The sequence below is a fragment of the Micromonospora sp. NPDC004704 genome (genome assembly GCF_053601675.1).
In genome coordinates this window covers 113293-170963 of the sequence record NZ_JBSGCD010000014.1, presented here as the reverse complement: position 1 = coordinate 170963, position 57671 = coordinate 113293, and the positions used below count along the sequence as shown (strand labels likewise).

The following is a 57671-nucleotide window of genomic DNA, read 5'->3' as shown; positions in this document are numbered from 1 at the left end:
TCCTGGGGGTGCGGAGATTCCCGCTCTGTACCGCACACTGCACCACCCCTTACATGGTCATATCAATAACGATCACTCTCTCTGTTCCATCTCAACATCATCGTCATACCGGCGAAAACCGCCGGGACGGTCGGCTCCCGTTGGCGCTCGGTTTCAGCAGCCGGCCTTCCACCCTGCTCGGGCCGGCGTCGGTCAGAGCACCTGTGGCAGGTCCCATGCCTGGTCCGCGCCCGTGACCTTGTCGACCGTCGGGCCGAGGATCGGCTTGACGATCGTCTGTTTGATCACCCAGTTGGTGGCGAGCAACTGGTAGCCGGCCTGGGTGGAGTACCGGGCACCCACCCAGTTCTGCACCCCGACCTTGTGGATGCTGGTCAGCTTGTACGCCCGCGCGAAGTCGCTCATCTTCTTCAGGAAGGTGGCGACCTTGCGGAGCAGGTTGGCGAGTTTCACACCGACCGCCGCCGCCCGGGTCCCGGCCAGCGCGGCCTCCACCCCGGTGGCCGCCCCGCCCGCCAGCAGCGACGCACCGGCGGTGATCCAGGCCGAGGCGAGCGCCACGATGATGGTGATGATGGCCCAGGCGATCAGTTCCTTGACGATCTGCTCGACCAGTTCCTGCGCCTGTCGGGCCCCCTCGGCCGACCCCTCCAGCAACTCGGCCGTGGCCACGAAGTGGTCGCCGATCTCGGCCAACGACTGGTTGATCTGGCTCATCTGCGCGTTGAACGACTCGGCCGCCTCCCCCTCCCAGTAGGAGAGCAGATCGGTCCGGGCACCCACCTCGTCCAGCACGAACTGGTCCATCCGGGTCGCCGCGTCCCGCCACGCCTTAGCCTGGGCGATCAGCAGGTCCGGGTCGCCGGTCACCGCGTCCATCGGGTGGGCCAGGAACTCGACGATCGGCTTGATCACCGAGTACGCCGCACCAGCCGGGCCGAGGTACTCCTCGATCCGTTCCGCACCGCTCGGCGCCCGGGTCACTTCCCTCCCCCGAACCGGTCCGAGGCGGCCTGGTCGGTGCCCCGGTAGTTGTCCCGCATCTGCCGGAACGCCACCGCCAACTCCCCGAACACGTCCTCCCCGGTACGCAGCACCTCCAGCCCGTCCGTGGTGCGCTGCTCGTAGACCGTCGCGACCTCCCGGGACTCCGGCAGCATCCCGAAGCTGTCCTCGGTCACGTCGGCGTCCACCAGCAGGGCGCGGGTGTTGCCGAAGGCCGTACCGAGGTCCTGCATCGCGTCCGCGTACCTGGTCATCGCGTCGAGATAGACCTTCACCGGTTGTGTCATGCCTGCTCCTCCCCAGGAGTACCCGCCGCCGGCCGGGGCGGGCCGATGGCTTCCGCCGCCCGCCGACCCGCGTTCGGCGGCCCGCCGATCAGGGCACAGACCGATCCGTCGGTGAAGACAACCAGGAACCGTCCTCGGCGGAGCACACCCGCCGGCGCCATGATCGCCCCGACGATAGCGTCCCTCGGCGATTCGTGGGTCAACGTCGCCACGTACTCCACCGGACCGAACCACCGGTCGGTCCAACTTCCACCCACCCGGTCGACCGTCTTCCGGTCGGCGACCAACAACCGGGAGTCGGTGACCGCCAGGGTCGGCGACGTGGTCGCGTCGACCGCGTCGTACAGGCGCCGGGCGGGGCTGTCCGCCGGCCCGATCACCGCCCGACCGAACGCGGCCTGCTGCAACAGGTTCCCCGGATGCGTACCGAGGCCGAACAGGATGGTCGGATCGAGCAGGTTCTTCAGTTCGTCGGAAATGGAGACGTCGTCGGTCGTACCGACGTCCTTTATCAGCATCGCGGCGGTCAGCAACCGCTCCCCGGGCGCGAGGAGTGGACGCAGCGCCGGCTCAATGTGGAGCGTGTCATCCTTGGCCACCGGGCAAGAATGCCACCGCCCCAACCGGCCTCGCTATCCTGTCCACCCTGACCCGCCGTGGGGAGGGCCGCCCTGTTGTCGCGCTCGCTCGTACCAGGTGCCCCTCCCGACGGCCGACCCCGGCCGAGAGGATTCGACGTGCCCGACATCCGGAATCTGGAGGATCTCGCCGAGTACGCCCACCAGCAGGTGGCGCGGATCCAGCGGATGCAGGACGACCTCGCCGACCAGTACGGCACCGGCGAATCGCCGCGCGGTTACGTCCGGGCCCGTACCGGTCCGGGCGGCGCGATCCAGGAACTGCGGATCGACCCCGGCGCCCTGCGACTGTCGGCGGAGGACGTCGCGGCGGAGGTCACCGCCGCGATCGGCGAGGCCCAACGGGAGTACAACGGCCGGGCCAACGAGATCATCGCCCCGGTCCTGGCGGCTGCTCCGAGCGAGGATTCGCTGGGCAGGCTGGACGAGGGGATGCGCCGGCTGGACGGCCTGATGGACGACCTGGACCGGGTGGCCCGGCGACGCGACCTGGACCGCTGAGCTCAGCGAGCGGTGTCGGGGTCGGCCGGCGGGGTGGTCGAGGAAGCCGGCGGAGCGGTGGCGGGCTGGTCGTCACCGGAGAGCGCGGCCCGCAGCCGTGCCTTCTCCTCCTGCCGCCGCTGGACCGCTCCGGCCACCTGTTCGGCCATCTCGTTACGCCAGGTCTTGAGCAGGAAGAAGGACGCCGCCGCCGAGAACACCACCGCCAGCATGAGCTTGAGGAAGATGCTCATGGGCACCGGCAACAGCGCGGCCATGACCACCACGAACAGCCCGACCCGGCCCAGCGTGTACTTCACGGCGGGACTCACGATTCCATCTCCGATCAACCCGTCCGGCGGTCCAACCACCGGACGCCGAAATACCAGACCAGCGTATATACCAGCGCGAACGCCCCGGCCGCCGCCGCGCCCGACACGATCGGCGGCGCTCCGGCGGCCAGCCCCGCGGCGAGCAGACCGGTGGTCAGGCCGAGCCCCGCACCCACCACTGCCGCCGCCGCCCTGGCCGGACCCGGCCCCCAGGCCCGGTACTCGTCGACGAAGAGCCAGGCCGGGAGGATCACCGCCAGCCAGCCGTTGGTCTTGCCGAAGTCGGCCAGGCCCATCGACTCGAAGGCCCAATCGAACAGAACCAGCGCCAGCACACCGATGACCAGGCCGGCGAGGACCACGCCGCCGAGATCGGCCAGGCCGGTGATCCTGCCGCTGGCGTCCCGCCGGGGAAAACTGCTCTGCGCTTCGCTCATGACCCGTCGAGGGTACGTCAGGCCGACCGCTGCTCCACGGCCACGGCGGTCCGGCCCGTCCGGCGCCACCAGCGCACGGTCGAATAGACGAGGGCGAGCACCGGCAACAGGATCAGGCCCCAGGGGTACGAGTGGGTGTGGGCGTAGAACACCTCCGAACTGTCGGCGCCGAGCAGTTCGCCCCGGACGGCGTACCGGCCCCAGGTGGGCGCGCCGAACGTGACGGGAAGGTCGAATGTGCGCTCCTGGCCGGGTGCCAGCAGGCCCACCGGGGGTGCCGCGACGATGACGGTGGTCCGGCCGGGGCGCCCGCTGGTCAACGACAGTCGGGGGCTCGGCACCGGCACCTGACCGGAGTTACGCAACGTCACCGTCACCGTACGGTGCGCCGGGCCGGCGAAGAGGGCGGCCCAGGGCGAACCCGCCCCGGTGATCCGTACGCCGGACGCGGCCAGCTCGGTCGGAGCCGGCGCGGCCGGCGGGGCGGTCCGCACCGGGATCCCCTTGACCACCACCGGGGCGGTCCGGGTCTCGCCGCCGGAGACCGGCCGGACCCGGATCACGCAGGGGCAGGCGCCCGGCGGGGCCGGGACGGTCAACGCCACCGCACCCGAGCCGTCGGGCAGGACCGCCGCGCTCGCCGCCCCGCCCACCGCGCAGTCGATCGAGCCCCGCTGGGCCTGGTTGCCGCAGAGTTCCACCTGCACGTTGCCGGCCGGCCACCCGGACAGCCGTACCGCGAGTTGGTCACCGACGCCGACCTCGGCCCGATCGAGCACGATGCTCGGCTCGGTCCCCGCGGCAACCGCCGCCGGGGCACCCGCCGGCAGCGCGGCGACGGCGGCACCGAGGGCGAGCGCGAACCGGATCACCGGGCGGAATCTAGGCACGGGCGTCGGCGCTCACGGCGTCACCGGTGGGCACCTCGGACGGTTCGGCCGACGGTTTCCCGGCCAACGCGGCCGACGGCTTCCCGGCCGGCTCGGCGGTAGCCGTGTCGGGTGCCGGGGACCCGGATGCGGTCGGGCCGCCGTCGGGTCGCGGCACCGCGTTGCGGCGGCGGCGCCACCACCGCGCGCCCACCAGCACGAGGACCAGGAGCAACAGGTACAGCAGCGTCCACGGCGGGGCAAGGACCGAACCGGTACGGGTCGTCTCCGGCAACGCGCCCTGGCTGGTCGACGGGTCGACCGCCACCACACCGGTGACCAACCCGGCCGGGAGTACGCCGTCGAGTCGCCGGGTCAGGGTGACCTGTGCGCCGGGCAGCAGCTCCGGCAGGTCGAGTTGCCGGGTTCCGCCCAGCGGCACACCGAGCAGGCCGGTGGCGCGCAGCCGTACCTTGCCGTTGACCCGGACGTTGCCGGTGTTGCGTACCCGGTACGTGATCGTCATCGGTCCACGGGTGAACGGGAGCACCGGATTGTCGTACGTCACCTGCGCCGACTCGACCTCGGCGGAGGCGGTGACCGGTCCACCGACCCGCAGGTAGATCCGGGCCGCGACCCGCCGGTCCACGTTGACCCGCTGCCCCTCGGCATCCATCCGCTGCTCGGCCACGGACGCGACGACCCCGGCGGCGTGATCCCCGGGGGCGGCGTTCGCCGGCACCGCGAGGCGGAACGGGACGATGACCCGCTGCCCCGGCCGGATCGTCAGGGGCTTGTGGTCGAAGCCGACCCAGGTGCCCGCGTCCTTCGCCGGCTGGCTGGCCGGCAACAGGGCGAAGGCGCCGTCGGTCGCGGTGAACGCGTCGGTCGCGTACACCGTGAAGGTCAGCGGTTTGGCCGAAAGGTTGGTGATCGCGACGTGGTCGTCGACCTGCTGGCCGGGGCCGAGGTCGTAGATGAACTGGTTGCGCCCGGTCGGGGCGGTCGCGCTCGATGGCTGCACCGCCCACCGGAACTCCTCCGGCGCCGAGGCGGCGGGCGCGGGAGCGGCCGGACCCGGCGCGGCCCGCACCGGGGCTGGTGGGGGCGCCACGGTCAGCGCCGTCACGGCGGCGAGGAGCAACAGGGTGGAACGGGCACGTGGGCTACGGGCGGCGGTCATGGGTACGGCTCCCGGGTCGCAGAAACGGAGGTGCGGCGGGGGTGCCACGGGCCGGTGTGCCCGCGGTACCCCCGCCGTTGTCGTCCCACCGGCACGACGCCGCCGTCCCCGTGGGGGGATGAAGGAGCGGCGCCGCGCCGGTGGTCCCAGACCTGGCTGGTCAGACCCGGTGGATCAGACCAGCGTGAGGGTCAGGGTGGCGCTGTAGCTGCCCGGCGCCGCGGTGTCCGGGATGTCGAGCGTCAGCTCGGCGCCGCACTCGAAGACACCCGCGCTGCTGCCCTGCGCGGCGCTGCACAACGCGCGCGCGTCGCCCAGGCCCGCACCGGGGTTGGCCGCCGCACCCGCGACGACCGTGCCGGAGTTCTCGTTGACCTCGCTGGCGTTCGGCACCCAGCCGAGCTGGTTCGCCGCGATGGTGGCACCCGCCGGCCCGACGAAGTTCTCGACCTGGCCGGTCAGGTTCCAGCCGGCGTTGGTGCCGCGTAGGTCGGTCACCGTGGCCTTGTTCAGGGCACCGGTGGCCGCGCCGCCGACGACGCCACCGGTCAGGGCGACGGCGTTGCCGGCGACGGCGAGCGAGAACGCGCCCGGCGCGACATCGGCGGTGAGTTCCTGGGTGGCGCCGAGGCTGCCCGGAACGGTGACCTGGACCGAGACGGCCGAGGAGGTGGACGGCGCGAACGCCGCCGCGTCCGCCGGGGTGAAGACGGCGGTCAGCGAGTTGGTGCCGGCCGAGAGGGCGTTGGTGGTGAGGGTGGCGGTGCCGTTCGAGACCGGGGCGCTGCCGAGCGAGGCACCGCCGCGACGGAAGTCGACCGAGCCGGTGGCGGCGGCCGGGGCCACCGTGGCGGTCAGGGTGACGTTGGTGCCCAGCTCGACCGGACCGGCCGGGCTGACGGCCAGGGCGGTGGTGGTCGGGGTGGCCGGCTCCACGGCGCCCTTGACCTTCCAGGTACCGCCGGTGACGGTGACGGCGGTCTCGAAGCGGTCCGGGTGGGGGCCGATCAGGCCGCTGATGCACTCGATCGCGAACAGGTAGTCGCCGTTGGCCGGTGCCGCGCCGAGGGCGGTCGTGATCGACCGGTTGGCGTCCAGGGTGAACGGCGCCTGGTCGTAGTTGCCGACGCTGGCGATCTTGTTCAGGTTGGCGACCTGGCCGCCGACCGGACCGAACCGGAGCACGGCCTGGTCGCCGAAGCCGGCCGGGCAGGCCGCCGACGTGGTCGCCCCGGTCAGCGCCGGGCTGGTGGCCACGTCGCCGGTGGTGGGGTTGAGCGTGAGCGTACCCAGGGCTGCGGCCTGGGCGGGCGCTGCGACGCCGACCAGACCGACCACCGACAGCGCGACCGCGCCGGCCAGAGCGGCCGTACGGCCGAGCAGGGACTTGGTTGCCTTCATGGATCACTTCCTTCAGGAGAAGTGCGGTACGGCGGCTCTCCCTCATTGGGAGCGGTGACCGGCCGCAACTCGATCAGGCTGCACACGGGCTGTGACCCGCCGTGGAGGCCAACGTCTACGCCGGACATGCATAAGGAAAATTGCGGGTTACGGCCGAGCCGACGCGGGACTGACAATTCACGGAATCGGATAGAGCCGTCGCGTGAATGGCAGATGTCGAACCGGTCCCCGCCTGGGGATACGTCAATTCGGGTCGTCACCGACCGGCCACCCCCGGTCGGCCGGTCGGCGCCGTCGACTATCCGAACCGTCCGTGTACGTAATCGGAGGTACGAGAATCGCGCGGGCTGTCGAACATCAGCTCGGTCGGACCGTGTTCCACAATGGCGCCGGGGGTGCCGTGTTCGGCGAGGAAAAACGCGCACTGGTTGGATACCCGCGCCGCCTGCTGCATGTTGTGCGTGACGATCACGATCGTCACCTCGGACACCAGTTCGGCAATGGTCTCCTCGATCCGGCGGGTCGAGGTCGGGTCGAGCGCCGAACAGGGCTCGTCCATCAGCAGCACCCGGGGCCGGACCGCCAACGACCGGGCGATGCACAACCGTTGCTGCTGCCCACCGGAGAGCGCCCCGCCGGGCGACCGGAGCCGGTCGCGTACCTCCTTCCAGAGCCCGGCCTTGGTCAGGCACTCCTCCACCAGGGCGTCCTTGACGTCACGATCGGCCCGGACGCCGGTCAGCTTGAGGCCGGCGAGCACGTTGTCGTAGATGGACATGGTCGGGAACGGGTTGGGCTTCTGGAAGACCATGCCGACCTGCCGCCGGGCGTCGGTGATCCGCCGGGCCGACGCGTACAGGTCGTCGCCGTCGAGCAGCACCTCGCCGGCCAGGGTCGCCGACGGGATCAGCTCGTGCATCCGGTTCAGGATGCGCAGGAAGGTGGACTTGCCGCAGCCGGAGGGTCCGATCAGCGCGGTCACCTCGCCGGCCGCCATGGTGAGCGACACCCGGTCGAGCACCTTGTGCTGACCGAACCAGGCCGAGATCGACCGCGCCTCCAGTGCCGCCAGCGCACCGGGCGCGGCCGGACCGGCGGACAGGGTGAGGGTCTTGTCGAGAGTCACGTCGGCTCCGTCATCAGTAGAGGTTGGGCAGGATTCGGGCGACCTGGTCGGCGACGGCGAGGCCGAGCGCGCTGAGCAGTGGGGCACCGACCACCCACGCCTGCCAGCCACCCCACCGGGCCCAGGCCCAACTCACCGCGTACGCGGCGATCAGCAGCGCCTGTCCCCACAGGAGCAGGGCGGTCCACGCGCCGGAGTCACCGGCCATCGTCTTCTCCGCCGCGGTCAGCGACTGTGTTCCGATCCGCCGCTTCGGTGCCGGATGGGCCTCGGAGACGAGTTCAGCGTCCACGTACACGACATCGCTCGGCAGGTACGGCCGGCCGGCGGCGGTGGCCAGCGTCAGCCGGCCGGCGCCGGTGCCGAGCCTCGGCGGTTGCGGGTCACCCCGGTGACGTACGCCGGTGACGCGATACTCGTGCTCGCCCTGCCCGGTCACCACCATCACCTGGTCGCCGGGGCGGAGCAGCGGCAGACCCTTGAACGGACCGCCGTACGCCGCCCGCCGTCCCGTGATCATGCTGGTGCCCGCCTGTCCCGGCAGGGGGGTGTCGCGGCGGTGCCCCGGCCCGTCCGCCAGCACCCCGGAGGTGGTCCCCTCGAACACCACCTGCTGGGTGCCGAGGGCGGGAATGCGCAGCACCGCCACGGGTGCGCCGAGCCGGAGGAGCTGGTTGTCGAACCCGCTCTGCCCCACCGGCGCCACGGCTTCGGCCAGGTCCTTGCGGAAGTCGGCGTACGCGACCTGCTGAGCCCGGTCGTACCTGATCTCCGAGATCAAAGTCAGGTGTACGACGAACCCCAGCAGCAGCACGCCGAGCAGGGTCAGCACCACGCCGGTGATCCGTACCCCCGGGATCTCCGCTCCCCTGGCCGGACGCGGCGGTACGGCGACCGGCGGCGGCGCCGTCACGACGGGTGTGGTCGGCGGGGTGGCCGGACCCGCCGGTCGGTCGCCGGCCGGGGGCGCGGTCGACGGGGTGGCGCTCACGGTCACGGCTGGACTCTCCTTCGGCGACGGATCAGCGGTACCGCGGCACCGGCGGCGGCCAGTACGACCACCACCGCGCCCACGACCCAGGGCAGTGCCGACCCGTCCCGGACGGGTTCGCCGGCCAGTCGGACGTCGGCGGCCGGTGATCCGGTCGGATCCGCGTCCTCGGCCGGGGCGGAACCGGTCGGCGGCGCGGCGCTGCCGGTCGCGGGGGTGGTCGCCGGGCCGGTGGCGGTCGGCGCGAATGCGTCCGTTGCGGGCGGGTTGGCGGTGGAAGGGGGTCCGGTGGACGGTGCGGCGGGCGGTCCGGCCGTGCCCTTGACCCGCCACGTGTTGCCGGTGACGACGATCGAGGTGACGAACCGGTCGGGGTGCGGACCGAGATCGGCGCTGACGCACTCGACGACGATCTCGTACTCGCCGTCCGTCGGGGTTCTCCCCTGGGAGGTGACCATCGACCGGTTGGCGGTCATGGTGAACGGCGCCCGGTCGTAGTCACCGGCCTGTCCCGGCCGCACGATGTTGCTGTACGGGCCACCGCCCGCCGGGCCGACCCGGAGCATCGCGGCGGCGCCGTACCGGGCCGGGCAGGGTGCCGCGGTGGTCGCCGAGACGAGCATCGGGTTCGCGTCGACGGTGCCGCTGGTCGGCTCGACCGTGAGCGGGCCGATGGCTCCGGCGCGCCGGACCGGCACAGCCTCCGCCGCCCGCGCCGGCAGCGCGACCGCGGGCACCACCGCCACCGCGAGCAGCACCGCCGCCACGCGCCGACGGGGCGATTCCAGTCTGGACATTGCTCTTCCTTCCTCGTCACCCTGGCCCGGCTGCGGACCCATCTGGCGTACCCGCACCGCCACCGGGCGGCGGACGCGTGGCGTGGGAGCCGGCCCGCGGGGGTCGGCTCCGACCGGTCAGTGGCTGCGGCGGCGCCTGGACAGCAGCAGCACGCCGATGCCGGTGCCGACGAGCACGGATCCGCCGGTCACCAGCGTCGGGATCGAGCTGCCGGTCAGGGCCAGGCTGCCGCCGCCACCGCCCGGTTCGGGGCTCTCGCTGGGCGTCTGGCTCGGCGTCGGCGATTCGCTGGGCACGGCCGACTCCGTCGGGGTCGGCGTGGCGGTCGGTGTCGCCGTCGGGGTGGGCGCCGGTGCGATCCGGTACGAGACCGTGGCGTCCGAGGGCTCCCACGCTCCCGGATCGGTCGGTTCGAACCTGGCGGTCAGGGGGTAGTCGCCGGGCGGGAGGCTGTTGGTCCGGATGGTCGCCGTGCCCCGTACCAGGTCGACCGGGGTGCCGATGGTCGAGGCGCTGCGGTAGACGAACTTCACCTTGCCCACCGCGGTCGCGGGTGTGACGGTCGCGGTGAGGACAACTTCCGCGTTCTGTGCTGCCGAGCCCGCTGGCGTCACCACGAGTGCGGTGGTGGTCCGTACGGACGCGTCGGTGATCTCGTACTCCAGGGGTGCGGAGGTGGACGCTCCGTAGCTGGTGCCGGCGGTGGGGGTGAAGACCGCGGTGATCTGGTGCACCCCGTCCCCGAGCACGTCACCGGGTACTCCGGCCGTGGCCCGGCCCTCCGTCACCTCGGCGGGGGCGGCGAGGTCGATAGCGGTGCTGCCCTGCCCGGCCCTGAACCGGACGGTTCCGGTCGCGGCCGGCGGAGTCACCTGGGCGGTCAGGGTCACCGTCTCGTCCAGTCCGGCGGTGCTGGTCGGCGAGGCGGTCAGGGCCGTGGTCGTCGGCGTGTTCGTCGGGCCGCCGCCCCCCTTGACCTCCCAGTTGTTGCCCGACACGGTGATCACCGTCTCGAACTGGTCGGGGCTCGGGCCGTTCACCCCGCTGATGCAGGTCACGGTGATGCGGTAGTCGCCCGGTGCCAGCAAGGTCGCTTTGACCGCGTCGAGGATGGATCGGTCGGCGGCGAGGGTGAAGGGGGCCCGGTCGTACCCTTCGGCCGACGCGATCTTGGCCAGGTTGACGAACCCGCCGTCGACCGGGCCGATCTTGAGGACGGCCTGGTCGCCGAAGCCGATCGGGCAGGCCGCGGGGGTGGACGCTCCGATCAGTGCCGGGTTGGCGTCCAGCGTGCCGTTGGACGGGTTGAGGGTGAGGGCGCCCAGGACGGCGGCCTGCGCCGACGGGGCGAGTCCGACCAGCACCGCGCCGGTCATGGCGGCGACGCCGAGTATCCCGGCCGCGACCATCGACGCGCCGGCTCGGTGGACGAGGCGGGTGAGCCTGTTCACGAGATTCCTTTCTCTGACGGGAAACACGGCCGGTGTCCGGCGGGAAACACGGCCGTGTGGCCGGACGTCCACAAGGGACCTCCGGCCACCCGCCCGTGCGTTGGCGTGACAGGTCAACCGATCACGATGTAACAGATCTGCGAGTGGGAGGACCGGTGCAGGCGCGGGTCGTCCGGGATGAAGGTCGCTTCGAGCTTGAGCAGGCCACCCGGCAGCGCGGTGGTCGACACGGTGGCCTTGCCGTTGGTCACCGGCGCCGTACCGACGCTGGTGTTGTCGGCGAAGAACTCGACGGTGCCGGCCGCGTTCGGGGCGACGGTCGCGGCCAGCGTGACCTTCTGGCCCTTGAAGGCGAACAGGATCGGCTTGGCGGTGAGCCTGGTGGTGGTCGCTGCCGCGCTCTTCACGGCCCAGTTGCCGCCGGTGACGCTGACGAGCGTGGAGAAGTTCTTCGGGTACGTCCCGGTCTCGCCGCCGGAGCAGGTGATCGTGACCTCGTACGTGCCGTCGGCCGGGGTGCCGAGGGCGGTGGCGAGCGACCGGTTGGCGGCCAGGGTGACCGGCGCCTGGTCGTACCCGCTGTCGCTGCTGATCCGGGCGAGCAGGTTGTACGGCCCGCCGACCGCGCCGACCCGCAGCGACACGTTGTCGCCGTACCCGGTCGGGCAGGCCGCCGACGCGACGGCGCCCGTCACGAACGGGTTGTCGGTCACGCTGCCGCTCGCCGGCGACAGGGCGATGGTGCCGAGGATGGGGCTTTCCGCCTGCGCGGGCCCGGCGAAACCGGCCAGCGCAAGGGTCACGATCGCGGCGGTCGACAGCGCTGCTGCCGCCCGGCCGAGCAGAGACCTGGGCTTGCTCACGAAGCACTTCCTCTCTCGGTACGGTCCTGCGGTCCTCGAAGTAACGGTGTAAGGCGTGGAAGTCGAAGGGGCGGGTGGCGTCGCGCCCGTGGCCGGTTGTGCCCGTACACGGACGCGACGTCGTTCACCGGACCCGACCCGGTTCACCGACCGGATCGGGAACCGATCGTCAGAGGTTGCCGCGCAGCGAGGTGTCGCCACAGTTGGCGGCGGCACCGAAGCCGTACTGCTGGATCAGGGTGGTCTGCAGGCACACCAGCGAGTCCGAGCCGGTGAAGACCGCGTCGATGGTGGGGTTGGTCAGGTCGGCGGTCGGCACGATGTTGTAGACGTCGCGCCGCAGCGGGAAGCTCGTGTTCAGCACCTCGTTCGGCGGGGTGGTCCCGGTCGCGTACGGCGAGACGCCACCGATCCGGCCGAGGTCCGACGGGCCGCGCCGGTCCTCGACGCCCGGCAGGCTGTTGCCCTGCGCGATGTGCTGGGCGATCGAGAACGGCAGGATGTAGTCGTTGTGTCCGGTCAGCACCCGGCCGTCGTGCTCCTGGATCGGGTCCACACCGGTGCCGCCCTGCGACGGCGGCACGAGGCACTCGTAGTCACCGGCGGCGATCTCCGCGTCGGTGATGCCCATCTGCTGGTTCCAGAACTGCCGGGTGCCGGAACCCGCCTGGAGCAGCAGCGGCTGCACGTCGACACCGGCGATGTCGCTGACGACGCACTTGTAGATGTTGCGTAGCTGGCCGAGGCTCATGTTGATCGGCAGGTCGCTGCTCTGGTTGATGGCGAACGTCACGGCGTCCACGCCGAACGGGATCCACACCCCGTTGCCGCTCGGGACGTGGGTGGTGCTGCTCGACGAACGGGCGAAGTCGACGCAACCGGCGATCGCGTTGCCCGGGGTCTCCGAGTCGCGCAGCGAGGTACGACCGGCACCGGACCCGTTGGGTCGGGTGAAGGAGCAGTTGGCGGCCTTGGTCTTGATGGAGGCCGTGCCCCGCGCGTCCCAGGAGGCAATGACCTTGTTGCCGCCGATGGTGATCGCGTTCCCCAGCCTGTTCAGTACGTCCTGGGTGGTGTCCGAACCGGTGCCGGCCAGCGTCCGGTAGTCGGTGATCGGGTCCGGGTCGGCGACGGCCGGGTTGGCCACCAGCGCGACGGCGACAGCGGCGCCGAAGGCTACCGCGAACGCCTTGCCGAAGGACTTAACCTGCATTGTTCTCCCTTTCTGAGAGAGACAGGAGGTTCGGCCCATTTCCATTCTTGGATGAGCCACGACCAGCATTCACCGACCCTCAGATACATCGACACCCGTATTTCGGAAACGTTTCGCGCCCAATCCTTCGCCCGCATGAAGGCCAGATGAATCCAACTGACTACGCTGAGTCAACCGGCCCGTCGGGGCTCGTGGCGGCCTCGTGCCCGCGGCCGTGGATCCGGCCGCGAGCACGAGCTTCCAGCGGTACGTCACCGGCCGGCGGCCGGACCGGCACCGGTCAGAGCGTGCCCCGCAGCGAGGTGTCGCCACAGGTCGCGGCGGCACCGAAGCCGTAGTGCTGGATGACGGCGGTGTTCTGGCACACCAGCGAGTCCGCGCCGGTGAAGACCTGGTCGATGAGGCTGTTGCCCAGGTCGGCGGTGGGGACGATGTTGTAGACGTCCCGGCGGAACGGGAAGTTCGTGTTCAGCGTCCGCGGGTTCGACCCGGTCGCGTACGGCGAGGCGCCACCGACGCTGCCGAGGTCCGACGGGCCACGCCGGTCCTCGACGCCCGGCAGGCTGTTGCCCTGTGCGATGTGCTGGGCGATCGAGAACGGCAGCAGGTAGTCGAGGTGTCCGGCCAGCACCCGGCCGTCGTGCTCCTGGACCGGGTCCAGGCCGGTGCCGCCCTGGGCCGGCGGCAGCAGGCACGGGTAGTCGCCGAGCGCGATCTCCTGGTCGGTGATCCCCATCTGCTGGTTCCAGAACTGCCGCGTACCGGAACCGGCCTGGAGTAGCAGCGGCTGGACCGGGGTGCCGGCGATGTCCTGCATGATGCAGCGGTAGATGTTGCGCAGCTGCCCGACCGGCATGTTGATCGGCAGGTCGCTGGTCTGGTTGATCACGAAGGAGACGGCGTCCACACCGAACGGGATCCAGACCCCGTTACCGCTCGGGACGTGGGTGGTGCCGCTGGACGAACGGGCGAACTCCACACAGCCGGCGATCGCGTTGCCGACGGTCTCCGAGTTGCGCAGCGCCGTACGGCCGGCTCCGGAACCGTTCGGGCGGGCGAACTCGCAGCCGGTGGCCTTGGTCTTGATGTTCGCCGAGCCACGCGCGTCCCAGGACGCGATGACCTTGCTTCCACCGACGGTGATCGCCTCGGCCAGTCCGTTCATCGCGTCCTGGGTGGTGTCCGAGCCGGTGCCGGCCAGCATCCGGTAGTCGGTCGTCGAGCTCGGGTCGGCCACGGCCGGGTTGGCCAGCAGCGCGATCGCGAGTGCCACACCCCCGACGATGCCGGCCGTCCTGCCGAAAATCTTCACCTGCATTGTTCTCCCTTTCGCAAGAGACAGCGCCCGCCGCTGAACTCGGTGGGCCGTCAGGAGCATCAGTCGCGGGGCGCTCTTCTCGATACCGTGATCAAGGGAACGTCGAGTGCGTATTGTTTCGCCAACATGTAGGCCGAATGAATCGATGAGAGCAATTAGGTACGGGTCGAGGCGGAACTGTTTGACGGCGACCTGCGATATCCGCGCAGCCACATCGTCGGACCGGCGATGATGCTCGCCAGCCCCAGTCCGAGGACAACGAGGATGACGAAGCGGATCCACCCGACCGGCTGCCCCTGGGTCAACGTCGTCTGCGCCACCGGGGTCGGCGGGACGGCAGTGGGGCTCGGGCTCGCGGTGGCAACCGGTGCCGGCGGCGCACCCGGTGTCGGCGGGTTCGGGTTGGCCGCCGGTGGGGCCGGCAGCGGGGGTGGGGTCTCGCTGTCGGTGGGAGACGGCGTGGGCGCGTTGTAGTTCTCCACCTCGGTCGCGGCGGCGAGGGTCTGGTCCCGCAACGCCTGTGGCAGCGGGACGTACCCCGGGGGCAGTTGTCCCAACTGCACGCCGGGTACCTGGCCGGTGGTCGCCGCGTGGCGCAGCAACCGGGCGTAGTCGATCCGCTGCTCCTTCGGCCGGCCGAGGTTGACCGCCGCGTACGTCAGCATCGCCAGCGGGTACCCGCCGGCCACCGGCTTGTGTGGATTGTTCTGCGTCACCCCCTCGACCGTGCTCGGCTCGGCCGCCTTCTGCACCTGTGCGAGCAGGCTCGCCTGGGTCGGCGCGACGAACTCCCCCGCGCGGTTGCGCAGTTGCGCGGTCGGCAGCGCGTACCGGGCGGCGGATGCCGCGTCGGTGATCGACAGCAGGAAGCGCTGCCCGACGGGCTGCGGCGGGTCCCCCTTCCAGCAGTCCTTCTGACCCGCCGGGCAGTCACCGTTGATCACCCAGTTCTGCGCCCCGGACTGCCCACGCAGGGTCTGGCTGGCGGCCTTGCGCAGGGACTCCACGTACGGGGAGATGTGCGTGGCGCAACGCTCGGGTGCCGTACCGTCGTCTGGTTCGTCACCGTCGTCGGGCCCGTCCGGGATCACCGGACCGTCGATGTCGAAGCAGTTCGGGTCCGCCTTCGGGAAGTTGGCGGGTGCGATGCCCTCGGCGAAGACGGGCAGGAAGTTCGGGTTGACCGTCATTCCGGACGGGTCCTTGGCACCGGCCAGCCAGGACACTGCCTCCGGGTCGGACAGCACCCACTGCCAGACCTGGTGGGCCAGCGCCGAGTTGCCGTCGGTGACCAGGATCCCGGACGGGTGGAAGTTCGTCTCGAACCTGGCGAAGACCGGATTGAGTACGAGGAACTCCGGATCCTGGCGCAGGCTCGGGTACGTCACCCGGTCACCGACCGCCCCCTGCACGATCTCCCTGGAATACGACTGGGTGAGCAGCTTCGCGACCAGCCGTGGCGTCAACTTCAGGTCGCGGACCTGCACGTTGGCCAACTCCTGGTCGACGTCCGGCGCGGTCTGCGGAACCCGTCCCTCGATCTGGAACGTGATGACCGCCGCGCCGAGGGTGACCGGGGCATGGACGATCGGTGGGTCGTACTCGGTCCGGACCACCGGGTCGGTCACGTACGCCAGGCCGACCGGGGCGCCGAACACCTCGGCGCGTAGCTGCTGGCCCGCGTCGACGTCGCCCATCGGATTGAGCACCAGGGGCGGACGGCTGTTGCCGGCGCACATCGCGCCATACCAGGACGCGGCGGCGTCCTCCATGAGATGCGAGCCGACCGTCTGCCGCAGTTCGTTGTTCTCCGCGCAGAAGCTGCCCACCGGTTCGAACTCGAGCGGGAACACGATCCGGTCGGCGAAGAAGGTCGCCGACAGCGGTGACCCGTCGATGACCCTGCCACCCTGGCCATTGCCGTCGAGCGGTTCGCCGTTCCAGTCGTACCCACCCCGTGGTACGACGACCAGCCAGCAGGGGCGGCCCCTGATCGAACCGTCGGCCTGCGGGATCGGGTCCCCGCAGCCCAGGTCGCGCTCCTCCGTGGTGGTCTGGAGTTCGAAGGTGGCGCGACCGGTGCCGTCTCGTGCCGTACGGCCGAACGGAAGTTCGTTGGTGGTGTTCCGGTCGAAGTAGTTCTCGATCGGCGGGACCCAGGCCGGCTCGCCGAACGGGCTGGTTCCCCAGGTCTGCCGCTCCCCCTGGGCCGATCGGAACGGCGGGTACTCGGCACCGGGTGGCAGCCGGGCACCCTCGGGCAGGGCGGCCTCGGCCGGGTCCACCTCGCGTACCCCGCCGCTGGCCTGGAAGCTGGCCCTGACCCGGCGGTGCAGGGCGTCCGGCCCGGTGAAGAGTTCCGTCGGGCTCGCCCCGCTCGCACCCCACAGACAGGTCTCCCGGAAGTCCGGTGCGTCCGGGTCCGGTCCCCAGCACTGCATGACCTGGAGGAAGTTCTTGCCGAAGTAGCGGACCGGCTCGGTCGGTTCGCCACCCTTCCAGGTGACGGTGACGGCCTGGTTGACCAGGCTCTTCGTCTGCGAGACGGTGACCTCCAGCGCGGAGAAGTCCTGGTACCTGCCCGGCCGGCCGTGTTTGGTCACGGCCGACTCGGTCGGCGTGTCCACGGCCTGCGCCGCGAGCACCGGCCGGTGGCCGTCGGGTGCCCCCGTCACCAGTAGGGCGAGCGGTGCCACCAGGACCGCCAGCACCGCCGTGGTCAGCCTGCGGCGTACGGGTACCGTGCCCCGAACCGCGCTCACCGGGTGCCCCGTACGTCGCCGGTAGGTGTCGAACCGGCCCGGCGGAAGATCAGCGGCGGGCCGACGACCAGCGCGATCAGGAGCAGTCCGGCCAGCACCATCATGGTGTGCCGCAGTTGCCAGCCGCCCTCACCGTCGAGCGACACCGGCACCCCGGCGACGAACTGTTCTCCACCACCACCGTCACCGCCGCCGATCACCTCACCGGTGTCCGGGTCGACGACCGCCGGGGCGCCGGTGGTCGGCGGAGCCGTACCCGGAGTGTTGTTCTGGTTATTGGTCCCGGGGCCGGCGCTGTTGCCGGCACTGTTCTGGTTGTTGCCGCCGGCCGGCGTGTCCTGCGGGGCCCCGCCGGTGCCCGTCACGCACTGCGTCGGCCCCCTCTGGTCGCAGGGCTCGGGGTCCTTTGCGAGGCGCGCGAGCAGGTTGGTGCCGTCCGGGGAGAAGGTGGGGTTCTTGCAGTTCTCGATCCTGATGTCCTCGTGCACCGCACCCGGAATCCGCTCGACCTGCCGGAGGCCGGCTTCGACCAGGTTCCTCGGCAGCGGCGAATAGCCGAGCGAGTCGGCCGACTGCTGGCCGGTGCAGAGGAAGTAGTAGGCGAACTTCGCCAGGGTGTAGCCCTTGTCCACGGTGAGCCCGGACTCGAGCGCGATCGGGATGATCATGTACGAGTAGGACGAGAGCGGGTACGACCGCTTGTCCTGGTTGCTGAAGACGCCACCGAGTTTCTGGGTCAGGTCGGCCGGGTCGATCTCCGCCCTGGTCAGGGCCACCGCCACGCTCGTCGCCTTGGGCTCGATGTAGTAGCCCGCGGAGTTCAGCACCTTGGCGACCGGGAACTGGTTCTTCAGCGCGTACGAGTATTCGACGTAGGTGATCGCACCCTCGGCGTAGGACTGCGCCACGTACGAGGAGACGCCGCTGGACTGGGGCTGACCCACGAAACCGGCACCCGGTTTGGTGGGGAAGTTGGACAGGACGTTGCACTGCTGCTCGTTGCGCAGCGCGGTGCAGTACGGCCGCCAGATTTTCGGATGCTGGCTGTTCATCCAGATGACGAACTGGGCGGTGGTGCCGGACCCGTCCGAGCGGACCACCGGAATGATCTTGCGGGCGGGTAGTGTCAACCCCGGGTTGTCCGCCTTGATGGCGGCGTCGTCCCACTGCTTGATGGTCCCGGTGAAGATCTTCGTGATCACCTCGCCGGAGAGGCGGAGGTTGGTCACCCGCTTGCCACCGATCTTGAGGTTGTACATGAACGACGTGCCACCGGCCACGATCGGCATGTACGCGTACTTCCGGGTCGAGCCGTCGCCTTCGAGTCCGTACGGAATCTCGGAGACCGCGTAGTCGACCGTCCCCTCCCGGAAGTTGTTCCGGCCCACGGTCGAGCCGCCGCCGCTGTAGTTGATCGTCATCCCCTGTTGCCGGACCGCCGACCGCCAGGCGTTGAGCGCGTTCTCGCTCCAGGTCGAACCACTGCCGCTGACCGCCACGTAGCTGCGGCCGGAGGCGGGTGCGGCGCTGGCCGGGGCGGCCCACAGCGCCGTCACGGCAACCGTCGCGAGGGCGAGCACCCCCGCGCCCGCCCGCCTGCGCCAAGACGCGCCCGCCCGCCTGCTCCAAGACGTCCTGTCAAGCATTTCGGTCCTCGCTGTCATTTCGGGAAACTGCCTCGTGGGCGGTCCGTGTCTCCGGTCCGGCAGCGGCGTGCCCGCCGGGATCCGCACCGGCTTGGTGATCGGCGTCCGGGTCCGGGGCGTCCGGGGAGAGGTCGAGGATGTCCATCTGGCCGGGCAGTTCGCGGCGGGCGTACCGGGCCCGGTCCTGCGCCGACCGCCGGACCCGGCGACGCTGCTGCCCCCGGCTGAGCTGTCCGGGACCGCGGCCGCCGACGAGCCGGGCCAGGATGAACAGCAGGAGCACCAGCAGCATCAGCGTGGCCGCGGTACCGAACCCCCGGGCGACCATGTTCTCCGAGGGCTGGGCCACCGACTTGTACGTGACCAGCGGCAGCGAGTTCTGCCAGTCCCGGAACGGGTTGAAGTTGACCGCGTCGGCGCCACCGGCGGTCAGCAGCACCGGGGAGGTCTCACCGACCCCCCGCGCGGTGCCGAGGATGACCGCGGTGGTCAGTCCCGAACGGGCGGTGGGCAGGACCACGTGCCAGACGGTGCGCCACTGGGAGGCGCCGAGCGCCAGCGCGGCCTCCCGCAGGTTTCCCGGCACCAGCCGGATCACCACGTCGGACGCCCGGATGATGATCGGCAGCATCATCACGCTGATCGCGAGCGAGGCGGCGAAACCCGAGCGGTCGTAACCGAGGGCCAGGATCAACGTCGCGTAGACGAACAGCCCGGCCACGATGGACGGCAACGCGGTCATCGCCTCGGCGATCGTACGGACCGTCCGGCTGAACCGGCCCGGAATCTCGTTGAGGAACACGGCGCAGACCACGGCCAGCGGTACGGTCATCGTCAGCGCCAGCGTGATCTGCTCCAGCGTCCCGACGATCGCGTGCAGCACCCCGCCCTCGTTCAGCGGAGCGAGCGGCGAGGTGACGGACATGTCCTCGGTGAAAAAGTTGAGGTGAACCATCGCCTTCCACCCCTGCGCCAGGGTGTAGCCGATCACCAGCAGCAGCACCACGAGGAGCAGGAACCCGACGCTGTGGACGAGCGCGCCGACCACCCGGTCCCGTACCGCAGGGCCGTCCTCGTCCAGCGAGACGAGCAGCGCGTAGAAGCCGATGAACGCGACGTACGCGAGGACGACAAAACCGAGTACGCCGTCGAACGGTGCGAGCTGGGTGTAGATCAGCGCGACCAGGCTCAGCGCGGCGATCGCGGCGCCGACCCCGGCGTACAGGTCGGTGTGCCGCACCGTCGCGGTCCGGCGGCGCACCTCGGCGCCGGACGGGTCCGTCGCGGACGTGGGAATGGTGGTGGACCGCACCCGGTCCCGTGTGGTTTCGGGCGCGGGTACGGCCACCGTCGGGGACAGCGTCTCGGTCGACATCCCGGTCTGCTCCTCGATCGCGTGCTTCGGGGTCAACGTCGGCACCGGCTCAGGCCTCGCTCGCCGCGCCGGAACGGCTGCGCGAGATGACGATCGAGGCGAAGAAGTTGACGATCAACGTCATGGTGAACAGGGCGAGTCCGGCGGCGAAGAGGGCCGAGATGCCGATCGGGGTCGCGTCGCCGTAGCGCAGGGCGATCAGCGCGGACACCGAGTTGCTGCCGAGCTGGAGGATGTGCGGCTGGATCTGGAAGATCGGCGAGATGATCATGACGACGGCGATCGTCTCGCCCAGGGCCCGCCCGAGCCCGAGCATGGTCCCGCCGATCATGCCGCCCCGACCGAACGGCAGGACGACCGAGCGGATCATCCCCCATTTCGTCGCCCCCAGCGCCAGCGCGCCCTCCCGCTCACCGGCCGGGGCCTGGGAGAAGACCTCGCGCATGATCGAGCAGGCGACAGGGGTGACCATCATCGCCACCACCATCCCGGCGATGAACGTGGAAGCGGTGTAGACCGACTCCGAGGCGAGCGGATCGCGCGGATCCCCGGCGTCGACGGCGAACAGCGGGATCCAGCCGAAGTAGGTGGAGATCCACCGGGCCAGGCCGACCACGTTGCCGGTCAGCAGGAACGCCCCCCAGAGCCCGTACACCACGCTCGGCACGGCGGCCATCAGGTCGACCAGGCTGATCAGGGTCTGCTTGATCCGGCGCGGCGCGTACTCGGAGATGTAGAGCGCCGTACCGGTCGCCAGCGGCACCGCGAAGGTGATCGCGACCAGGGCGATCAGCACCGTACCGGTGAGCACCGCGGCGATGCCGAAGTGACCGGCACCGGCATCCGGCTCCCACTCCTGCCGGGTCAGGAACGACCAGCCGGCCACATCCAGCGCCCGCTGCGCCTGCAACAGCAGGAACCCACCGACCAGCAGCATCACGGCCAGGACCACCAGGCCGCCGCCACCGAGCAGACCGCGGAACGCCAGGTCCGCCGGACCGCGCCGTTGCCGAGCCGGACGCGGCGCGTCCGACGGTCCGTCCGGCGCGCCGGGGACCGTCGTCGTCAGGGAGTCGGACGTACGCATCACAGCCGGGTATTCGTCTCGTCGTCGCGCAGGTGCGCAGGATCGGCGCCACCGGCCGAGAGGCGGGTCCGGATCGGGGAGATCCCGGACCGGATCGGCACCCCGCCGCGCCGACGTTCGGCAGCGGGCTCGTGATCGCGTACCGGGTGCCGTCCCCGGCGGACCGCCCGGGTTCCCTCGACCACCTCGGCCAGCGGTACGGCGGCCAGGAACCGTTCCAGGTTGTAGCTGCACTCGCGGGCGCGCAGGTACGACCGGCTGGAAACGGCGACGGTCTCGTTGTCGAGATCCAATCGCCAGGCCCACTGGCCGGTGAATTCGTCCGTCAGGGCAACCGCGTCGGCCCGACGGTGCTCGTCCCGCAACCGGACCACCGCCGCCCAACACTCGGCATACGTACGCCAACCCTCTTCACCACGACCGAGCTGCCGATTGTTGGGTGAGACGAGCATCCACAGCACCTCCTCGGCACCCTCGTCCACCTGTCCGTTCGACTTTGTCGGCATGGAAAGGAAGACGAAGCGCGACTGCTGCACCAGATCCCTCCCGTCAAGCGCGCGAGGCGCGCAATTGTGGGCGTCGCGGTAAGGCGACTACCGCGATCAGGCTCCGGACAGCCCGTGACGGCGTGCATAGCCGTACGCTCACGCCAGACATGCACGGGGTGAACATCAGTTCACGTGGGGTGATCAAATGCGGGCGTACGATGCATTGCCTCGATAACGCCCAGTAGCACCAATCAGCGCCAGCCAGCTCAATACGTCAATAGCGCTCTGCCGCGTCCAATTCGACATCAAGGCATTCCGAACGGCGGAACCTTTCTCCCACTAACCCGCGACGCAGCATGATCCGACCGGAAGCCTGCACAACGGACGAACTGTTCCCGGCAGCGTCCGGGTCAGCGGTTTCGGTTCCGGCCGACTCGATCGCCGCCGATACACGACCGCCCGGATCGACGCGAACGCTTCGATCCGGGCGGGTGGAGCAGGTCGGGCAGGTCAGGCCCGTCGGTCTGGTCGGTCTGGGCAGTCGGGTCGGGCCCGTCGGGCTGGTGGGGCGGCGGGACCGGGTCAGGCGGTACGTCGGCGCGCGAGCACACGCAGGCTCAGCCCGACCGCGAGCAGCAGGGCGCCCGCGCCGAGGATGAGCAGCAACGGAAGCCCGGTCCGGGGCAGATTCCCACCGGCGCCCGGCGCGGGCGGAGTCGGACTCGTCGAGCTCTCCGAAGGGGTGGCGGTGGCCGTCGGACCGGCGCTGACGGACGGGCTCGGACTGCCGGTCGGGCTGGGACCGGCCGACGGGGTCCCGATCTCCACTGTGATGCGTACCGGACCGGTGCCGGCCGGCGTCGGCGTGGGTGCCGCCGCGGCGTAGCCGGACAGCCCCGGGATCGCGGTGGCCATCAGGACGATCAGGGCGGCGAGCAGCGGGCGTCGGAGCCTCTGGAGCCGACGCCCGGTCCCGACTCGACCACGGTCGACATAATCAATCATCACGGTGAATGGAAGCTACGCGGGAACCCTGACCCGGCCCGCACGCCAACACGCACGCCGGACATGAAGCAGGTTAAGAGCAGGCGACCGGAGCCGGGTCGGCCCCGGCCGGATCAGGCCCAGACCTGCTGCGGTTCCGCGCGGCGCTGCGCCAGGGTCGGCGGGCGCTCGTACTCCCGGACCACGTTGTAACGGGTGTCCCGCTCGACCGGCTGGAAACCGGCGTCCCAGATCAGGTGCAGCAGGTCGTCCCGGTGCATCGTGTTCGGCGTGCCGTACGAGTCGGCATCGTGGGTGATCTTGTATTCGACCACCGAGCCGTCCAGGTCGTCGACCCCGAAGTTGAGCGACAACTGCGCCACCGACAGCCCGTGCATCACCCAGAAGCACTTCACGTGCGGCACGTTGTCGAAGAGCAGCCGGGAGACGGCGAAGGTCTTCAGCGACTCGGCCGGGGACGCCATCGTGGTCTGCGCCTGGATCCGGTTACGGATCTTGCCGTCCGCCGAGTCGACGAAGTCGTGCTGGTAGCGCAGCGGGATGAAGACGGTGAAGCCGCCGGTCTCGTCCTGCAACTCGCGCAGCCGAAGGACGTGGTCGACCCGGTGACGCGGCTCCTCGATGTGGCCGTAGAGCATCGTCGACGGGGTCCGCAGGCCCTTCGAGTGGGCCAGCCGGTGGATCCGCGACCAGTCCTCCCAGTGGCAGGCGTGGTCCACGATGTGCTGGCGGACCTCCCAGTCGAAGATCTCCGCGCCGCCACCGGTGAGCGACTCCAGCCCGGCGTCGATCAGCTCGTCCAGGATCTCGTCCGCCGGCAGTCCGCTGATCTTCTCGAACCACTGCACCTCGGTCGCGGTAAACGCCTTCAGCTTCACGTTCGGCAGGGCGGCCTTCAGCTCGCGGAGCACCTTCGGGTAGTAGCGCCACGGCAGGGTCGGGTGCAGCCCGTTCACGATGTGCAGCTCGGTGAGCTGCTCGTCCTGCATCTCCTTGGCCTTGCGTACGGCCTCTTCGATCCGCATCGTGTACGCGTCCTTCTCGCCCGGCTTGCGCTGGAACGAGCAGTACGCACACGAGGCGCTGCAGACGTTGGTCAGGTTCAGGTGCCGGTTGACGTTGAACATCACCCGGTCGCCGTTGCTCTCGGTCCGGCGGTGGTGGGCCAGCCGGCCCAACCAGGCCAGGTCGTCACTGTCGTAGAGGTCCTCACCGTCCTGGCGGCTGAGCCGCTCCCCGGCGTAGACCTTCTCTTCCAGCTCGCGCTTGCGTCCGGCGTCCATGTCGGGGCCCGTCCCTTCCCTACGATCCAGCACCGAGCGTACGTGGGTCCCGGCCCCGCCACCCGGACGGCCGGGCCCACAGCGACGTAGTTCACCGGATGTCTGGCTGTCATCAGACTCTCAGGCTCTTGTTACCCCCACGCCAATCGACTTCCTCGGCGTGGTGCGGTAGACAAAAGTGGGACGCCGGGCACATCGCCGGACACGAGGGCACCGGGGCACCACCGACCGGGGCCCTTGATGCTGGATGGGGAGCGGAATGGCAATGAGAACGGGCAGCCGACCGAGACGACGCAGACGACCGCTGATCAACTCCGTGCTACGGCCGCTGGCCTGGTCGGCACTGATGAGCGCGGCGGTCGCGTTCGCCTTCGCCAGCCCCGTCTACGCGGATCCGGCCCCGACCACCGTGCCCGACGCCGGCGCCCGCCCCGCGGTCGTCGGTACGTTGCTCCTGCCCGGCGCGACCGCCCCGTCCGGCTCGACCGGGCCCCAGACCCCGCTGCCGGCGCTGCTGAACGGCCCGCTCGCCACCCAGATCCAGGCCAAGGAGACGCAACTCGCCCTGCTGGGTGAGGAGTTACTCCAGCTACGCACGGATCGTGACACCGCCGCCGGCCTGCTGGTCACCGCGGACACCGAGTGGCAGACCGCGCACCAGCAGTTGACCAAGGCGCAGGAGGTCGCCGACGCGGCTGCGGCCGACGCGTTCAAGGACGCCGCCGGGCTCCCGCCGGGCGCACTCGGCTCCGACCTGCACGATCTGAGCGCGCTCAGCCGGCTACAGAAGGGTGAGCAGTCCGGCGCGGACAGCATCGCCCCCGCCCGCGAGCTGACCCGTGCCCGCAACGCCGAGCAGACCGCCCGGGAAGCACAGTTGGCCGCATCGACGGCGTCGACCAACGCGACGGCCCTGTTCACCACCAAGGAATCCGCGTACAAGCAGTTCGAGGCCGACCTGCTGAAGCTCAAGCGGGACAACGCCGATCAGCTTGTCGTGATCGAGAAGGCTCGGGAGACCGCTGAGCAGCAGCTCAGCCCGGCCGGGGTGAGTAACAACAGCGTCGCCGGCAAGGTCGCCAACCCGAAGGCGCTGAAGGCGGTGCAGTACGCGCTCGCCCAGCGGGGCGACCCGTACGTCTGGGCGGCCGAGGGTCCGAACCAGTTCGACTGTTCCGGTCTGATGTACGCCGCGTACCGGAGCGTCGGCACCACCCTGGCCCGGGTGGCGAAGGACCAGTACTACACCACGCGCACCCGGTCGGTCGACCGCTACTCCCTGCTCCCCGGAGACCTGATCTTCTTCGCCTCGGGCACCAGTTGGACCACGGTGCACCACGTCGCCATGTACATCGGCGACGGCAAGATGGTGCACGCCCCGAACTCGGGCGACGTGGTGAAGGTGTCCACGGTCTGGTGGTCGCGGTTCTACGCCGCGACGCGGATCTTCGACCCGGTGGACGCGCCGGTCACCGGCCCGACGAGGCCGCCGACCACCCCACCGCCCACCACGGCGCCCCCCACCACTCCGCCGGCGACCACTCCGCCGCCGACCACGCCACCGGCAACGACCCCGCCGCCGACCACCCCGCCGGCAACCACTCCGCCGCCGCCGACCACCCCGCCGCCGGACAACCCCGCCACCCCGCCGCCCCCGGTCGTCCAGACCCCCAAGCCGACCAGTCCTCGGCCGACCCGCGACGTTCCCTCGACCACCTCGGCGGGCGCGACGACGACCGTGCCGAACCCGCCCGCTCGCACCACGCCCCCCGCGACGGCGGGCGCCACGCCGAGCACCACCTAGGACGGGGTTTCGTCGATCGGACGTGACGCCGGGTCCGCCTCGGGGCGGGCCCGGCGGGTCCGGGCCAACGGCTCGATCGTCGCGTCCGTTCGAACCGGACAACGGGCTCCGACTGTCCGCTCGTGCCCGGATGTGGCACGGTGAGGATCGAGGGCACTCCGGTCCGGCGCCACCGGTCCGGTCGCGGGCGCGGGAGGCAGACGATGGCTGAAGAGCAGACACCGCCAACGGTGGGACCGGTCGGGTCGAGTAGTGCGACCCTGACGACGACCCCACCGGACGCGACCGGACCGGAACCCACCGCTGGAACCGCCGAACCGGTCACGGCCGGCGAACCGGGTGCGGCCGAGGCCACCGCCGGGTCGATCGACAACAACAACCCGGCGGTACGGGGACGAGCGGTCAGCGGTGCGGGTGCCGTACCGAGCGCCGCCGATCTCGCCGCGGTGCCGGCGAGTGCAGCGGCGGGAACCACCTACCGGGCCGGCGAGCCGAGCAGTCCGGACCCGGTGACCCCCACACCGCAACCGGCTCCGATCCGGGCCGCTCAGAGCAGCATCCCGCTGCAACGCCGTACGCCCAAGGCGCCGCAGGCGGAGGTCCCCTGGTCCGCGTTCGGTAATCCCCGGCAACAGCCGGAGTCGACGGGGACACCACCGGCGCCCACCGACCCGCCGAAGACCGGTCCGACGGTCACGTACGTGGTCCCCCCGCAACGCTCCGGACTGCTGGGCGAGAGCCCTGCGGCCAGTGCCAGTGCCAGTGCCTCGGTGCCCGGCTCCGCCCCGCCCTCCGCCGACGAGCGGGCCGAGCAGGCGGGTGGCACGTCGACCCCGACCGCCTGGGCGAAGGTGTACCGAACCGGCGAATACGCCGCCCTGGTCAAGAAGGCCACACCGGAAGAGGATTCGGCGCCGGTCAAGGCCGCCGCACCAGCCGACGAAGGTGCGCCGGTCGAGGACACCGCGCTGGTCAAGGACGCCGAATCGGGCAAGGATTTGGCCCCGGTCAAGGGCTCGGCACCGGTCGAGGATCCTGCGCCGGTCAAGGACGCCGAACCGATCGGGACAGCTTCGCCGGTCAAGGACGCCGAACCGGTCGAGGAGGTCGCGGCGGTCGAGCCGCCCAATCCGCCCCGGCCGCCGGATCCGGCCGAGCCGCCGAAGCCGGCGGAACCGCCCAGGCCCGCGCCGCCGAGCCCGCCCGGTCCGGGACCGGCACCGACGCCCTTCCCCACGCCACCCGTTCCCGCGCCGACTCCGCCCGTACCGGGACCGACGCCTCCGGTGCCTGCGCCGACTCCGCCCGTACCCGGGCCGACGCCGCCACTCCCCAATCCCACGCCGCCGAGGCCGACCCCGCCGCCTCCCGGACCCGGTCCCGTGCCGCCGGCGCCGCCGGTTCCGCCGGGCCCGCCCGTGCCGGCACCGGTGCCGCCGTTCCCGCCGCCACCGGCGATGACCGGCTCGGTGTACCCGTCGTCGGCCGCGCCCGCCGTCACCCAGCGGATCACCACCACCGGGCGACCGTCGAGCACCAGGCCGTCCGCGACCACCACCCCGGCACCGGCGGACGCCACCCAGCCGATCACCACCCCGCCACCGGCGGAGGCCACCCAGCCGATCCGGCTCCCGGACCAACGGGCGGCGCCGGAGCAGCAGGGTGGCCGCGGAACCGTGTACGGCGGACCGGGCAGTGCCCCGCCCGCCGACATGACGGTCGCCATCCCGATCGGCAACCCGGTGGAGAACACGGGTTCGCTGACCGGTCACATCCTGGCCCAGGGCTGGTCGGACTCGTCGGCGTCGAACGCGGGCACCGGGAAGATGATCGGGGTCCTGGTCGCCGGTCTCGCCGTACTCGTGGCGATCGGTCTGCTCGTGGTGTTCGCCGCCGGAGACACGTTCAGCGCCATTTTCGGCGGGATGCTCGGGAGCTGAACTGCCGGGCCGACCGGGCATCCACGCTGGCCGTGACGTTGGCCGCAACGGGTTGTCCGGTGGGGTGACCCTGCCCACTGGGCGGGGTCGGTCGATGGCAGCGATGCCGAGAAGCCGTACACTTGACGCGATTACTGACCTGGCGCGCACAAAGCGCGCCCCTGGGCGATCTTGCGGGCGATTCAGCGGCGGACGTTAGCCGCAGCGGGCCATTCGCGAAGATGCGCCCCGCTTGAGAGGTTTTTCTTGACGCCCTTCGCTGATCCCAGCACGTTCCCGTCCGTCTTCGACTCTGTCGACAGTGCAGAACAGCCCGACCTGACCGTGTCGCCGGCCGAGCCGGTCGCGACCAACTCACCCGTTCCGGCCGACGAACCCGGCACCACCGGGGCACCGGTCGCGAACGACGAGCCCGTCGCCACCCCCGAGCCTGCTGCGGCCGACGCGTCGGTGGCTGCCGACGAGGCCGTGGCGAGCGACGAGCCGGCCGACGCGGCGACGCCCGTGGAGGCGGAGCCGGTTGCCGTCCGGGACTTCGCGGCGCTCGGTCTGCCGCACCAGTTGGTCCGCGCCCTCAACCGCGAGGGCATCAGCACGCCGTTCGAGATCCAGCAGGCGACCGTGCCGGACGCGCTGGCCGGACGGGACGTACTCGGCCGTGGCCAGACCGGCTCCGGCAAGACCCTGGCCTTCGGTCTGCCCGTACTGGCTCGGGTCGCGGCGGGTGGCCGGGCCCGGCCACAGCACCCCCGAGCGCTCATCCTGGTGCCGACCCGCGAGCTGGCCATGCAGGTCAACGACGCGCTCGTGCCGCTGGGCAAGGCGGTCGGCGTGTTCCTCAAGACCGCTGTCGGCGGGGTGCCGTACGACCGCCAGATCGACGCGCTCCGGCGCGGTGTGGAGATCATCGTCGCCACGCCGGGCCGGCTCGGCGACCTGATCGCCCGTGGCGTGTGCAAGCTCGACGAGATCGAGATCACGGTCCTGGACGAGGCTGACCAGATGGCCGACATGGGCTTCCTGCCCGAGGTCACCGATCTGCTCTCGAAGACGCCGGCGAACGCCCAGCGGCTGCTCTTCTCGGCCACGCTCGACGGTGACGTCGACGCCCTGGTCCGGCGGTTCATGCACGACCCGGTGACGCACTCGACCTCACCGGCGACCGCTGCGGTGTCCACCATGGACCACCACCTGCTGCTGATCCCGCCGCACGACAAGTTCGCGATCGCCGCGTCGATCGCCGCCCGGCAGGGCCGCACGATGATGTTCGCCCGTACGCAGATGGGCGTGGACCGGCTGGTCGAGCAGCTCGCGGCGGTCGGCGTACGCGCCGGGGCGCTGCACGGCGGCAAGACCCAGCGGGTACGTACCCGCACGCTGGCCGAGTTCAAGGAAGGCCGGACGAGTGTCCTGGTCGCCACGGACGTGGCCGCCCGGGGCATCCACGTAGACGGCGTATCGCTCGTCGTGCACGTGGACCCGCCGAAGGACCCGAAGGACTACCTGCACCGGGCCGGCCGTACGGCACGGGCCGGCGAGTCCGGTGCGGTGGCGACCCTGGTGCTGCCGAAGCAGCGCCGGACCACCCTCGCCATGCTGGAGAAGGCCGGTGTCGAGCCGGCGCAGACCCGGGTACGTCCCGGCGACGCGGTGCTGGCAGAGCTGACCGGCGCACAGGCGCCGAGCGGGGTGCCGGTGATCATCGAACCGGAACGCTTCAGCGACCGTCCCCGTGGCGGTGACCGCCGTTACGGCGACCGTCCGCAGGGTGAGCGCCGCTACGGCGACCGCCCCCAGGGCGAACGTCGGTACGGTGACCGCCCCCAGGGCGAGCGCCGCTATGGCGACCGCCCGCAGGGCGAGCGCCGCTATGGCGACCGCCCGCAGGGCGAACGTCGCTTCGGTGACCGCCCCCAGGGCGAGCGCACCTTCGGCGACCGGCCGCAGGGTGAGCGCCGCTTCGGTGACCGGCCGCAGGGTGACCGGCCGCAGGGCGAGCGCCGCTTCGGCGACCGTCCCCAGGGTGACCGGCCGCAGGGTGACCGGGCTGCCGGTGGACGCCCGGCGGGCGAGTGGCGCGCCGGTGGCGAGTGGCGGTCCGACGACCGCCGTGGCGGGTACCGGCACGAGAGCGCACCTCGGCACGACCGGCCGGCCGACGCCCAGGGCGATCGTCCGCGTACCGGTGGCGACCGGCAGTTCGGCGCGCGGCGTCCGACCCGTACGCACTGATTTTCGCGCTTTCCGGCGCTGATGGCGGCGGGCGGTGCGGCACGGTCTGACCGTGTCGCACCGCCCGCCGCTTTTGTTCATCCTGGCGTCGCGGCCGGCACGGTGGCGGTGCCGGCGGTAACGTCCGCCCCATGCCGATGATGCCGAGATCGCTGCTCTGGAACCGTACGGACGTGCCGGGCGCCGACCACGTGCTGCTCGACGACCGCCGTGGACTCCTCGCCCGGGGGGTGGCGCTGGCCGTGGACCCGCTCCCCTACACCTGCCGGTACGAGCTGACCACCGACGAGAGCTGGGCGGCGGTACGGCTGGAGGTGAGCGTCGAGGGCGCCGGTTGGCTGCGCAGCCTGCGGCTGGAGCGGGCGGCCGGGAGGTGGCGGGCCAGCACCGCCGAACAGGGTGACCTGGATGGCGCCCTGTCCGCCGCCGGTGCGCCGGGGGCCGGCATTCCGGGGATCGAGGAGCCGGACCGGTTGGTCGACGCGCTCGACATCGATCTCGGTGGCGCTCCCCTGTTCAACACCCTGCCGGTACGCCGGCTCGGGCTGCGCGACGCCGCACCGGGCACGGTGCACCGGATCACGGTCGCCTGGGTCCTGGTGCCGAGCCTGCTGGTGGTTCCGTCCGAACAGGTCTACACGGCGCTGGACGGCGGCAACGTACGGTTCCGCGACGACGACTTCGAGGCGGACCTCGGCCTGGACCCGGACGGTTACGTGGTCAGCTACCCCGGCCTGGCCGAGCGGGTCGGCACCGAGGTGCGCCGCTAGCCCGCCTCGGTGGTCCGGGAGCCGCGCGGCTGGGGGCGGTTCTCCCACTTGGTGGAGAGGGCGATTCCGGTCCGGGTCGAGGCGACGCCGGCGGTCCGGTTCAGCCGTACGATCAGCTGCTCCAGTTCGGCGATCGTGCCGACCCGCGCCTTGAGCAGGAACGACTCGACGCCGGCCATGAAGTAGCAGGATTCGATCTCGGGCATCTCGCGGAAGGTGGCGAGCACGTCGTCGGTGTCGCCGCCGGAGTCCTGCACGATCCCGATCAGGGCGGTGACGCCGAGCCCGACCTCCTCCGGCGCCACCTCCGCCCGGTAGCCGCGGATGACCCCGCCGGCTTCGAGCTTGCCCACCCGCTCGTGTACGGCGGGCGCGGAGAGGCCGACCTGCCGGGCCAGCTCGGCGTAGGAGAGCCGGGCGTTGGTCTGCAGCAGATCGACGAGTACCAGGTCGATGGCGTCCACGGACTGTAGACACTATCCCGGTGGATGGGATGGGTAACGACCGGTAGGCGGTGCCCCGCGCTCAAAGCGCGTAAAAACCACATATCGGCCAAGCTAACTTCCCACTCAGGGCGTTTTCGCGTTCGCCGGACACGACACTCTGGCGGTGCTGTAATTGCCGTACGTCCCCACCGAAGGCTCTGGCAGGCACTTTTGTCCCGGGGGCGGTCTTACCAGTCCGGGGACTTCGTGGACGCGAGGAGGGGGCTGTGGACACTGGAGATCGTCTGCTGACGCCGGGCGAGGTAGCTGCGCTGTTCCGCGTCGACCCCAAGACCGTCACCCGATGGGCTGCTGCCGGACGGATCGGCAGCATCCGGACACCGGGCGGGCACCGGCGGTTCCGGGAGTCGGAGGTGCGTGCCCTGCTCGAGGGCGAGGGCATGCTCGATGAGGTCGACGACAGCATAGCCAACCGGCCGCGTAACAACGGTCCGGCAACGCCGACAGGCCCGAATTCAGCCAGCGCCGGCAACGTCGGCCTGCACTGAAGTAGTAGGCCACTGGGTAACACCCGGGCTCGGGCCGAGCTTCATCGGCCCGGACCGGGGTTTCACCCGGCCCGATCCGGGCCGCTCCGAGCCCGGCCGGCGCCGAGTTCGCCGGCCCACCGCCGAAGCAGCGAGTGCGGAACACCGAGCGCGTCGAGCACCTTGGCGGCGACGAAGTCGACGAGCTGCCCCGCCGAGGCGGACGCACCCGCGCCGTAGAAGCCGGGACTGGCGGGGAGCACCACCGCCCCCGCGTCGTGCAGCGAGATCAGATGCTCCAGGTGACTACGGGTCACCGGGGTCTCCCGGGGCACCACGACCACCGGCCGGCGCTCCTTCAGGTTCACCTCGGCCGCGCGCTGCAACAGGTCCTTCGACAGGCCGATCGCGATGCCGGCGCAGGCTGCCGTACTCGCCGGCACCACCGCCATCCCGAGCACCGGGTACGACCCGCTGCTCGGGCCGGCGGCCAGGTCACCGGCCGGCCAGTGGGCCAGGTCGGCACCGGACAGGTCCCGACCGAGCCAGGCGGCCAGGTCGTCGCGCCAGTGCGCGTCCCGGAACGACGTACCGGTCTCGTCGAGGATGGTGAGCCGGGCCGCCCGGGAGACCACCAGGTCCACCGCCGCCCCCGCGTCCAGCAGCCCGCCGATGACCGCCGCCGCGTACGGCGTACCCGATGCTCCGGAAACCCCCACCACCCACGGCCTGCGCATACCCCCAAGCCTGCCCGGTCCGGCCGGTGGGCGTGTCACCGACCCACCACCGGGCGGCTCCGGTCACGCCGGTCGGCGGCAAATCCCCGTGGTCCATCGACAGGATTGAGTAATGCCAGGCCGCCGTGGAAATGCCATGCTTCTCTGCGGGCCCGCAACCGGTCGTTCTGGGGAGGCGTCGGCATGAACGCGGAGGAACCCTGGAAAATCAAGCTCGAATGTCCGATTCCATCCCAGATCTCGCCGCACGCCGACGCGGTCCAGGCGTGGCTGCCCGGCTGGCTGCGCAGCGCCGGCCTGCCCCTCGACGAGTACGGGGCGCGGCAGTTGGACCGGCACGGGTTCGCCCGGTACGCCGGCCGCCTCTACCCGGACACGTCCGCCGCCGACCTCCGTACGCTCACCGCGCTCTTCACCTGGTTCTTCCTGCTCGACGACGCCTGTGACGGGACCGCCGGACCGGATCCGGTCTTCGTCCGTGGCCTGCGCGACGGGATCCTGCGGCTGTTCCGGATCGGCCCGCGCACCCGCCATCCGGGCTTCACCGGCCCGCTGCGCCGGCTGCTGGTCGACGCCTGGCGGGTGCCCGACCAGCGGCTCTCCCCCGTGGCCCGGAACCGGTTCGTCGATGCCGTCGCCCACCACCTCGACGGGGTACTGGTCGAGGCGGGCGACAAGGCGGCCGGCCGACACCCGAGCGTGCCCGAGTACGTCGAGCTGCGCCGGGCCACCTCGGCCGCGTACGTGTCGTACACGCTGATCGAGTTCGCCACCGGTCGGGCGCTGCCGGACGCGGTCTACCACCACCCGGCCGTACGCGAGTTCGCCACCACCGGGAACGACCTGCTCTCCTGGTTCAACGACCTGCTCTCCCTGAACCGGGACACGGCCACCTCGGGCGGGCACAACCTGGTGCTCGCGGTGGCCCGGGCGGACGGGCTGCCGGTCCGGGCGGCGGCGGAGGTGGTGGCCCGACGCTGGCAGTGGACCATGGACCGGTTCGTCGCGCTGCGCGCGGCGATGCCGTCGTTCGGCCCGGTGCTCGACGAGCCGCTGCGCGACCACCTCGACGGGGTGACCCGCTCGGTGCGCGGCACCATCGACTGGTCGCTGGAGAGCGGTCGTTACCGGCACCCCGCCGGACCGCGCATCTCGGTCCCGGCGCTGGTCGTCCAGGGCGACGGGGTCAAGCCCGCAGGTTGAGCCGGATCACGAGGTCGAGCAGGGCGAAGAAGAAGAGGGCGATGCCGACGAACCCGTTGGCGGTGAAGAACGCCCGGTTGACCTTGGACAGGTCGGTCGGGCTGACCACCACGTGCTGGTACACGAACGCGACCGCGGTCAGCAGGAGGCCGATCCAGAACAACCAGCCGAAGCCGATCAGCGCGCCGTACCAGCCGAACAGGGCGAACGTCACCACGTGCGTCGCCGTCGACAGGTGCAGGGCGAACGGCTTGCCGTACCGGGCCGGGACGCTGCGTACCCCGATCTCGCGGTCGATCTCGGCGTCCTGGCAGGCGTAGATCAGGTCGAAGCCGCCGATCCAGAGCCCCACGGCGGCACCGAGCACCCAGGCCGGGCCGGAGCCGTCGAAGCTCCCGCTGACCGCCAGCCAGGCGCCGACCGGGCCGACCGCCTGGGCGAGCGCGAGGATGGCGTGCGGCCAGTCGGTGAACCGCTTGCCGTAGGGGTAGAGCACCAGGGGCACCACGGCCAGCGGCGCGAGCGCGAGGCAGAGCGGGTTGAGCGCGGCGGCGGCTCCGAGGAAGACGATCACGGCGACGATCGCCCCGGTCCAGGCCGTCCGGACGCTCACCGCCCCGGTGACCAGTTCCCGACCGGCCGTACGGGGGTTACGCGCGTCGATCCGCCGGTCGATGATCCGGTTCGCCGCCATGGCGAAGGTACGGGCACCGACCATGGCGATGGTGATCAACAGCAGGTCGAGCCAGCGCACGTGCCCGCCGTCGGCGAGCATCGCGGCCAGCGCGGAGAGGTACGCGAACGGGAGGGCGAACACCGAGTGCTCGATCGCGACGAGCTTCAGGAACGACTTCACCCGGCCGGGACGTTCGGGGGCGGTCGCGGTGATGGTGGTCACTGGATTCCGTACTCCTTCCAGCGCTTGTCGACCAGTGCCCGTACCTCGGGCGACATGGTCATCTCTTCCGGCCACCCACGGGTGTAGCCCTCGGTGGGCAGTTTCCGGGTGGCGTCGACACCCGCCTTGCCGCCCCAGAACTGCTGGTACGACGCGTGGTCGAGGTGGTCGACCGGCCCCTGGGTGATCAGCAGGTCGTGCGAGTAGTCGACGTTGCCGAAGGCGCGGAACGCGACCTCGGAGTAATCGTGCACGTCGCAGTCCTCGTCGACCACCACGATCAGCTTGGCAAGCGAGAGCAGGTGGGCACCCCAGATGGCGCTCATCACCTTCTGGGCGTGCTTGGGGTAGCGCTTGCGGATCGAGACGATCACGCAGTTGTGGAACACCCCGGCGGACGGCAGGTCGTAGTCGACGATGTCCGGGATCAGCATCTTGAGCAGCGGCAGGAAGATCCGCTCGGTGGCCTTGCCCAGGCCGTGGTCCTCCTGCGGCGGCTGCGACGTGACGATCGAGTGGTAGATCGGGTCGCGCTGGGTGGTGATCACCTCGACGTGCATCACCGGGAACGGCTCGACCGGGGTGTAGAACCCGGTGTGGTCGCCGAACGGGCCCTCCGGCAGCCGCTCGCCCGGCTCGATGTAGCCCTCCAGCACGATCTGGGCGTTCGCCGGCACCTGTAGCGGCACGGTCAGGCAGTCGACCATCTCGACCCGTTCGCCGCGCAGGAAACCGGCGAACAGGTATTCGTCGATGTCACCGGGGAGCGGTGCGGAGGCGGCGTAGCTGACCACCGGGTCGCAGCCGATCGCGATCGCCACCGGGAGCCGCTCGCCACGGCGCTCGGCGACCGCGTGGTGCGCGGTGGAGTCCTTGTGGATCTGCCAGTGCATGCCGATCGTGTTGTGCGAGTGCTGCTGGAGCCGGTAGAGGCCGAGGTTGCGTTTGCCGGTCTCGGGGTGCTTGGTGTGGGTCAGCCCGAAGTTGTGGAAGATTCCCCCGTCGCCGGGCCAGACCTGCAGGCCCGGCAGCCGGTTCAGGTCGACGTCCGCGCCCCGGTAAACGATCTGTTGGCAGGGTGCGGTCTTCACCTTCTTCGGCGGCAACGACTTGAGTTGCAGGACCTTGCCCAGGCCGTCGCGGATGCCCGACCAGCCGACCGGCAGGTCCGGCTTGATCATGGCCCCGATCCGGTCGCCGACCTCGTCGAGGCGGTCCACGCCGAGCGCCATCGCCATCCGGCGTTCGGTGCCGAACAGGTTGATCGCGACCGGCATCTCGCCCCGGGTCGGGCGCTCGAACAGCAGCGCCGGGCCGTCCGCCCGGACCGTCCGGGTCACCACCTCGCTGATCTCGAGCGTGGGGTCGACCGGCACGGTCACCCGGCGCAGCTCGCCCGCGCCTTCGAGCGCGGCGAGAAAGTCCTTGAGATCGGCGTACGGGAAGCCACGAGCCACCATGCTGCCAGTCTCCCGCACTCCCGCGCCGGTCGACGCAGGCGGGGGTGCCCGAAGCCGGAGAGCGTACGGGGGCGGCGGCACCGGGCCACCGCCCCCGTACGCCGCTACACCGGCGCCGACCAGCAGCGCTCCACCAGCGGCCAGACCAGCCGCGACCGCGCCGATGATTGGCAGCCCACCACCGGCACCGACACGATCGAGATCGAGGCGGTGTTGTTCGCGGTGTCCGGGTCCTGTACGCCGCCGTCGACGACGATCGAGCCGGCCGCACCGGCCGGACCGGTGCTGTCCGCGGTGAACGCGAAGAGATCCGTGCTCCCGGCCGCGACGTCCTCCAGGGGAGTGCACCGGTAGACCAGACCGTTGGGCTGGCCCGCCTGATCCCAGTCCGGCTCTCCGTCGACGATCGGTGTGCACCGGGAGTCGACCTTGCGCACGGTCAGACCGACCGGGAGGGTGATCAGGGCGGAGGAACCCCAGTTGTCGTCCGGGCCGAGGGTGTCGGCGGGACCGGCGTTGCGAATTCCGACCTTGATCATCTCGGTCCTGCCGCTCGCCCCGTCGACCGTTGCGCCGACCGCGATACTGTCCGCCCGGTGCAGCGGCACCGTGACCGTGAAGGCGGACGTGTTGTCATCGGCGTTCAGGTCGTAGTCGGCCGCACGGGCCACCTTGTTGGTGGCCGGGATCAGCCGGAGTTGCTCTCCGCCGGCCTTCTGGGCGGCGCTGACCTTCTTCGCCAGCTCCTCGGCGTTCAACGGTGCCACCCCTGCGTCGGCACCGTAGGTGTACGGCCCGGGCGCCGCGTCGGCCACCTTGAGCCTGAGCGGCGTCGCCGGGTCGACGACGAAGGTCTCGTCCGGGCCGACCGGCTGGTCGAAGAAGCAGAGCAGCTCCAGGTAGTTGGGATCGTAGGAGCAGTTGCTGTAGCTGTTCGCCACCTCCAGGTGGTCGTTGAACGCACGAAGGAGAACCGTCACCCCGTTCGCGGTCACGTTGCCCACGTTGCGCAGCGCGATCGGCACGTCCGTCGAGGCGCCGGGAGCCAGCGCGACATCGTCGATGTCACCGATGACCAGGTCGATGCCGGGTCCGGTGAGTTGTACGAGAGCTTCGGTCGACTGCTCGCCCGGGGTGTTCTCCGCCCACGAGGTCGCACTGATCCTCCCGCTCCACGCGCCGGTCTCGACGCCGCTGGGCCCGACCCCCATCGTGTAGTGGTGGGTGGCGCCGCCGGCGAGTTCCGCCAGCTCGCAGGTGGCCACGGCACCCGAGACGGTGCAGCCCTGGTCCGCGCCGGGCAACTGGGCGGTGATGCGTTCCGGCAGAGCGCTTATGTCGATCTTCATCGTGACGTTGCGAGCGGCCAACGGGGTCTGGTTGTAGACCCCGACCTTGATCGTCTTCGCCTTGGTCGCGTCGCTGGGCACATTGGTGAGGTACGGCAGCGTCGGGTTCACCCAGGTGTGCGCCGGAGCGGCTTCGCGCGCGGTGGCCGGTGCGGCTGCGGCGAGAACTGCCAGCCCGGCCACGGCGGTGGCCAGACCGATCCTGGACAGCGTTGAGAAGGGGTGCATTGGCACCTTTCAGAATGAAGGCGAAAGTCACCGGCAGTTGATCACGGTGAACGTAGCGAGGCTAGATCGTCGCGACGAGGCGGACAACCCCGTATGGACAATCCACACAAGACCGTCACCTCGGCAGTTCCACGACAACCGCTCCCGGAACGCGGGGATTCACTTCCGACCTTCGCGGCGCAACCGCACGTGCCCGGTGGAGAAACTGTCATCCGCCGGACGGTGGTACTACAGCAGTCCGACGCCGAGCAGGACGGTGCCGGCCACGAGGCTGATTCCCCCGGCCACGACCAGCCAGATCAGCTTGTTCGGCCGGGTGTCGGAGGGGCGGACGATGGAGAGGAAGAAGCCGAGCGGCATAAGGATCGGCGCGGCCACGAAAAGGCCACGGATGAGGTTCTTCCAACCGTCCGAATAATCCGCCTGATCCAGATAGAGCAGGGCCACCAGGGCAAAGAGCACCAGCACACCGGCATGCGCATGTCCTGCGGTCCAGAGTGCCCGGCGGACTGGATTGTCCAGGTAGCCGGGAATGCGACGGACCAGATTCATGAGCAGCGACAGCCCGCCGAACGCGATCGTGGCCACGGTGATCAACAGGATGGCGGCAGTGGTACGGGTTTCCGGTGTCACGGCAGGCTCCCGGTAGGCGAGTCGTACGCAGCTTGTCACTGTCAAGATTGGCGCCATGAGAGGCATCTTGTCAACAGCTAGATTCCCGCTGGTCGGTCGGTGCCGTACAACCCGCGCTGTCAGTCGCCGCCGTACAACCGCTCCAGGTCGACCAGCAGTACGTCCGGCCGGCCCGCCGAGGCGGCGACCAACTGGTCGGTGAAGCCGACCGCGCTGGAGAGCAGCAACCGGGTCCGCTCGCCGCTCACCCCCGGCCGCCGCCGCAACAACTCCCGTATGCCGTCCAGCCGGTCGAGATCCGCTTGCCCCAGGGTCCGGCCCCACTTGACCTCGCCGATGGCCAGCACCGGACGGGGCCCACCGCCCAGCGCCGGCTCACCGAGCGCGACCAGGTCCAGCTCATGACTGGTACGGGCCGCCGAGTCGGTCAGGTTCGCCGACCCGACCTGCGCGGCAAGTCCACCGAGTGTCTCCGGTGCCGCGAACCTGGCCGCCCACTGGCGAACCATCTCCTCGAAGCGCGGCCCCAGTACCGCACTGTTGAACCGCCGTTGCGAGCCGCGCCAGACGTCCGCGCCCCGGCGCTGCTCCAACGCGGTCCAGGCCGGCTTCATGACCGCCTCGTAGAAGGTCACCAGCGGTTCGGTGATGCGGTACGAACTCCTCCCGCTACGCAACGGGTCCGGGTCGCGTACGAGCAGGCCGGCATCCTCCAGCACGGTCAGCGGATGCTGCAGGTCGGTCGCCTTCCGACCGATATACCCGGCGATCCCACCCCTGGTGGCGTTTCCCTCGGCCACGGCCGCCAGCACGGAGTGGTAGAGCGCGGTCTCCCGCAGGTCGGGGTCCTCCGCCAGCAGATAGCGCGCTTCCCGGAACAGCGGCCGGGCGGGATTGAGGACGGCTCGGATCACCCAGTCGTCGAAATCGGCGGCATCGGTGGGGGCGTCGTCCTGGACGTACTCCCGGCGGTAGGCGGGTGTGCCACCGACGATCGCGAACACCCGTACGGCCAGGGACGGGTCGGTGATGCCCCAGAATCCGGCGGCGGCCCGGTAGTCCAGCGGCGCGACCGGCAGTTCCAGCCCGGCCCGACCCCGCAGCGGAGCCGACCCGGCCAGCAGTCCACCCATGAAGGAGAGGGCCGACCCACAGAGCAGTAGGCGGGTGCGGGAACTTGTCCGTTCCGGCCGACCCGGGGTGAGGGCGTGCTGGACGATCGACGGGAGGTCCTGACTCGTCCGCGCGAGGTACGGGAACTCGTCGAGAACCACCGTGGTCGGCCGGTCCCGCCCGAGGGAGAGCAGCGCGTCGACCGCGTGCGCCCAGTCCGGCAGATGCACCGGACCCGGAGCGCCGGTGTGCTCGCCCAGCGCCGCACCGAGGCGGCGCAGTGAGTCTGTCGGGGTGGCCTCCGTCGCGCCGAAATAGAAGCCGTTCGTAGCCTGGGCCAGTTGGTAGAGCAGCAGGGTCTTGCCCTGGCGGCGCCGGCCGCTGACCACACCCAGGGTGGCACCGGGACGTTCGTCACCGACGAACCGGGCCAGTTCCTCCCACTCGGCGTCACGATCGAAGATCTCAGCCGGCTTGCGTAGGCTCACGGTTACCGCCCGGAGTTAGAAGTACGCTTCTTAGAAGTGTACTTCTAACTCCGCGAAGGTGTTCCGACCTGCCGGAGGTCAGTTCACCCCGGCGTACGAGTGCAGGCCGGTGAAGAAGTAGTTCACCCCGAACAGGTTCATCAGCATGGTCAGGAAGCCGAGGATCGAGATCCAGGCGACCACGTTGCGCTTGACGCTCGGGGTGGCGCGGGCGTGCAGGTAGCCGGCGTAGACGACCCAGGAGATGAACGCCCAGGTCTCCTTCGGGTCCCAGCCCCACGCCCGGCCCCAGGCCGCCTCGGCCCAGACCGCACCAGCGATCACCGCGAAGGTGAAGATCGGGAAGGCGAACGCGTTCAGGCCGAAGGTCAGCCGCTCCAGCGTGACCGCACTCGGCGACCGGCGCGCCAGGACGTACGGGAAGCTGCGCTTGCCCGACTCGTAACCGGCCCGCATCAGGTACATCGCGGCGGGTACGAAGGCGAGCAGGAGGATGCCGGACGAGAAGACGATCGTCGTCACGTGGATCTCGAACCAGTACGAGTTCAGCGCCGGCACCAGCGGTACGACCGGGGTGTAGAGCACCAGCCCGGCGATGCCGAGCAGCACCACCATCACCAGGGTCAGGACCAGCCCCAACTGGCGTACGGACGGCCAGCGGAAGAGCAGGTAGAGCCAACCGGCGGCACCGACGAAGGTCACCGTCAGCACGAACTCGTACATATTGCCCCAGGGCAGCCGGTCGGCCGCGACACCTCGGGTCACCAGGGCGCCGAGGTGCAGGGCGGTGGCGAGCACGGTGGCCACCAGGGCGATCCGGGCGGCGACCTCGGCCCGTCCGGTCGACCTCGGCGGGACGTTCCCGGTCGACGGGTTGCCTACCGGCGCGTCCGGGGGTGTCGGGGCGCCCGAGCCGGACTCCGCCGCACCGACCGTGACGAGTTGCCGGGCCGGGCGGGAGATCGCGGCGACCGCCCCCCTGCCACTGAAGGCGTACGACGCGGCGTGGCTGATCATCGCGATCAGGTATCCCAGGATCGTGAACACCAGGAGCTGGTCGGAGAGTGCGGCCATTTACTCGGTCCCTTCTCGGCCCCCGGCACCGCGTTCCACCGCGGCGACGAGCTGGTTGAACTCGTCGGCGAATCCGGCATAGTCGGTGCGCGGCAACCCACCGGCCTCGATCAAGCTACTACCGCCCGTCGTGGACCCATCCTCCGGGGCGGCCGGAGTGACCCGGAACCAGACCCGGCGCCGTCGCCCGAACAGCGAGAACATCAGCCCGATCAGCAGCAGCACCGAGCTGACCAGCATCAACGTCGAGGCCGGGGCGTACCGGACGCTGAGCGTTATGTACTGCTGGGTGCCCAGGAACTCGACCGTCGTACCGTCGTCGAGCGTCCACCTGTCGTTCGGGCGAAGCAGCTTCGCCTCCCCCACCTGGGTCAGCTTGCCCTCGCGTACCTGCTCCTGGTTGAGGCTGTAGACCGAGGACGGCATTCCGGCGTCCATGCCCAGGTTGCCCCGGTACGGGATCAGCATCAGGGCCGGGTTGCGCTCGGCCGGGAACTGCGAGCGTACGAAGGGCGCCTCGTCGGGCGCGGTCGGCAGGTAGATGCCCTCGAACGCGACCTGGGCCTTCGGGTCGCGCTGCCCGGTCGACGGGTCGAGGTTCACGTCCGGGAACGTGGCCACGCCCTCGCTGGTCAGGTTGCCGTCGTTGCTCAGGAACGGGAACGTCTGGGTCTGCGACCTGCCGTTGCGGTCGGTGTAGCGGATCACCGGGGCGTAACCGTGGCCGAGCAGGTAGACGTTCGCCCCGTCCAGCCGCAGCGGGGAGTTGACCGAGAAGTCCGCCGCCCGCTGCGCGCCGCCGTCCTGGTCCACCAGGACCGAGGCGCTGAACGACTCCGGTTGCCCGGACGGCAGGAACCGGGCCTTGAAGTTGGTCAGCTCCAGGCAGAACCGGGGCAGGTCGGTGGCGTGCACCCGGGGCCCGAGACCGGACTCGCTGAACTGGTCGAGGGTGCTGCAGAAGGAGGAGTCCTTGCCGGCGACGAGCAGCCGGTTGCCGTGCCAGCCGTACCAGGAACCGAACGCGACCCCGACGAGCATGGCCAGCAGCGAGATGTGGAAGAGCAGGTTGCCGCTCTCCTTGAGGTAGCCCTTCTCGGCCGCGACGGTGTTGCCCCGGACCACCACCCGCCAGCGCCGCCTGCGGAGCATCGCCGCGATCGCCGACAGCTCCGCGTCCGCGTCACCCCGCGCCCCGGCCGCGTCCGGGTCGGCCAGGACCGCGTGTTGCGGCAGCCGGTCCAACCGCTTCGGACCCACCGGCGGTACGGAGCGCAGCGTACGGAGGTGGTCGCGCATTCGCGGGGCGATGCAGCCCACCAGCGAGGTGAACAGCAGCAGGTAGATCGCGGAGAACCAGATCGAGGCGAAGACGTCGAAGCCGCCGATCCGGTCGAGTACCGGGGCGAGGTCGGGGTGCTGGTCGAAGTAGGCGTTGACCTTCTCCGGGTTGATGTTGCGCTGCGGGAGCACCGAGCCGGGAATGGCGGCGACGGCGAGCAGGAAGAGCAGGATCAGCGCCGTACGCATGCTGGTGAGCTGCCGCCACGAGTTGCGCAGCAGCGCGAGCACCGCGTTCGGCCGGCGTACCTTCGGTGGGCCGCTGCCGGTGGTGTCCGTACCGGGGTCGGTCCGCTGTTCGACGCTGGACATCAGATGCTGACCTCACCCACGCCGAACGTCGTCTGCAACCAGATCACGAAGTTGAGCCACCCGCCGGTGACCAGGGCGAGCCCGATCACGATCAGCAGCGCCCCACCGATCCTGGTGACCCACGCGCTGTTGCGCCGGACCGCCTTGAACACCCCGAGCAGGCGACGGAAGGCCAGCCCGAAGATCACGAACGGCAGCCCGAGCCCGAGGCAGTACGCCACCGCCAGGAGCGCGGCCCGGTCGGTCTGCCCACCGGCGGCGGCCATCCCGAGCACCGCGCCGAGCGTCGGCCCGGAGCAGGGCAGCCAGGACAGGGCGAACACCGCACCGAAGACCGGGGCGCCGATCAGCCCGGCCGCCGGCAGCCGCTGGATCCGGAACTCGCGTTGCAGGCCGGGGACCAGTCCCAGGTAGGCGAGGCCGAGCAGGATGATCAGCACCCCCACGCCGATCTCCAGCGGCCGACGGTGGGCGAGGAGGACGCGGCCCACACTGGCGACGAGGATGGCGCTGAGCACGTACACGACGGTGAAGCCGGCGATGAACAGCATCGTGCCGGCGAGGACCCGACCCTTGACCGCGCGAGTCTCCCGGCTCGCCACCGCCACCCCGCCGCCCCCGTCGGGAAGGGCGCCTTCCGGGGCAGGACCCGATGACGCGGTGCCCTGCCTGGCGCCGGTGGCGCCGAGGTCGGCGCCGGCCAGGCCGGTGACGTACGACAGGTAGCCGGGGACCAGCGGGAGGATGCACGGCGACAGGAAGCTGACCAGGCCGGCGAGGGCGGCGGCGGCGAATGCCAGCAGCAGCGGCCCGTCCTCGGCGAGGCGGGCGAAGGTGTCGCCCATCAGCGGGCCACCGGGGACGATGAGCCGGTCGGGGACGACGAGCCGGCAGCCGGGGAAGGTGAGCCGGAGCCGGGTGCCGGGGACGGTGAGCCGGTCGGCGCACCCCCGGTCGCCGGTGCTTCGGCGGCGACCCGGGCCACCACCGGTTCCAGCATCGAGCGCAGGACCGGCTTGCGGAAGACGGCCGCGATCCGGCCCTCCCGGTCGAGCACGATCGTCGCCGGGGTGCTGTTCGGCGGGATCTCGAAGTTGAGCGCCACCCGGTTACCCGGATCGAACAGGCTCGGGTACGTCACCCCGAGGCTCTGCTCGAACGCCTTGGCCTTGTCCCGGCCGTCCTGGACGTTCACGCCGAGGAACCGGACCCCCTGCTGGGCGGTCGCCTGGTAGGTGCCTTCGAGGTCGTCCGCCTCGGCCCGGCAGGGCGCGCACCACGAACCCCAGAAGTTGACCACGACCACCTGGCCACGGTCCTGGGTCAGGTCGTACCGGCCGCCGTCGAGCAGGTCACCGCTGATCCTGGTGGCCGGGGCCCGGTTCTCCGGGCTGCACTCGATCGCCTTGTCCGCGTTGGTCGAGCACTTCGACTCCCAGTTCTCGCCGCCGGAGCAGCCGGTCAGCGCCACCACCGTGACGGCGGCGAGCGCGACACCGAGCCAGACCCGCGGCAGGAGTCTCATGTCGTCAAGCCCCCTTGGCCGTCCGTGCGGTCGGCGACATGGCAACCAGGTGCGCGGCCGGCTCGGAGTAACCGATGCCGACGACCTTGGCGCCCTCGAAGTGGAACGAGGTGAGGCTGGCGAGCCCGCACTGGCGCTTGCGCGGGTCGTGCCAGAGGCGCTTGCGCTCGACGTACCGGCGCAGGGTCCAGATCGGGAGCTGGTGCGAGACGCAGACCGCCTCGCGTCCCTCGGCGGCCACTCGGGCGGCGTGTACGGCGGCGAACATCCGCTCGGCGATCACCCGGTACGCCTCGCCCCAGGACGGGGTCACCGGGTCCCGCAGCACCCACCAGTTGCGCGGGTCGCTGAACGAGCCGTCGCCGGGCGACACCCGCTTGCCCTCGAACCAGTTGGCGCTCTCGATCAGCCGGTCGTCGACCGCCACCGGCAGGCCGAACTGGGCGGCGAACGGTTCCGCGGTCTGCTGGGCGCGCTCGAGCGGGCTCGCCACCACGTACGCCAGGTCGCGGTCGGCGAGCGACTGGGCCGCCGCCTTCGCCATCTGGACACCCAGCTCGGACAGGCGGAAACCGGGCAGCCGACCGTAAAGAATCTTGTCGGGGTTGTATACCTCCCCGTGCCGCAGCACGTGGACGACCGTCTTGCTCACTTGCCTACCCCCCGAGACTGGCCGCCGCTGCCGCAGCCGCTGCCACGGGCAGGGCTGCCGCGTACTGCTCCAACGCGGCGTCGTCCAACGCCGCCGACACGAACCACGACTCGAAGGCGCTCGGCGGCAGGTAGACGCCGTGGGCCAGCATCGCGTGGAAGAACGCCCGGAACGCGGACACGTCCTGGGTACGAGCGGACTCGTAGTCGACCACGTCGTTGTCGGTGAAGAAGATCGAGAACATGCTGCCCGCGTACGACAGGTTGTGCGGGACCCCGGCGGCGGCCAGCGCGTCGCTCGCCAGCTTGCCCACGGTGGCGGCGTTGGTGTCCAGCCGCTGGTAGAGCGCGTCGTCGGCGAGCCGGAGCGTGGCCAGTCCGGCGGCGCAGGCGAGCGGGTTACCCGAGAGGGTCCCGGCCTGGTAGACCGGCCCGGCCGGGGCGAGGCGCGACATGATCTCGGCCCGGCCACCGAAGGCCGCCGCCGGCAGTCCGCCACCCATCACCTTGCCGTACGTGAACAGGTCCGCGTCGACCGGTTCGAGCCCGGCCCAGCCACCCGCCGACACCCGGAACCCGGTCATCACCTCGTCCACCACCAGCAGGGCGCCGTACGCGTGGGCGATGCTGGCCAGGGCGGCGTTGAAACCCTCCCGGGGAGCCACCACGCCCATGTTGCCCGGCGCCGCCTCGGTGATGATCGCGGCGATGTGCTGACCCTCCTCGGCGAACGCGGCCTCGACCGCGGCCACGTCGTTGTACGGCAGCACGATCGTCTCGCTCGCTGCAGCGCCGGTGACACCGGGCGAGTCGGGCAGTCCCAGGGTGGCCACGCCGGAGCCGGCCGCGGCAAGCAGCGCGTCCACGTGTCCGTGGTAGCAGCCGGCGAACTTGACGATCTTCGAGCGCCCGGTGAAACCACGGGCCAGCCGGATCGCCGTCATGGTCGCCTCGGTACCCGAGTTGACCAGGCGTACCTGCTCCACCGGCGTACGCGCGACGATCTCGGTGGCCAGGTCGACCTCGCCCGGCGTGGGCGTACCGAAGCTGGTGCCGAGTGCGGCGGCGGCCTGGACCGCGGCGACCACCTCGGGATGGGCGTGCCCGGCGATCAACGGTCCCCAGGAGCAGACCAGGTCGACGTAACGCCGGCCGTCGGCGTCGAACAGCCACGGACCGGAGCCACGGACCATGAAGCGGGGGGTGCCCCCGACCGCCTGGAACGCGCGTACGGGAGAGTTGACCCCGCCCGGCACGATGGCGCGGGCGCGGTTGAACAGGGCCTCGGAAGCCGGGGCGTCGGCCGGGTACGGGCCGGTGCCGGCAGAGTACGTATCGGTCACGGTGCCGCCATTCTGTCAGCGCTGCCGCACAGCAGGGTAACCACCCCTGCTGGGGTAACCCCGCTCACGTCCCGCTCGCCCGTCCGGAGCGGGCCCGACAGCGCGGCGGTACGCCTCACCCGGCCGAGTCACCTAGATCGCGATACGCTGATCCGGTGGAGCGAGCCGAGCTGACCATCGCGGTCCAGCGGACCGCCGACGAGGTGATTCTCAGCCTCGCCGGCGAAATTGACATGCTCACCGCCAGCCGACTGTCGGCCGTCGTGAACGAGGCACTATCCGACGCCCCGCCCCGGTTGGTACTTGACCTCGCAGGAGTCACCTTCTGTGACTCGCAGGGCCTCGGCACCCTGGTCGTACTGAGCCGCAAGGCCAGTCACGCCCAGACCCTCCTGGTCCTGACCAACGTGGGCGACTTCCTGCTCCGGGTCCTCGACATCACCGGCCTCCGCTCGGCCCTGATGATCCGCAACGAACCCGCCAACAGCTAACCCTCACCGGTCATTCGCGTACCAGTCCCGGCGGTAGGGCGTCCTCGTCGGGTCCGACCGGGCGGGCGTTGACCAGCGGATTGTGGCGCAGTGCGGTGATCAGCGCGGCGCTGCCGCCGACGTCGGTCCAGGCGTCGTCCCAGAGGGCGGAGACGAGCCAGGATCGGTCGGCGGGGAAGAACAGATCGGGCAGCGGTCCGTCACCGCGCATGTGACCGGTCCGCCAGGTGAGAGCCTGTTCGGGACCGGCCTCGACCAGCACGTACGGCCAGTTCCAGTAGAGGAACACCTTCGGGGCATCCGGGAAGACGATGTCGTGCGGCCCCGTTTCGAGGTAGCCCAGCCACCAGGGCTGCTCGGGGGTGTGCTTGACAAGCACGTCGACCACCGCGCGTTCGTGGGCCGGGTAACCGACACCCTCGGGCGGGTAGAAAGTGGCGTACGCCTCGAACACCGGCGGGATCGCCGTGGTGATCGTGAGATCCTCCGTGGTCTGGCCGACGAGCCAGGCCACGTCGTCAGCCGTGCCGATCCGCCAGTTCCGCCCGTCCCTGGTGACCCCCATACCTCCCATCCAACCGGAAGTCGGCCAGCGAGCTGTGGCGAACCGCTGCCCCCGGAGGGGCACGAATCCGCCACGACCAACCCGGCGAACCGACCCCACGGACGTCACGGCTGAACAGGAGCACCGACGAGGTGGCGCATGGAGGTCCGGAACTCGACCAGCGCAGATCCTGAGCCTCGCCGGCGAACGCGTCGATCTTGCAGTTGTGGCGCCCAGCTTGCCCCGTTTTGGAGGTTTCGCGAACGACCACAACTGCAAGATCGACGCGCGGGGTGGGAGCGGGGTAAGGGCGGGGCTAGGAGGGGGTGGGGTGGGCGGTGTTGATCATGAGGTTGGCGCGGGCTTGGGTGGCGTCGGAGTGGAAGAACTGTTCTTCTTCGGTCATCCACTTCTGCCAGAGCTGTTCGGCGCCTGCGAAGGATCTGTCGCGGGCGAGGCCGCGCGCGAGCCGCAGCGGCGCTGGCGCGTCGACCCAGACCGTGTAGGCGAGTCGGCCGATCGTCTCGCGGCGGGTGCAGGTGACCCCTTCGAAGATCACGATGGGCGCCCAGGGCTGGGTCTTCCACTCGCCGAGGCTGTTGCCGTACCAGTCCGTCCAGTCTCTCGCCTGGTAGTGGGCACTCTCACCGCGAAGCAGCGGCGTGAGTACCTGGGCGTCGAAGCGTGGCCACCAACCGGCGAAGTTGTCCCACGAGACGAAGTCGTCGATCTCGATGATCGGCGCCTTCAGCACCTCGGAGAGGCCGCGGCCGAGGTGGCTCTTTCCCGAGCCGCTCGGGCCGTCGATGCCGATAATGCGTATGCCGTTGACCGGCTCGCGGGACGCGACGGCGGCGGCAACCTGATCCACGACGTCGACGGCCATGGGCGCAGCCTAGCCAGTGGTCGGCTGATCTGACTCGCTGACCAACATCGGTTCCGAGGGCAGCCTTCAGGAGGTGGTGCCCCAGCGGGCCTGTTCGAGGATTTCGGTGGCGCGGGCCTGGGCGGTCGGGTCGTCGGTGCGGAGCAGCCGGGTGGCCTCGTCCACGGCGTCGGTGAGGTTGCGCCACTGGGCGTTGCGCTCGCGTACCACCTCGGCCTGGGCGACGAGCTGCCGGTTCTTGGTCCAGAGGTCCACGAAGACCGACACCTTGGCCCTCAGGACCCACGGGTCGAACGGTTTGGTCAGGTAGTCGACCGCGCCGACCGCGTAACCGCGGAGTGCGAGCTGGGCGTCCCGGTCCGCGGCGGTCAGGAAGATGATCGGTACGTGCCGGGTCCGCTCCCGCCGCTTGATGTGGCTCGCGGTCTCGAACCCGTCCATGTCCGGCATCTGGGCGTCGAGCAGGATCACCGCGAAGTCGTCCACCAGCAACTGCTTGAGCGCCGCCTCACCGCTCTCCACCGCCACCGAGTGCACCGGCAGGCCCTGCAGGATCGCCTCCAGGGCCAGCAGGTTCTCCCGCCGGTCGTCGACCAGGAGCGCCTTCGCCACCTCGCTCATCGGACCACCACGTTGCCGCCGTACGCGCTCACTCGGTCATCTCCCGTCCGCTGCCGTTGACCCAGGAGGCCATCAGCTCGATCAGCTCATCCAGGTCGACCGGCTTGGTGATGTAGTCGCTGGCCCCGGCCCCGAGCGCCGACTCCCGGTCGCCGGGCATCGCCTTCGCGGTCAGGAAGACCACCGGGAGGTCGGCGAACCGGTGGTTGCGCCGGATCGCCCGGGTGGTCTCGTAACCGTCCTGGTCGGGCATCATCGCGTCCATCAGCACGATGTCGACCTCCGGATGCTCGGCGAGCAGCCGTACGCCGTCCACCCCGTTGTCCGAGTAGAGCACGGTCATGCCGTGCAGCTCCAACGCGCTGGTCAACGCGAAGACGTTGCGTACGTCGTCGTCGATGATCAGTACGGTGGCGCCGTCGAGCTGCCGGGTGACCGGTGCGCTCACCCGCTCCAACTCGGTCGAGCGCAGCAGCGGCGGCATCTCGTTGCGGACCGGCATCGTCGGCAGCGGCATCGGTGCGACCACCGCGTCCGGCGCCAGCACGTCCGGCACGAACAGGGTGAAGGTCGAACCCTGGCCGGGCGCCGAGGCCACCGTGATCGTGCCACCGATCAGGCGGGCCAGGTCGCGGCTGATCGAGAGCCCCAGCCCGGTGCCGCCGTAGCGCCGACTGGTGGTGCCGTCGGCCTGCTGGAACGCCTCGAAGATCAGCGACAGCTTGTCGTCGGAGATGCCGATGCCGGTGTCGATGACCGTGAACGCGACCACCTGCCGTGCCGTGGCCAGCGCAGGTACGTCGAAGTACATGCCCTCGGGCGCGGGCGCGATCCGGAGCGTGACCGCACCGTTGTCGGTGAACTTGACCGCGTTGGAGAGCAGGTTGCGCAGGATCTGCTGGAGTCGCTGGGCGTCGGTGATCACCGCCTCGGGCAGGTCGCGGGAGACGCGTACCTGGAAGTCCAGGCTCTTCTCCTCGGCCTGCGGTGCGAACGCCTGCTCGACGTACCCCCGGACCTCGGCGAACTGCACCTCGGTCGGCTCGACGTCCATCCGACCGGCCTCGATCTTGGACAGGTCGAGGATGTCGTCGATCAGCCGCAGCAGGTCCGAACCGGCGCTGTGGATGGTCCGGGCGAACTCGGTCTGCTTCTCGGTCAGGTTCTGCTCCGAGTTGTCCGCGAGCAGCCGGGCCAGCAGCAGCAGCGAGTTGAGCGGCGTACGCAGCTCGTGGCTCATGTTCGCCAGGAACTCCGACTTGTACGCCGACGCCCGGCTGAGCTGCTGCGCCTTCTCCTCCAGACCAATCCGGGCCATCTCGATCTCCCGGTTCTTGGTCTCGATGTTGCCCTTCTGCTCGGAGAGGAGCTGCGCCTTGTCCTCCAGCTCGGCGTTGGTGCGCTGAAGTTCGGCCGACTGTTCCTGCAACTCGTGGGCGAGCCGCTGGGACTGCGCCAGCAGTTCCTCCGTACGCCGGTTGGCCTGGATGGTGTTGACCGCGATGCCGATGGTCAGGACCAGCCGTTCCAGGAAGGTGATGTGCAGCTCGGAGAAGGCGGCGACGCTGGCGAACTCGATCACGCCGAGCATCTCGCCCTCGAACAGCACCGGCAGCACCACCAGGTCGGCCGGGGGTGTCGCCGCCAGCCCGGACCGTACGGTCAGCTTGCCGTCGGGGACGTTCACCCTGATCGTGCGCCGGGAGAGCGCGGCCTGGCCGACCAGCCCCTCACCGGGTCCGAAGGTGACGTTGTGGTGCCGGGCGACGTAGCCGTACGAGGCGGTCAGCCGCAGCCGCATCGACGCCTCTTCGGTGTCGGCCAGGAAGAACGCGCCGAGTTGCGCGTCGACCAGCGGGGTCACCTCGGTCATGATCATCCGGCAGACCTCGCCGAGGTCGCGCTGACCCTGGAGCAGACCACCGATCCGGGCCAGGTTGGAGTCGAGCCAACCCTGCTCGGCGTTCTTCTTGGTCGTCTCCCGGAGGGTGACGATCATCTGGTTGATGTTGTCCTTCAGCTCGGCGACCTCGCCCTGCGCCTCGACCGTGATCCGCTGGGTCAGGTCGCCCCGCGTCACCGAGGTCGACACCTGGGCGATCGCCCGCAACTGGGTGGTGAGGGTGGAGGCGAGCTGGTTCACGTTCTCGGTCAGGTCCCGCCAGGTGCCGGAGACCCCCTTCACCTGCGCCTGGCCGCCGAGCTTGCCCTCGATGCCCACCTCGCGGCCGACCCGGGTCACCTCGTCGGCGAACGAGGACAACTGGTCCACCATGATGTTGATGGTGTTCTTCAGCTCCAGGATCTCGCCCTGCGCGTCCACGGTGATCTTCTGACGCAGGTCACCGCGCGCCACCGCCGTGGTCACCGAGGCGATGTTCCGCACCTGGGAGGTCAGGTTCGACGCCATCGAGTTCACGTTGTCGGTCAGGTCCCGCCAGGTGCCGGATACGCCCTTCACCTCGGCCTGACCGCCGAGCTTGCCCTCCGTACCGACCTCGCGGGCAACGCGAGTCACCTCGTCGGCGAAGGACGAGAGCTGGTCGACCATCGTGTTGACCGTGGACTTCAACTCCAGGATCTCGCCCTGGGCGTCGACGGTGATCTTCTGCGACAGGTCACCGCGCGCCACGGCGGTGGAGACCTGGGCGATGTTCCGCACCTGGGAGGTCAGGTTCGACGCCATCGAGTTCACGTTGTCGGTCAGGTCCCGCCAGGTGCCGGCGACGCCGCGTACCTGGGCCTGGCCGCCGAGCTTGCCCTCGGTGCCCACCTCGCGGGCGACTCGGGTCACCTCGTCGGCGAACGACGACAACTGGTCCACCATCGTGTTGACCGTGGACTTCAACTCCAGGATCTCGCCCCGAGCGTCCACGGTGATCTTCTGACCGAGGTCGCCCCGAGCCACCGCGGTGGTGACCGAGGCGATGTTCCGTACCTGCGACGTCAGGTTCGACGCCATCGAGTTCACGTTGTCGGTCAGGTCCCGCCAGGTGCCGGATACGCCCTTCACCTGGGCCTGGCCGCCGAGCTTGCCCTCCGTACCGACCTCGCGGGCCACCCGCGTGACCTCGTCGGCGAACGAGGAGAGCTGGTCCACCATCGTGTTCACCGTGGACTTCAACTCCAGGATCTCGCCCCGGGCGTCCACGGTGATCTTCTGCGACAGGTCGCCCTTCGCGACCGCGGTGGAGACCTGGGAGATGTTCCGCACCTGGGAGGTCAGGTTCCCGGCTAGCTGGTTCACGTTCTCGGTCAGGTCCCGCCAGGTGCCGGAGACACCGCGTACCTGGGCCTGGCCGCCGAGCTTGCCCTCGATGCCGACCTCGCGGGCAACGCGGGTCACCTCGTCGGCGAACGACGACAACTGGTCCACCATCGTGTTGACGGTGTCCTTGAGTTCGAGGATCTCGCCCTGCGCCGCCACGGTGATCTTCTGGCTCAGGTCGCCCCGGGCCACCGCCGTCGACACCTGGGCGATGTTCCGCACCTGGGAGGTCAGGTTCGACGCCATCGAGTTGACGCTGTCGGTCAGGTCCTTCCAGGTCCCGGCGACGTTCGGCACCTCGGCCTGGCCGCCGAGCTTGCCCTCCGTACCCACCTCGCGGGCCACCCGGGTCACCTGCTCGGCGAAGAGGCGCAGGGTGTCGGTGAGCGAGTTGAAGGTGTGCGCCAGCTCGGCAACCTCACCCTTGGCCGACACGGTGATCTTCTGCGACAGGTCGCCCCGGGCCACCGCCGTGGCCACCTGTGAGATCGATCGCACCTGGTACGTCAGGTTCGACGCCATCGTGTTGACCGACTCGGTCAGGTCCTTCCAGGTGCCGGCGACCCCGCGTACGTCCGCCTGGCCGCCCAGTTCACCCTCGGTGCCCACCTCGCGGGCGACCCGGGTCACCTCGTTGGAGAAGGACGAGAGCTGGTCCACCATCGTGTTGACCGTGCGGCCGATCCGGAGGAACTCACCGCGCAGCGGGCGGCCGTCCATCTCCAGCGCCATGTGCTGGGAGAGATCACCGTCGGCGACCGCCACGATGACCCGGGCGATCTCGGTGGTCGGGTTGGTCAGGTCGTCGATCAGGGAGTTGACCGCCCGCTGACCGTCGGCCCAGGCGCCGTCGAAGCCCTCCTCGTCGAGCCGCTCGGTGAGCTGCCCGTCCCGGCCGACGATCCGGCTCACCCGCCGCAGGCCCAGGTTCTGCCGCTCCTGCAGGGAGACCACCTCGTTGAAGGCGTCCGCGACCTCGCCTCCGACTCCCGCGCGGCGCGGTAGCCGTACCTTGAGATCGCCGCGACGGACCCGCCGCAGCGCCTCGGCGAGCTCGCCGAGCAGGACCGCGTCGTCGGTGGTCGACGGGTCCGCGGCGGACAACTGTTTCGCCGTGGTCATTCTTCCTCGCTCAACTGGGGGAGGTGGACCGTGCCTGGCCGGGCCCCTGTTGGCGGCGGCGGCACCCCCATCATTGTGCTCCGATCCCGCCGATACCAGTCCATGCTGAGCTGGGGCGGCGTGCCGGCAGGCTTGGCACCGGCAGCCGCGCGGTGGAGGATGAAACGGTGTCAGCGGAAATCGGGGGGCCGTTCAGCGACGGTGCGGACGAACGTGTCCGGCGGGTACGGCTACCAGCCGACCGCCGTACGCCGGCTGCCGCACGGGCGATCGTGCGGTCGGTGCTCGCCGAGGCACAACTGGACGAACTGCTCAACGAGGCGCTTCTGCTCACCACCGAGCTGTCCACGAACGCGGTGGAACACGCCGGCACAGAGCTGGACATAGAGGTCGTAGCGGACGAGAGCGGACTGACCGTCACGGTCTCGGACTTCGCCGTCGGTCCGCTGGAAAAGGTGACCGCGCGCCCTAAAAACGACCTGACAGACATTTCCGAGGTATCGGAACGAGGCCGGGGACTGCTCCTGGTCGACCACTTCGCCAGCCGCTGGGGCACCACCCACCTCCCCACCGGCAAGGGCGTCTGGTTCCGGCTCGACCGCAAAAGCGCACCCGAGCCCGCCACCGGCCGCCCCGGCTCGACACTGGTCGGCGGCACGCCCACCGGTCCCGCACCGAGCGCCGGCGCCCTCACCGCCCTGATGCACACCGTGCCCGACCCGTACACGGACGACCCGCTGCCGGACTTCGCCGCCAACCTGCTGGCCCGGGTCGGCGAGATGGTCGGCGCGGCCGGCGGCACCGTACGACTGGACCGGGGCGACGGCAACGGGTCACAGGTGCTCGCCCGTTACGGCCGGCATCCCCGCCCCGGCGACGACCTGCTCCGGGTGCCGCTCGCCGTGCACCGCCCGTACGCCGGGGAACTGGAACTCGACGCCGCGCCCTCGGGATATGCCCAGCCGCTCGCCGCGCTGATGGCCGAACGACTCTCCCTGCACCTGGAGAACGACCGGCTCCGCCGGGCCGACGTACGCCGGCAGACCTGGCTGACCTTCCTCGCCGAGGCGAGCGAACTGCTCGCCCAGTCCCTCGACGTCGACCTGACCATGGCGCTGATCCCGCAGCTCGTGGTGCCCCGGCTCGGCCAGTGGTGCGCGGTGCACACCGCCGACGAGTGGGGTCGGCTCAAGCTCGCCGCGGCCAGCCACGCCGACGAGGCGGTCCTGCCGGAACTGCACAAGGTCCTCAGCGAGGACGGCCCGGACTCGGTGCAGGCCCGGCTGCGGGAGGCGTCCCGGAGCGGTTCCCAGGTGCCGATCGGGGGCCCGATGGACGGCTTCGCGGTCCCCCTGGTCGCCCGGGGTCAGCGTCTCGGCACCCTCGCCGTCGGACGCCACCTGCGGCACCGGCACGACCCGGACGAGGTCGCGGTGCTGGAGGACGTGGCCCGGCGGGCCGCACTGGCGATCGAGAACGCGCGGATCCACGCCGAACGGCGGCGGATCGCGCACACCCTGCAACAGTCGCTGCTGCCACCGGTGCTGCCGGTCGTCGACGGCATCGGCTTCGCCGCCGAGTACGTACCGACCGGTGACGACGCGGACGTGGGCGGCGACTTCTACGACGTGGTACCGCTGCCGGACGGGCGGTGGCTGGTGGTGGTCGGGGACGTTTCCGGCAAGGGCGTACAGGCCGCCGCGGTCACCGGACTGGTCCGGGACGTGATCCGGGTGCTGGTCGGTGACGGCAAGCCGCTGCCCGAGGCACTCGACCGGCTCAACGAGACCCTGGTCGAGCGCGGCGGCGGGCGCTACTGCACGCTCGCCCTGGCCGCCGTCGGCCAACGCCAGGACGGGCAGCTCACGGTCGAGCTGCACCTGGCCGGCCACGATCGTCCGGTCCTCGTACGCGGAAACGGCCGGGCCTCGTTCGTCGGGACCGGCGGCACCGCGCTCGGCCTGCTCGACTCGATCGCCACGCCCTCGGCCAGTGTGCCGATGGGTCCGGGCGACTCGCTGATCTTCTACACCGACGGCGTCACCGAGCGGCGGCGCGGTCGGGAGCTGTTCGGACTCGACCGGCTCCGGGACGCCGCCGGACCACTCGCCGGCTACTCGGCGGACGTGGTCGCGGCCCGGCTGCGCTCGACCGCGATCGGATTCTCCGGCGAGACCCCACGCGACGACATCGCCATCCTCGTCCTGCGCAACGACGCCCTCCCGGTCTGAGCCACCGAGCCGGATCCGCTCTGCGGGAGCCGGTCTGAGTCGCCGAGCCGGATCCGCGCTGCGGGAGGCGGTGTACGGCCTGGCGGGTCGGCGCGGGTCGGGGGGAAGTCGGCCGATCTAGACTGGCGGCCATGCCATCGATCACCCGACGCTCAGTGGACCCCGATCGTCGGGCCTCGGTCGAGGCCGAGATCGTGGCCGCGACCGTGCGTCTGCTGACCGAAGGGGTGAGCTTCACCGAACTCGGTGTGCAGCGGATCGCCGCCGAGGCGGGGGTGGCCCGGTCGACCTTCTACACCCACTTCCGGGACAAGAGCGCACTGCTCATGCGGCTCGCCGGCACCATGCGTACCACCGGCTACGACATCGTGAGCACGTGGCAGATCACCGACGGGCTGGATGGCCTGATCGACATCTTCCAGCGGATCACCACGCTCTACCGGGAGTACGCCGTGGTGCTCACCGCGATCAACGAGGTCGCCGCGTACGACACCACTGTGCGGGAGTTCTGGGCGGCCGGGTCGAACCGGTTCCTCGAATTCGGTGGGCGGATCCTGGCCGAGGAGCAGCAGGCGGGTCGCACCCCGGCCGACCTGGACGTGCCGACGGTGAACCGGATCATCGTGATCGGCGGCGAGCGGGCCATCGCCGACCATGTGGCGACAACCGACGACAGCACCGGCGACGACGCCTTCGGCGCGGAGTTGGCCAAGCTCTGGTGGTACGGGGCGTTCCGGCGCCAGCCGTAGCGCCTTCCGTACGGCTTGAGCGCTTTCGCCCCTGTCCGGCGACCACGGGTAGCAGAGTGAGGGGGCGGAGCCCGGCCGACTCGACCGACGACCTTCTGGGAGCTGTGGTGAAATACCGCCTGATGGGCCGTACCGGCCTGTACGTCTCGGAGATCTCCCTCGGCGCGATGACCTTCGGCGGCTCCGGTCCGATCTGGGACATGGTCGGCGGACTCGGGGTGGCGGACTCGGAACGGATCGTCGGCACCGCCCTCGACGGCGGGGTCAACCTGATCGACACCGCCGACGGGTACGGCGACGGCGAGAGCGAGGAACAGCTCGGCACCATTCTCAGGGGCCGCCGCGAGGACGTCATCCTGACCACGAAGGCGCACGCCCGTACCGGGCCGGGGCCGAACGACGTGGGCCAGACCCGGCTGCACCTGATGCGGAACCTGGAGCAGAGCCTGCGCCGGCTCCGGACCGACTACATCGACGTCTACATGATGCACAACTTCGATCACCTGACGCCGTTCGAGGAGACGCTGCGCACCCTCGACGACGCGGTACACCAGGGCAAAATCCGGTACATCGCCGCAGCCAACCTCTCGGCCTGGCAGGTCAGCAAGGCGCTGGGCGTCTCCGGTCGACTCAACCTGAACGGCTTCGCCGCCCTGCAGAGCTACTACTCCCTGGTCGGCCGGGACGCCGAGCGGGACATCATTCCGATGGTGCTCGACGAGGGTGTCGGCCTGTTCGTCTGGGCACCGCTGGCAGCCGGCTTCCTGACCGGCAAGTTCAACCGTGACGCCAGCGACTCCAACGGCCGGCGCGGAAGCGAGGGTTTCCCCGACTTCCCACCGGTCGACCACTCGCGCGGGTACGACATCCTCGACGTGGTCCGAACCATCGCCCAGCGGTACGACGCCAGCATCGCCCAGGTCTCGCTCGCCTGGGTGCTGGCCAAGCCGGGGGTCACCAGCGTCACCGTCGGTGCCCGCAAGCCGCACCAGCTCACGGACAACCTCGGCGCCATCGAACTGACGCTGACGGAGCAGGACCTGGCCGAACTCGACGAGATCAGCAAGCCGGCGCCGAGCTACCCGAACTGGGTGCAGAGCGGCTTCTACCGGGACGTCCGCTACCCGCAGCAGTAGGAGTACGGGAAAGCTGACGCCCGGCACCCTGCTGGTGGCGCGGTGCCGGGCGTCAGCGGCTCGGGTGCCGGCAGTGGGGTCAGATGCCGCCGGTGTACCGGCCGGGGGCGAGCCGGTGGTCCGGGTCGAACCGCTCCTTGACCCGGCGGAGCAGCGGCAGGGTGGGGAGCTGGCCCCAGAAGTCGATCTCCCGGCGGATCCGGGGCGGGGCGGACAGCACCACACACCGCCCGTTGCGGGCGAGCAGCACCCGCCGCACCACCCCGAGGATCGAGGCGATCTGCTCGGGCGCGACGTAGCCCGGCAGTGCCGCGTAGACCACGCCGAGTCCGGCCGAGCCGCGCACCGGAACCGGCGTCCCGGCGGCGTCACGCAGCGCATAGACGGCGGCGTGCAGGTCGGCGGCGGGTACGTCGATGCGGAGCGCGACGTCGTCGGCGGTGAACGGGTAGCGGCCCCACCAGGACGGCGCGGTGGTGTGCACCCGGCTGTCGCCCTCCAGCAGCTCGAC

General features: G+C 70.6%; 50 protein-coding genes and 1 pseudogene (1 of these 51 running past the window's edge). 11 read left to right on the top strand and 40 right to left on the bottom strand.

All coding sequences use genetic code 11. The annotated features are described in order from the left end of the window. Window positions 1-192: 192 nt before the first annotated feature. The 3 genes from ACWEFB_RS20990 to ACWEFB_RS20980 are packed head-to-tail and all read right to left on the bottom strand — an operon-like array spanning window position 193 to window position 1891. Window positions 193-984: a WXG100 family type VII secretion target gene (locus ACWEFB_RS20990; protein ID WP_452287667.1), complete on the bottom strand. Its 792-nt coding sequence runs from the start codon at window positions 982-984 to the stop codon at window positions 193-195. Continuing rightward, window positions 981-1292: a hypothetical protein gene (locus ACWEFB_RS20985; RefSeq protein WP_452287665.1), complete on the bottom strand. Its 312-nt coding sequence runs from the start codon at window positions 1290-1292 to the stop codon at window positions 981-983. Before ACWEFB_RS20985 ends, ACWEFB_RS20990 begins: the two co-directional genes overlap by 4 nt. Further along, window positions 1289-1891 (bottom strand): hypothetical protein, encoded by a 603-nt coding sequence (locus ACWEFB_RS20980; RefSeq protein ID WP_452287663.1) that lies wholly within the window; start codon window positions 1889-1891, stop codon window positions 1289-1291. Before ACWEFB_RS20980 ends, ACWEFB_RS20985 begins: the two co-directional genes overlap by 4 nt. Window positions 1892-2029: 138 nt before the next feature. On the opposite strand from ACWEFB_RS20980, the gene ACWEFB_RS20975 reads away from it, so the two are divergent. Next, the gene (locus ACWEFB_RS20975) at window positions 2030-2431 is read left to right on the top strand and encodes a YbaB/EbfC family nucleoid-associated protein (protein WP_326561491.1); all 402 of its coding nucleotides are present in this window, start codon (window positions 2030-2032) and stop codon (window positions 2429-2431) included. Window positions 2432-2433: 2 nt separating this feature from the next. On the opposite strand, the gene ACWEFB_RS20970 is transcribed toward ACWEFB_RS20975, so the two are convergent. The 19 genes from ACWEFB_RS20970 to mqnE form a co-directional block, all read right to left on the bottom strand. Beyond that, window positions 2434-2742 carry a DUF4229 domain-containing protein gene (locus ACWEFB_RS20970; RefSeq protein ID WP_326561492.1) on the bottom strand — a complete coding sequence of 103 codons (309 nt, stop codon included), beginning with the start codon at window positions 2740-2742 and terminating at the stop codon, window positions 2434-2436. A gap of 14 nt (window positions 2743-2756) precedes the next feature. After that, on the bottom strand, window positions 2757-3179 hold the full coding sequence (locus ACWEFB_RS20965) for a hypothetical protein (RefSeq protein WP_326561493.1): 423 nt from the start codon (window positions 3177-3179) through the stop codon (window positions 2757-2759). Between the two features lie 17 nt (window positions 3180-3196). Beyond that, the gene (locus ACWEFB_RS20960) at window positions 3197-4051 is read right to left on the bottom strand and encodes a hypothetical protein (protein ID WP_452287660.1); all 855 of its coding nucleotides are present in this window, start codon (window positions 4049-4051) and stop codon (window positions 3197-3199) included. 10 nt (window positions 4052-4061) lie between these two features. After that, entirely contained in the window at window positions 4062-5231 is a 1170-nt protein-coding gene (locus ACWEFB_RS20955) for a WxL protein peptidoglycan domain-containing protein (RefSeq protein ID WP_452287658.1), read from the bottom strand. A gap of 174 nt (window positions 5232-5405) precedes the next feature. Continuing rightward, entirely contained in the window at window positions 5406-6632 is a 1227-nt protein-coding gene (locus tag ACWEFB_RS20950; protein ID WP_452287656.1) for an Ig-like domain repeat protein, read from the bottom strand. Between the two features lie 298 nt (window positions 6633-6930). Further along, window positions 6931-7758: a phosphate ABC transporter ATP-binding protein gene (locus tag ACWEFB_RS20945; protein ID WP_452287654.1), complete on the bottom strand. Its 828-nt coding sequence runs from the start codon at window positions 7756-7758 to the stop codon at window positions 6931-6933. Between the two features lie 13 nt (window positions 7759-7771). Next, the gene (locus ACWEFB_RS20940) at window positions 7772-8755 is read right to left on the bottom strand and encodes a sortase (RefSeq protein WP_452287652.1); all 984 of its coding nucleotides are present in this window, start codon (window positions 8753-8755) and stop codon (window positions 7772-7774) included. Beyond that, window positions 8752-9546, bottom strand: coding sequence for a hypothetical protein (locus ACWEFB_RS20935; protein ID WP_452287650.1), 795 nt, complete (start codon window positions 9544-9546; stop codon window positions 8752-8754). The genes ACWEFB_RS20940 and ACWEFB_RS20935 overlap by 4 nt, the downstream gene beginning before the upstream one ends. Window positions 9547-9663: 117 nt before the next feature. Next, on the bottom strand, window positions 9664-10998 hold the full coding sequence (locus ACWEFB_RS20930) for an Ig-like domain repeat protein (protein WP_452287648.1): 1335 nt from the start codon (window positions 10996-10998) through the stop codon (window positions 9664-9666). Between the two features lie 113 nt (window positions 10999-11111). Continuing rightward, complete coding sequence (locus tag ACWEFB_RS20925; protein ID WP_452287646.1) at window positions 11112-11861, bottom strand: Ig-like domain-containing protein; 750 nt, start codon at window positions 11859-11861, stop codon at window positions 11112-11114. Between the two features lie 169 nt (window positions 11862-12030). After that, window positions 12031-13074, bottom strand: coding sequence for a hypothetical protein (locus ACWEFB_RS20920; RefSeq protein ID WP_452287644.1), 1044 nt, complete (start codon window positions 13072-13074; stop codon window positions 12031-12033). 280 nt (window positions 13075-13354) lie between these two features. Continuing rightward, window positions 13355-14392: a hypothetical protein gene (locus ACWEFB_RS20915; protein ID WP_452287642.1), complete on the bottom strand. Its 1038-nt coding sequence runs from the start codon at window positions 14390-14392 to the stop codon at window positions 13355-13357. 155 nt (window positions 14393-14547) lie between these two features. Then, a complete protein-coding gene (locus tag ACWEFB_RS20910; RefSeq protein WP_452287640.1) occupies window positions 14548-17154 on the bottom strand; it encodes a hypothetical protein in 2607 nt (868 codons plus the stop codon). Further along, entirely contained in the window at window positions 17151-18734 is a 1584-nt protein-coding gene (locus ACWEFB_RS20905) for a phosphate ABC transporter substrate-binding protein PstS (RefSeq protein ID WP_452287638.1), read from the bottom strand. Before ACWEFB_RS20905 ends, ACWEFB_RS20910 begins: the two co-directional genes overlap by 4 nt. Window positions 18735-18792: 58 nt before the next feature. Beyond that, a complete protein-coding gene (gene pstA, locus ACWEFB_RS20900) occupies window positions 18793-20220 on the bottom strand; it encodes a phosphate ABC transporter permease PstA (RefSeq protein ID WP_452287636.1) in 1428 nt (475 codons plus the stop codon). A 4-nt stretch (window positions 20221-20224) separates the two neighbouring features. Next, a complete protein-coding gene (gene pstC / locus ACWEFB_RS20895) occupies window positions 20225-21262 on the bottom strand; it encodes a phosphate ABC transporter permease subunit PstC (RefSeq protein WP_452287634.1) in 1038 nt (345 codons plus the stop codon). Next, complete coding sequence (locus ACWEFB_RS20890; protein WP_452287632.1) at window positions 21262-21798, bottom strand: hypothetical protein; 537 nt, start codon at window positions 21796-21798, stop codon at window positions 21262-21264. Before ACWEFB_RS20890 ends, pstC begins: the two co-directional genes overlap by 1 nt. A 534-nt stretch (window positions 21799-22332) precedes the next feature. Continuing rightward, window positions 22333-22755: a hypothetical protein gene (locus ACWEFB_RS20885; RefSeq protein ID WP_452287630.1), complete on the bottom strand. Its 423-nt coding sequence runs from the start codon at window positions 22753-22755 to the stop codon at window positions 22333-22335. 113 nt (window positions 22756-22868) lie between these two features. Next, on the bottom strand, window positions 22869-24038 hold the full coding sequence (gene mqnE / locus ACWEFB_RS20880; RefSeq protein WP_326561494.1) for an aminofutalosine synthase MqnE: 1170 nt from the start codon (window positions 24036-24038) through the stop codon (window positions 22869-22871). A gap of 259 nt (window positions 24039-24297) precedes the next feature. On the opposite strand from mqnE, the gene ACWEFB_RS20875 reads away from it, so the two are divergent. The 4 genes from ACWEFB_RS20875 (at window position 24298) to ACWEFB_RS20860 (ending at window position 30784) form a co-directional block, all read left to right on the top strand. After that, entirely contained in the window at window positions 24298-25842 is a 1545-nt protein-coding gene (locus ACWEFB_RS20875; RefSeq protein ID WP_452287628.1) for an NlpC/P60 family protein, read from the top strand. A gap of 203 nt (window positions 25843-26045) precedes the next feature. After that, the gene (locus ACWEFB_RS20870) at window positions 26046-27782 is read left to right on the top strand and encodes a hypothetical protein (RefSeq protein ID WP_452287626.1); all 1737 of its coding nucleotides are present in this window, start codon (window positions 26046-26048) and stop codon (window positions 27780-27782) included. Between the two features lie 468 nt (window positions 27783-28250). Continuing rightward, window positions 28251-30014, top strand: coding sequence for a DEAD/DEAH box helicase (locus tag ACWEFB_RS20865; RefSeq protein ID WP_452287760.1), 1764 nt, complete (start codon window positions 28251-28253; stop codon window positions 30012-30014). Window positions 30015-30145: 131 nt separating this feature from the next. After that, window positions 30146-30784 carry a putative glycolipid-binding domain-containing protein gene (locus ACWEFB_RS20860; RefSeq protein WP_452287624.1) on the top strand — a complete coding sequence of 213 codons (639 nt, stop codon included), beginning with the start codon at window positions 30146-30148 and terminating at the stop codon, window positions 30782-30784. Here ACWEFB_RS20860 and ACWEFB_RS20855 read toward each other — a convergent pair. Continuing rightward, a complete protein-coding gene (locus tag ACWEFB_RS20855; protein ID WP_452287622.1) occupies window positions 30781-31248 on the bottom strand; it encodes an Lrp/AsnC family transcriptional regulator in 468 nt (155 codons plus the stop codon). The genes ACWEFB_RS20860 and ACWEFB_RS20855 overlap by 4 nt on opposite strands. Window positions 31249-31496: 248 nt before the next feature. Here ACWEFB_RS20855 and ACWEFB_RS20850 point away from each other — a divergent pair, with 248 nt between their 5' ends. Further along, entirely contained in the window at window positions 31497-31778 is a 282-nt protein-coding gene (locus ACWEFB_RS20850) for a BldC family transcriptional regulator (RefSeq protein WP_326561499.1), read from the top strand. A gap of 62 nt (window positions 31779-31840) precedes the next feature. Here ACWEFB_RS20850 and ACWEFB_RS20845 read toward each other — a convergent pair whose 3' ends face one another. Continuing rightward, a complete protein-coding gene (locus ACWEFB_RS20845; protein WP_326561500.1) occupies window positions 31841-32494 on the bottom strand; it encodes a UbiX family flavin prenyltransferase in 654 nt (217 codons plus the stop codon). A gap of 183 nt (window positions 32495-32677) precedes the next feature. Between ACWEFB_RS20845 and ACWEFB_RS20840 the strand changes: the two genes are divergently transcribed. Further along, the gene (locus ACWEFB_RS20840; protein ID WP_452287619.1) at window positions 32678-33697 is read left to right on the top strand and encodes a terpene synthase family protein; all 1020 of its coding nucleotides are present in this window, start codon (window positions 32678-32680) and stop codon (window positions 33695-33697) included. Here ACWEFB_RS20840 and mqnP read toward each other — a convergent pair. The 11 genes and pseudogenes from mqnP to hemL form a co-directional block, all read right to left on the bottom strand. Then, window positions 33681-34586, bottom strand: a complete 906-nt coding sequence (gene mqnP / locus ACWEFB_RS20835) for a menaquinone biosynthesis prenyltransferase MqnP (protein ID WP_452287758.1) — start codon at window positions 34584-34586, stop codon at window positions 33681-33683. The genes ACWEFB_RS20840 and mqnP overlap by 17 nt on opposite strands. 5 nt (window positions 34587-34591) lie before the next feature. Next, a complete protein-coding gene (locus ACWEFB_RS20830) occupies window positions 34592-36055 on the bottom strand; it encodes a menaquinone biosynthesis decarboxylase (protein ID WP_326561502.1) in 1464 nt (487 codons plus the stop codon). A gap of 104 nt (window positions 36056-36159) precedes the next feature. Further along, window positions 36160-37632, bottom strand: coding sequence for a hypothetical protein (locus ACWEFB_RS20825; RefSeq protein WP_452287617.1), 1473 nt, complete (start codon window positions 37630-37632; stop codon window positions 36160-36162). A 228-nt stretch (window positions 37633-37860) separates the two neighbouring features. Next, window positions 37861-38265, bottom strand: a complete 405-nt coding sequence (locus ACWEFB_RS20820) for a hypothetical protein (protein ID WP_326561504.1) — start codon at window positions 38263-38265, stop codon at window positions 37861-37863. A gap of 119 nt (window positions 38266-38384) precedes the next feature. Beyond that, window positions 38385-39866 carry an ATP-binding protein gene (locus tag ACWEFB_RS20815; protein ID WP_452287615.1) on the bottom strand — a complete coding sequence of 494 codons (1482 nt, stop codon included), beginning with the start codon at window positions 39864-39866 and terminating at the stop codon, window positions 38385-38387. Between the two features lie 78 nt (window positions 39867-39944). Continuing rightward, entirely contained in the window at window positions 39945-40940 is a 996-nt protein-coding gene (ccsB, locus tag ACWEFB_RS20810) for a c-type cytochrome biogenesis protein CcsB (RefSeq protein ID WP_452287613.1), read from the bottom strand. Beyond that, entirely contained in the window at window positions 40941-42593 is a 1653-nt protein-coding gene (resB, locus tag ACWEFB_RS20805; protein ID WP_452287611.1) for a cytochrome c biogenesis protein ResB, read from the bottom strand. Continuing rightward, complete coding sequence (locus ACWEFB_RS20800) at window positions 42593-43438, bottom strand: cytochrome c biogenesis CcdA family protein (protein ID WP_452287609.1); 846 nt, start codon at window positions 43436-43438, stop codon at window positions 42593-42595. The genes resB and ACWEFB_RS20800 overlap by 1 nt, the downstream gene beginning before the upstream one ends. Window positions 43439-43539: 101 nt before the next feature. Then, a pseudogene (locus ACWEFB_RS20795) lies at window positions 43540-44118 on the bottom strand (TlpA family protein disulfide reductase); the annotation flags it as partial. A gap of 4 nt (window positions 44119-44122) precedes the next feature. Next, a complete protein-coding gene (locus tag ACWEFB_RS20790) occupies window positions 44123-44770 on the bottom strand; it encodes a histidine phosphatase family protein (protein WP_452287607.1) in 648 nt (215 codons plus the stop codon). Between the two features lie 4 nt (window positions 44771-44774). Next, window positions 44775-46112, bottom strand: a complete 1338-nt coding sequence (gene hemL, locus ACWEFB_RS20785) for a glutamate-1-semialdehyde 2,1-aminomutase (RefSeq protein WP_452287605.1) — start codon at window positions 46110-46112, stop codon at window positions 44775-44777. A gap of 155 nt (window positions 46113-46267) precedes the next feature. On the opposite strand from hemL, the gene ACWEFB_RS20780 reads away from it, so the two are divergent. Next, on the top strand, window positions 46268-46603 hold the full coding sequence (locus ACWEFB_RS20780) for an STAS domain-containing protein (protein WP_363593961.1): 336 nt from the start codon (window positions 46268-46270) through the stop codon (window positions 46601-46603). Window positions 46604-46613: 10 nt separating this feature from the next. Here ACWEFB_RS20780 and ACWEFB_RS20775 read toward each other — a convergent pair whose 3' ends face one another. The 4 genes from ACWEFB_RS20775 to ACWEFB_RS20760 all read right to left on the bottom strand — a co-directional run bounded on the left by ACWEFB_RS20775 (window position 46614) and on the right by ACWEFB_RS20760 (window position 53044). Next, window positions 46614-47168, bottom strand: a complete 555-nt coding sequence (locus ACWEFB_RS20775; RefSeq protein WP_452287603.1) for a hypothetical protein — start codon at window positions 47166-47168, stop codon at window positions 46614-46616. A gap of 295 nt (window positions 47169-47463) precedes the next feature. Continuing rightward, window positions 47464-48033, bottom strand: coding sequence for a uridine kinase family protein (locus tag ACWEFB_RS20770; protein ID WP_452287601.1), 570 nt, complete (start codon window positions 48031-48033; stop codon window positions 47464-47466). A 66-nt stretch (window positions 48034-48099) separates the two neighbouring features. Beyond that, window positions 48100-48654: a response regulator gene (locus ACWEFB_RS20765; RefSeq protein ID WP_326561516.1), complete on the bottom strand. Its 555-nt coding sequence runs from the start codon at window positions 48652-48654 to the stop codon at window positions 48100-48102. A gap of 28 nt (window positions 48655-48682) precedes the next feature. Further along, window positions 48683-53044, bottom strand: a complete 4362-nt coding sequence (locus ACWEFB_RS20760) for a HAMP domain-containing protein (RefSeq protein WP_452287599.1) — start codon at window positions 53042-53044, stop codon at window positions 48683-48685. Between the two features lie 167 nt (window positions 53045-53211). On the opposite strand from ACWEFB_RS20760, the gene ACWEFB_RS20755 reads away from it, so the two are divergent. The 3 genes from ACWEFB_RS20755 (at window position 53212) to ACWEFB_RS20745 (ending at window position 57160) form a co-directional block, all read left to right on the top strand. Then, window positions 53212-55275, top strand: a complete 2064-nt coding sequence (locus ACWEFB_RS20755) for a SpoIIE family protein phosphatase (RefSeq protein WP_452287597.1) — start codon at window positions 53212-53214, stop codon at window positions 55273-55275. Window positions 55276-55406: 131 nt separating this feature from the next. Continuing rightward, window positions 55407-56024: a TetR/AcrR family transcriptional regulator gene (locus ACWEFB_RS20750; protein WP_452287595.1), complete on the top strand. Its 618-nt coding sequence runs from the start codon at window positions 55407-55409 to the stop codon at window positions 56022-56024. 107 nt (window positions 56025-56131) lie between these two features. After that, a complete protein-coding gene (locus ACWEFB_RS20745) occupies window positions 56132-57160 on the top strand; it encodes an aldo/keto reductase (RefSeq protein WP_452287593.1) in 1029 nt (342 codons plus the stop codon). Between the two features lie 79 nt (window positions 57161-57239). Here ACWEFB_RS20745 and ACWEFB_RS20740 read toward each other — a convergent pair whose 3' ends face one another. Further along, window positions 57240-57671 carry the 3' portion of an FAD-binding oxidoreductase gene (locus ACWEFB_RS20740; protein ID WP_452287591.1) on the bottom strand. It continues 876 nt past the right edge of the window, so the window shows 432 of its 1308 coding nt (coding positions 877-1308); its start codon lies off the right edge, out of view — the gene reads right to left on this strand; the stop codon is at window positions 57240-57242.

Excerpts from the sequence above, each read along its gene's own strand:
- ACWEFB_RS20955 (WP_452287658.1), bottom strand. The coding sequence starts at position 5,231 with ATGACCGCCGCCCGTAGCCCACGTGCCCGTTCCACCCTGTTGCTCCTC.
- ACWEFB_RS20860 (WP_452287624.1), top strand. The coding sequence starts at position 30,146 with ATGCCGATGATGCCGAGATCGCTGCTCTGGAACCGTACGGACGTGCCG.
- ACWEFB_RS20875 (WP_452287628.1), top strand. The coding sequence starts at position 24,298 with ATGGCAATGAGAACGGGCAGCCGACCGAGACGACGCAGACGACCGCTG.
- ACWEFB_RS20760 (WP_452287599.1), bottom strand. The coding sequence starts at position 53,044 with ATGACCACGGCGAAACAGTTGTCCGCCGCGGACCCGTCGACCACCGAC.
- ACWEFB_RS20830 (WP_326561502.1), bottom strand. The coding sequence starts at position 36,055 with ATGGTGGCTCGTGGCTTCCCGTACGCCGATCTCAAGGACTTTCTCGCC.
- ccsB (WP_452287613.1), bottom strand. The coding sequence starts at position 40,940 with ATGGCCGCACTCTCCGACCAGCTCCTGGTGTTCACGATCCTGGGATAC.
- ACWEFB_RS20775 (WP_452287603.1), bottom strand. The coding sequence starts at position 47,168 with ATGGGGGTCACCAGGGACGGGCGGAACTGGCGGATCGGCACGGCTGAC.
- ACWEFB_RS20965 (WP_326561493.1), bottom strand. The coding sequence starts at position 3,179 with ATGAGCGAAGCGCAGAGCAGTTTTCCCCGGCGGGACGCCAGCGGCAGG.
- ACWEFB_RS20920 (WP_452287644.1), bottom strand. The coding sequence starts at position 13,074 with ATGCAGGTTAAGTCCTTCGGCAAGGCGTTCGCGGTAGCCTTCGGCGCC.
- ACWEFB_RS20950 (WP_452287656.1), bottom strand. The coding sequence starts at position 6,632 with ATGAAGGCAACCAAGTCCCTGCTCGGCCGTACGGCCGCTCTGGCCGGC.
- mqnE (WP_326561494.1), bottom strand. The coding sequence starts at position 24,038 with ATGGACGCCGGACGCAAGCGCGAGCTGGAAGAGAAGGTCTACGCCGGG.
- ACWEFB_RS20870 (WP_452287626.1), top strand. The coding sequence starts at position 26,046 with ATGGCTGAAGAGCAGACACCGCCAACGGTGGGACCGGTCGGGTCGAGT.
- ACWEFB_RS20800 (WP_452287609.1), bottom strand. The coding sequence starts at position 43,438 with ATGGGCGACACCTTCGCCCGCCTCGCCGAGGACGGGCCGCTGCTGCTG.
- ACWEFB_RS20840 (WP_452287619.1), top strand. The coding sequence starts at position 32,678 with ATGAACGCGGAGGAACCCTGGAAAATCAAGCTCGAATGTCCGATTCCA.
- ACWEFB_RS20765 (WP_326561516.1), bottom strand. The coding sequence starts at position 48,654 with ATGAGCGAGGTGGCGAAGGCGCTCCTGGTCGACGACCGGCGGGAGAAC.
- ACWEFB_RS20750 (WP_452287595.1), top strand. The coding sequence starts at position 55,407 with ATGCCATCGATCACCCGACGCTCAGTGGACCCCGATCGTCGGGCCTCG.
- ACWEFB_RS20885 (WP_452287630.1), bottom strand. The coding sequence starts at position 22,755 with ATGATTGATTATGTCGACCGTGGTCGAGTCGGGACCGGGCGTCGGCTC.
- ACWEFB_RS20825 (WP_452287617.1), bottom strand. The coding sequence starts at position 37,632 with ATGCACCCCTTCTCAACGCTGTCCAGGATCGGTCTGGCCACCGCCGTG.
- resB (WP_452287611.1), bottom strand. The coding sequence starts at position 42,593 with ATGTCCAGCGTCGAACAGCGGACCGACCCCGGTACGGACACCACCGGC.
- ACWEFB_RS20915 (WP_452287642.1), bottom strand. The coding sequence starts at position 14,392 with ATGCAGGTGAAGATTTTCGGCAGGACGGCCGGCATCGTCGGGGGTGTG.
- ACWEFB_RS20770 (WP_452287601.1), bottom strand. The coding sequence starts at position 48,033 with ATGGCCGTCGACGTCGTGGATCAGGTTGCCGCCGCCGTCGCGTCCCGC.
- ACWEFB_RS20935 (WP_452287650.1), bottom strand. The coding sequence starts at position 9,546 with ATGTCCAGACTGGAATCGCCCCGTCGGCGCGTGGCGGCGGTGCTGCTC.
- pstC (WP_452287634.1), bottom strand. The coding sequence starts at position 21,262 with ATGCGTACGTCCGACTCCCTGACGACGACGGTCCCCGGCGCGCCGGAC.
- ACWEFB_RS20985 (WP_452287665.1), bottom strand. The coding sequence starts at position 1,292 with ATGACACAACCGGTGAAGGTCTATCTCGACGCGATGACCAGGTACGCG.
- ACWEFB_RS20845 (WP_326561500.1), bottom strand. The coding sequence starts at position 32,494 with ATGCGCAGGCCGTGGGTGGTGGGGGTTTCCGGAGCATCGGGTACGCCG.